The sequence below is a fragment of the Streptomyces sp. H39-C1 genome, assembly GCF_027158125.1.
Classification (GTDB): Bacteria; Actinomycetota; Actinomycetes; order Streptomycetales; family Streptomycetaceae; genus Actinacidiphila; species Actinacidiphila fildesensis.
The window spans coordinates 1-56,127 of record NZ_JAPVLS010000041.1 but is presented as its reverse complement, the minus strand read 5'-3'; the positions used below and the strand labels follow the sequence as shown (position 1 = coordinate 56,127).

The window sequence follows — 56,127 nt, the reverse complement described above, 5'->3', positions numbered from 1 at the left end:
GCTTAAGGGGCGGCTGCTTCATGGTCCCGACATGCGCCGTTCACCTGAGGGTCCGCGCAATGTCGGCCGCCGAGTCCGGTCGGCCCCTAACGTTCAGCAGGTGGTCAAGCTCTCCGTCATTGTGCCGTTTTACAACGTGCAGGCATTCGCACCCGACATGCTCCAAAGTCTTCGTGCGAACTCCCGCCCGGATTTCGAATTCATCCTGGTCGACGACCGTTCGACGGATGACACCCCGAAAATCCTGGAGCGGGCGACACGCACCCTTCCCGGCTCCGTTCTCGTGGCGCGCGAGACCAATGGCGGCCTGGCCACCGCCCGCAACACCGGAATCGACGCGGCGCGCGGCGAGTTCCTCACCTTCCTCGACGGCGACGACTGGCTGGCCCCCGGCTATCTGTCGCAGCTGCTCGCGGCCATCGAGGAGCTCGGTACCGACTTCGTCCGTACCGACCATGTGCAGTGCACCGACCGGGTCCGCGTCATCACTCATGTGCCGCACGGCCGGCGCGGGGTGGTGCTGAACCCGCGGGAGGCGATCCTGCCCACCGCGCGGCCGACCTCCGTCGACTATCCCTTCGCCTGGGCCGGGATCTACCACCGCCGGCTCGCCGACGCGGGGCTGCTGCACTTCCCCGACGGGCTGCGGACCGCCGAGGACCGGCCGTGGATCTGGCGGCTGCACCGGGAGGCGGCGTCCTTCGCGGTGGTGGGCCTGCTCGGGGTCTTCTACCGGCGCGGCATCGCCACCTCGCTCACGCAGATCGGCGACGTACGGCAGCTGGACTTCATCCGCTCCTTCGACCAGGTGCTCGCGGAGACCGCCGCCGACCGGGACGCGGACCGCTTCCTGCCGAAGGCGGTACGGACCTACTGCGCGATCATCGCCCACCACCTCAACTCCATCGAACGCTTCGAACCGCAGGTCGCACGCCAGTTGAAGACGATGAGCGCCGCCGCCCTGAAGCGGATGCCGCAGGACATCCTCATGGAGGCGCTGGACTCGATGGGTGTCGACCGCAGCGTCCCGCTCCGCCGCCTGCGAAGGCGGCTCGCCTCCTCGACCGGGACGGTGGCCGCCTGATGGCCCGCGCACGCACCCAGATCCATGTGGCGTCGACGCTGTACGGCGCCGCCACCATCGCGGCGGCCCTGGACGCCGGGCTGTTCGGCCCCGCGGACCGGCGGCTGCTGCTGATCAGCAACAACTCCGCCGTTCCGGAGACCACGCCCGCCGTCGACGAGGCCCCCGGCTTCGGGGCGCTGCGCGGCCGGTTCGACCGGGTGCTGTCGTGGAACGAGACCATCGCGCCGATGCACCCCAGCGACTGGGCGCCGCGTCCGGAGGACGTCCCCATGTGGGAGCGGTATCTGCGGATGCTGTGGGACCTCGGTGACGACGATGTGGAACTGATCGTCGAGTCGATCCAGGTCAAACCCGCCGCCGCGCTGGTCCGGCTCTTCCCGGCCGCGCCGATCGAGGTCTACGCGGACGGCCTCATGTCGTACGGCCCGACCCGCGACAAGCTCGAACCGCTGGTGACCACCCGCATCAACCAGCTGCTCCATCTCGACCTGGTGACCGGACTGCGGCCGCTGCTGCTGACCGAGCACGGCATCGAACCGCGGATCGTGCCCGCCGCGGAGTTCACCAAGGTGCTGGCGGAACTCGCCGACGCGAGCGACGGGCCGGACGAGGCCGAGCTGTCCGCGGTCCCCGAGGACGCGGCGCTGCTGCTCGGCCAGTACCTGTCCGCGCTGGGGATCCTCACGGCCGTCGAGGAGGAGGAGCTGCACCTGCGGATGCTGCGCGGCGCGGCGGCCCTCGGGCACCGGCGGATCGTCTTCAAGCCGCACCCCATCGCCCCCGCGCACTGGTCGGAGCCGCTGGAGCGGGAGGCGGCCGCGCTCGGTGTGGAGCTGACGGTGCTGGACTCCCCCGTGCTGGCCGAGGTGCTGTACCAGCGGGCCCGTCCGGCGCTGGTGGTCGGCTGCTACTCGACGGCGCTGCTCACCGCCTCGGCGTTCTACGGGATCCCGGTGGCGCGGACCGGTACGGAGATGCTGCTGGAGCGGCTGTCGCCGTACCAGAACAGCAATCGCGTCCCGGTCACCATCGTCGACTCCCTGCTGCCCGATCTCGACGACGCCGAAGCCGTCCGCACCTGGTCCCCGCCGGCCCCCGAACGGATCGCCGGGGACCTCACGCCGCTGCTGCGCGCCGTCGGGTTCTGCATGCGGGCCGAGCTGTACCCGGAGTTGCGCGAGGAGACCGTCTCCTATCTGTCGAAGGAGCTGAACGCCCGTACCTGGCGGTACTTCAAGCGCCGCCGGCTCGCTTCGCTGGCCCTGCCGGGCGTGGTCCCGGCGCAGCTGGCGTTCCTGCCCCGCAATCCCCTGCTCCGTCGCGTCGCCCGCCGCGCACGCGCCTTGAAGAAGGCTGCCATCGGATGAGTCTCCAGCTCCAGCAGGTCACCGCTCAGGACCCGGCACCGGATGCCGCACCGGACGCGGTGGTGGCCGCCGCACCGCGGCCCGGCCGGCTGCGGGCGCTCGACGGGCTGCGGCTCGTGGCCGCGCTCATGGTGTGCCTCTACCACTACGCGGGGCGCGGCGGCGATGCCTGGAAGGCCTGGGGGCAGACGCCCGCGCTGGTCTTCCCCGAGCTGTCGAAGGTGGCCGTCTACGGGCCGCTCGGCGTCCAGATCTTCTTCGTGATCAGCGGGTTCGTCATCTGCATGAGCGGCTGGGGGCGCACCCTCAAGGGCTTCGCGGTCTCCCGGGCGACCCGGCTGTACCCGGCCTACTGGGCGGCCGTCCTGCTGGTCACCGCCGTCTTCGCACTGCCCGGTGTGGTCTGGAAGACCGTCTCGCCGAGCGATCTGCTCACCAACATGACGATGCTGCAGATGCCGGTCGGGGCCGACCGGGTGCTCGGTGTGTGCTGGACCCTGTGGGCGGAGCTGCGGTTCTATCTGCTCTTCGCGCTGGCCGTCGTGTGGCCGGGCGCCACCCGCCGCCGGGTGCTGGCGTTCTGCGGGCTGTGGACGATGGGCGCGGTGCTCGCGGACGCGTCGGGCGAGGCGTTCCTCAAGACCGTGCTGATGCCGGAGTACGCGCCGTTCTTCATCGGCGGCATCGGGATCTATCTGGTCCACCGCTTCGGCAACGACCCGCTGTCCTGGGGTGTCGTCGGGGTCGGCTGGCTGTTCGGCCAGCACTACGCGGTCAAGGGGCTGATCCCGAACGCGCATGCCGCGCACGTCTTCCAGCACCGCTCCGAGTCGGTGATCATCCTCATCGTGACCCTCGGCTTCGCGGCGGTGGCGGCGGTCACCCTGCTGCCCCGGGTCGCGGGCGTCGACTGGCGCTGGCTGACGACGGCGGGAATCCTGACCTATCCCTTCTATCTGGTCCATGAACACCTGGGCTGGGTCGTCATCTTCCAGCTGCACCAGCGCCTGCACATGCCGTCGTACGCCGTGCTGCCGCTCACCGCCGGGTCGATGCTGGTGCTGGCGTGGCTGTTGCACCGGTTCGTGGAACGTCCGCTGGCGCCCCGGCTCAAGCGCTTTCTGACGATGGTCCCGAAAGCTCCCGTCCGCTGACCGAACCTTGACCGTTTTCTCAACTACCCATGAAGCAAAGGGTCTTGGCTTCTGGAACCCGTCGGTACGCTCTGTCCGCATGGCACCCAACAGCGCCCACGACGTGGGCGTACTCATCGCCGGAGCAGGCCCCACCGGTCTGGCGCTCGCGGTCGACCTGGCCCGCCGGGGGATATCCGCCCGCCTCGTCGAACAGTCGGACCGGCTCTTCCCGGGCTCGCGCGGCAAGGGCTTGCAGCCGCGCACCCTGGAGGTCCTCGACGACCTCGGCGTGATCGACGCCGTCCTCGCGTCCGGCGGCCCGTACCCGCTGATGATGGGCTGGCAGGACGACCGGCGGCTCGGTGAGTGGGACCTGCTGGAGCGCTTCGCGCCGACGCCGCAGGCCCCGTACGGCGAGGTATGGATGCTCACCCAGTGGCGCACCCAGGAGATCCTCCACGAGCGGCTGCGGGAACTCGGCGGCGGCGTCGAGTTCGGGACCGCGCTCACCGGCATCACCCAGGACGCCGACGGGGTCGACGCGGCACTGTCCCTTCCCGACGGCACGGCCGGCACCGTCCGGGCCCGCTTCCTGGTCGCCGCCGACGGCGGACGCGGCACCGGCCGCCGGGCGCTCGGCGTCGGGATGACCGGCGAGACCATCGACCCGCACCCGATCCTGATCGCCGATCTGCTCCTCGGCGGCATCGACCGCGACCACTGGCACGTCTGGCCCAAGGCGGAGGGCGGCACCGTCATGCTCTGCCCGCTGGCCGGCACCGACCACTTCCAGCTGCTCGCCCAGTACACGGACACCGGCAGCGAGCCGGACGGCACCGTCGAGGGGATCCGCGAGCTCATCGGGGCCCGGACGCCGATCGGCGCCGAGCAGGTCCACGAGGTGCTCTGGTCGTCCGCCTTCCACCCCAGCGCGGCCATGGCCGACCGCTTCCGCGTCGGCCGGGTGTTCCTCGCCGGCGACGCCGCGCACATCCACTCACCGGCCGGCGGGCAGGGCCTGAACACCGGCGTCCAGGACGCGTACAACCTGGGCTGGAAGCTCGGCCAGGTACTGCGGCACGGTGCGGGACCCGAGCTCCTCGACAGCTACGAGGAGGAGCGGCTGCCGATCGCCGCCGACGTCCTGGGCCTCAGCACCCGGCTGCACGGTGCGACCCGCGACGGCGACGACACCGCCGCCCGGCAGCGCGGCACCGACACCCACGGCCTGGAGCTGAACTACCGGGGTGGGCCGCTCACCCGGGAACTCCGGCCCGCAGCGCTACCCGGGGGAACGCTGCCTGACACGGCGCCGCGCGCGGGCGACCGGGCCCAGGACGCGCCGCTGGCCGGCGGCGGCCGGCTCTTCGACCTGTTCCGCGGCCCGCACTTCACCCTGCTCGCCCTGGGGACCGCCCAGCTGCCGCCGGACCCGGGGGCGTGGGCGGGCCCGGGGGCGTGGGCGGGCCCGGGGGCGGATCCGGGCCTGGTGCACGCGCACCGGATCGACGACGCCCCGGAGCACGGCGCGAACAGCGCGTACGCGGTCTACGGCGACGGGCTGTTCGTCGTCCGCCCCGACGGCTACCTCGGCCTGGCCACGGAGGATCCGGCCGATGTGGCCGGGTACCTTGCCCGCTTCACCGGCTGACCCTGCGGTGAAATGGGTCACGATCCGCCATAAAGGTGAGTTTGCCCCTGTACAGCGGGCGAAAGGCCCCCGCATCCTGGGCAGCTGCGGGGGGCTTCTCATCGGCGGACGACAGGACTGGCAATGGCGGAGATCGCAGCGGCGCGTACCGGTACCGGCGGGCCCCAGGAGGGCCGGAAGATCGTCGAGCACATCGTCGGCTGGACGCTCTGCATCGTCGTGGCGATGCTGATCACGCAGCTCCACCTGCTCTGACCGGCGGCCTCCGACCTCCAGGGCCCGCCTGCTCAGAACGCGTCGGTCGGGACGTACGTCCCCCACACCTCGCGCAGCGCGTTGCAGACCTCCCCGACCGTGGCCCGCGCGCGCAGCGCGTCCTTCATCGGGTACAGGACGTTGTCCGTGCCCTGGGCCGCCTTCTGCAGCGCCGCGAGCGCGGTGTCGACGGCGCCCTGGTCCCGGGTGGCGCGCAGCGTCGCCAGCCGCGCGGCCTGCTGGGCCTCGATGGCCGGGTCGACGCGCAGCGGGTCGTACGGGTCCTCCTCGTCGAGCTGGAAGCGGTTCATACCGACCACCACGCGTTCGCCCGCGTCCTGCTCCAGGGCGATGCGGTACGCGCTGCGCTCGATCTCGCCCTTCTGGAAGCCGTGCTCGATCGCGTTGACGGCGCCGCCCAGGTCCTCGACCTTCCGCATCAGGTCCAGCGCGAGGGCCTCGACCTCGTCGGTCATCGTCTCGACCACGTAGGAGCCCGCGAACGGGTCGACGGTCGCGGTCACATCGGTCTCGTAGGCGAGCACCTGCTGGGTGCGCAGCGCCAGCCGGGCCGACTTGTCGGTGGGCAGCGCGATGGCCTCGTCGAAGGAGTTGGTGTGCAGCGACTGCGTGCCGCCGAGCACCGCGGCGAGGCCCTGGATGGCGACGCGGACGAGGTTGACCTCGGGCTGCTGCGCGGTGAGCTGCACGCCTGCGGTCTGGGTGTGGAAGCGCAGCATCTGCGATTTGGGGTTCTTCGCGCCGAACTCGTCCCGCATCACCCGAGCCCAGATCCGGCGGGCGGCGCGGAACTTCGCGACCTCTTCGAGGATGGTCGTGCGCGAGACGAAGAAGAACGACAGGCGGGGCGCGAAGTCGTCCACGTCCATGCCCGCGGCGACGGCGGTGCGGACGTACTCGATGCCGTCGGCGAGCGTGAAGGCGATCTCCTGCGCGGGCGAGGCGCCGGCCTCGGCCATGTGGTAGCCGGAGATCGAGATCGTGTTCCACTTCGGGATCTCGGTGCGGCAGTACTTGAAGATGTCGGCGATCAGCCGCAGCGACGGCTTCGGCGGGAAGATGTACGTGCCGCGCGCGATGTACTCCTTGAGCACGTCGTTCTGGATGGTGCCGGTCAGCCGGTCGGCAGGGACGCCCTGCTCCTCGCCGACGAGCTGGTACATCAGCAGCAGAAGCGCGGCGGGTGCGTTGATCGTCATCGACGTGGACACCTTGTCCAGCGGGATGTTCCCGAAGAGCACCTTCATGTCGTCGACGGAGTCGATGGCGACGCCGACCTTGCCCACCTCGCCGCTGGAGATCTTGGCGTCGGAGTCGTGGCCCATCTGCGTCGGCAGGTCGAAGGCGACGGACAGGCCCATCGTGCCGTTGGCGATCAGCTGCTGGTAGCGGGCGTTGGATTCGACCGCCGTGCCGAACCCGGCGTACTGCCGCATGGTCCAGGGCCGGCCGGTGTACATCGACGGGTAGACGCCACGGGTGAACGGGTACTCCCCCGGCTCGCCGAGCTTCTCCGCGGGATCCCAGCCGTCGAGTGCCTCAGGCCCGTAGACCGGCTCGATGGGCAGTCCACTCTCGGTGGACCGGGCGGTGTCCGTCTCGCGCGCCATGGTTCACGCCTCCGCATCGCTGTCGCGTTACTGGTGGGTAATATCCTGTCTCCGGCACGGACTGTAGTTGCGGGCGTGCGAGCCGTGGAGGGGCCCGCGCTGGGAGCTTCCTCACAGTCTTGTCTCTCCGATGTCACGAAACAGTCTTGCTCCGGATCCGTGCAACTGCACGGGCGGGTTGAGTGTCTAGCCGGGTAACTGCAGATTCTGGGGGGCAAAGGGTGACTGTCTTGCGTACGAAGAGAACTCCGATAGCGATCGTGGTGGCCGCTCTGGCGGCAGCGGCTCTGGTGGGCTGTGGCCCGCAGGACAAGCCCACCTCGGGCGCCAAGCCGACGCCTGCCGCGTCGACCACCGCGAGTCCCACCGACTCCGCGAGCCCGAGTGACTCACCCTCACCCTCGGCGTCGAGCTCGACCACGGCCTCCGCCACCCCCAGCGCTTCCGCGACCACGTCCAAGCCCCCGGTCGTGCCCGCCGTCATGAAGCAGGGCTCCACCGGCGCGCAGGTCCGTGAGCTGCAGGCCCGGCTGGGCCAGCTCAACCTGTTCAGCCGTACGCCCACCGGCACCTACGGCTCGGTCACCGCGAACGCCGTGAACGACTTCCAGGAGCGTTACGGCCTGCCGATGACCGGCAGCGTCTCCGCGCAGACCTGGACCAAGCTGCGCGGCGTGACCAAGCAGCCGACGCACGCGGCGATGTACCCGCCCACCACCCAGCCGGCCAGCGCCAAGCTCGACCCGCGCTGCATGACCGGCCGTGTGCTCTGCATCAGCAAGACCAGCCGGTCACTGTCCTGGGTGATCAACGGCAAGGTGCAGACCACGATGGACGTGCGCTTCGGCTCCCAGTACACCCCGACCCGCGAGGGCCAGTTCAAGGTGGACTTCAAGAGCCGTGACCACGTCTCGACGATCTATCACACGTCCATGCCGTACGCGATGTTCTTCAGTGGCGGCCAGGCCGTGCACTACTCGTCCGACTTCGCGGCCCGCGGTTACGCCGGCGCCTCCCACGGCTGTGTGAACGTGCGCGACAAGGCCGCCATCGCCTCCCTCTTCGACCAGGTCAAGGCCGGCGACAAGGTCGTCGTCTACTGGTGACCCCGGGCCGGCCTGACGTGAGGTCCGAGAACAGGACCTAACGGCCGCTGTCCACGACGGGCCCTGTTCCGGATATCCGGGACAGGGCCCGTCGGCATGCCAGGAGCAGTTTCTCGTCGGCGCACACATCGAGGGTGCCGTAGTGGTCGCCCTCGTTGTTGTGCCGACGGACGGCCGCCAGTTCGTCGCGCAGCAGCGGGGCGGCGCCGGCCGCGGCGGGACCTATCCCGGCGAGGCAGCCGGCGATGACCGTGCGGGTGTGCACGTTCTCCGCCCAGGCGGACCGCAGGACGGGCAGCACAGGACCGGCGTCGCCGGAGACCCGCCACAGCGCGACCGCCGCGTCCACCCGCATCCACACCGCGGGGTCCGCGAGCAGCTCCCGCAGCCGCGGCGCCGCACCGGCCGCCGCGGGGCCCAGCTCGCCGAGCGCCTCGGCCGCCGAGCGCCGGGTGTGCGGGCTGTCGCTGTTCAGGTGCGCGAGCAGCACCGGCAGGACCGCGGTGTTCCGCTCGATCGCCCAGAGCGCGGACGCGGCCTCCAGGGCGATACAGGAGCCGGGATCGGCCACCAGCGCGCGCAGATCGGGCAGCGCGTCGCGGGCGGCGTCACCGAACCGGGCGAGCGCGCGGATCGCCGAACACAGCAGCCAGTCCCGGCGGGCCTTCGGCGCCCCGCGCAGAATCCGCAGCACCTCGGGGAACGCCTCGGCGGCCGCGATCGCGGCCACTCCCCTGAGCAGCGGCTCCGCCTGGTCGTACGCCTCCTCGTCGTTCAGCGTCACCTCGGCGAGCCTGCGGCGCAGCAGGGGTGCGAGCGGGACCGCCGCCGCGCCCAGGTGCTCGATGGCGAACCCCAGGTCCTGGGGTATGTCCGGCCGGTCCAGGGCCGAGGCCAGCGCGGGCAGCGCCCGTGGGTCGCCCAGCCGGGCGAGGGTCTTGACCATGCCGCCGAGGCTCGGCCGCCCCTGCGACCACTCCTGGACCCAGCTCCCGGGATCCGCCGCGACCGCCTCGGCGAGGGCGTCGGCTGCGGGTGCGGACAGTTCGTACAGGTTTTCCAGCACCGAGGCGGCGCCGTCGCGCAGCCGCTCCTCGGGGTCGGCGAGCTGCTGCCCGAGCAGGACGACCAGCTCCTCGTACGGTCCGCGCCAGCCGCGCACCAGGCCGCCGCTCATCCACACGGCGTCGATCCGCCGGCCCCAGTCCGGGCTGCGCAACTGGTCGATGACGAGCGCGATGCGGTCGGCGACCCGGTCGTCGAGCGCGGTGTGCAGCGTACGGAGCAGGTCGGCGGCCCAGGGCGCGGAGCGGCCGGCCTCGGCCCGCTCGCGCAGCTCCCGCAGATGGCCGACGAAGGTGGCGGGCACCTGGCGCTCGGCGGACACCTCCAGGGGAGACCGGCTGCCCGCCTCCTCGCCGCGCACCGCGCGGAGCAGGGCGACGGCGGTCGGCACGATGTCCGCCGGCAGCCGTTCGGGCGCGCAGCGGGCGAGTTGGGCGAGCGCGGCCAGCCGCAGGCCCGGGTCCGCGGAGAGCGACCGGCTGTCGGACGAGCGGTCGGCGGGGCCGTCGGCGCGGTTGCCGGCGAGCCGGGCCAGCCAGTCGGCGGCCTCGGCGGCCGGGCCGCCCGGGCGCAGCGCGAGGGTGCCGACGGCCTCGACGAGGGCCAGCCGGGTCTCCGTGTCCCGCTCCACCGGCAGCCGGTCGCGCAGGACGTCGAGTATCCGCGCGGTCTCCCCGTGCAGCGCGCCGAGCGCCACCGGGACCGCGCGCCGTACATCGGGATCGGGGTCCGCGACGAGCTCGGTGAAAACTTCCGCCTGGGCCCGTACGGCGGTGACGGCCATCGCGTAGTTGGCCCGCCAGGCGGCCGCCTCCGCGTCTTCGGAGGCCGCGGCCTCTTCGGCGTCCAGCAGTCCGAGGATGTCCTCGTCGTCCAGGGCGTCCGTCGCATCGCCGGACCCGCCGGAACCGGTGCCGGGAGCGTTTCCGGAACCGTCCCCCAGCGCGCTCCACGAACCTCCCGCGACCGGGCCCCCGGCCTCGATCACGATCTCGTCCAGGTACTCCTCCGCGACCTCGTCGCCGCCCCCGATGCTGGTCAGCAGGACGACGATCCGGCCCCGGTCCCGCACCGCCGGATCCGCCACCAGCTCGAAGAGAAAGGGGATGCAGGCGAGCGTCGAGTCGTACACATCGCCCTGGTGATGAACGGCCCCGTACATCGCGTCGAGGGCGGCCTCCCGCTCCCCCGCGTCCGCCGAGGCCAGCCCCCGCAGAAGTTCGGGGACCTCCTCCGCCGATCCGTAGGCATGCCCCATAGCCGCCCAGTCGATCTCGTACAGTCCTGCCAACATGGCGTACCTCCCCCGGTTTTGCTCTCCCAACCGAGTCTGCACCACGGCACCGACATTCGGCCGGGAGTTATCGGCCGACCGCCAGGACCCGCCACCGGCCGCCGCGGACCGCCACCAGCCACTTCCGGCCACCGCCATGGAACACCCGGCGGGCGCGGCCGGGTAGGGGGAATGCACCCGGCCGCGCCCTGGGCGCGGACCCACCCGGCACGGGGAGCACCGGGGTCCGCCGGGCCGATGACCAGTCGACCCATTACTTAAAGCGTCAACCAGCTGGAAAGTGTCACCGGACGCTTCCGGGCCCGCAGGTCAGACGGTCCGGAGAGCCGGGAATACGGTCGCCGGCGAACCGGCAGAACCTAGTCGTTCCGGCCGTCGCCCTTGGTGTGACCGCCGCTCGTGCCACCGGACTTGCCGCCGTCAGCGTTTCCGGCACCGCCGGATCCGGCCACGTAGGCGGCGGCCAGCACCCGCGCGCAGTATTTCGGTACGTCCCGTTTGCTGCCCGCCGCCGCCACGAGCCGGTCGGACGACGCGCCGTCCAGCCGGCCGCCCGCCTTGATGTAGGCGCGGCACAACTCCACGTTCTGCCGGTCGCGTTCCCCGTGCGTCCCCTGCGGTGCGAGCGAGTGGGCGGACGGCGGCGGCGTCGCGGACGGGTTCGCGGGCGAGGCCGGCCGGCCGGGGGGCGGCGTCGCCCCGTGCCCCGGTTCCGATGACGCGCCCTTTCCGTGCGGTGCGTCGGCCGTCCCGCCGGTGAGCGGCGAGGACCCGCCGTCCGGGCCCGCGGTGCCGGAGCCGTCCGGCGTGGCGGAGCTCGGGGCGCCGCTGCGCACCGGCGCGGAACCGACGTTGTCGGCGTCGAACGGCAGCGGCAGGATGCCGGGGCTCGCGGCGAGCACCGCGGCGCACAGGGCCATGGCGACCACCAGCGCGCCGACCGACGCCTTCAGCGACTTCGGCGCTCCGGCCACCCTCCCCCGACCTTCGGCCGGGGGTGCCCCCAGCCGCCCGGCCCTGGCGGTCAGTGCCGTGCCCGGTGCGGTGACCGGCCGGCCCAGCCGGACCACCGACAGGAAATCGGCATCCCCGGAACCCTGCTCGGGACCGGCGCCGGAACCGTCCCGGGGGCCGGCCTTCGGAGCCGCGTCGAAGCTCGTCAGGAAGGCGGCGACCGCCGCCTCCTCGCGCTCCGGATCGGCCGCCGCCGGCGCGGCGGCTGCCGCCAGCAGCCGGGCCAGCCGGGCCGCCCCGGCACCGCCGGACATGACGGACTCGCCGCGCAGGAGCCGCTCCGCGGCGTCCTCGTCGAGCCAGTCGTCGTCACGATGTCCGTCGCATCGCCGGTTTTCCGTCATCTCATATCCTCAAAGCGTCTTCGCCGCCGAAAACGTCACACCCGCGGTGCGGCTCTCGTCGTCCAGCAGTTCGGCGAGCCGGCGCAGCCCCCGGTGGGTGGCCATCCGCACGGACCCCGCGCGCTTGCCCAGCACCTGCGCCGCGCTGCTGGAGTCCAGCCCCATGACGACCCTCAGCAGGACCGCCTCGGCCTGTTCGCGCGGCAGCGTCGCGATGGCCGCGAGCGCGCGGTCGGTGGCCACCGCGTCCAGGGCCTCGCCCGCGGTGTCCGTGTGCGCCGGCATGTGCAGCAGGGCGTCGACGCCGGCCGCGGTGACCGGCCGCCGGCTGCGCGCCCGCAGGTGGTCCAGTGCCCGGTTGCGGGCGATCCGGGCCGCCCAGCCGCGCACCGCGTCGCCGTCACCGGTGAAGCCCGGCAGGTCGCGGGCGATCTGCAGCCACGCCTCCGACGCCACGTCCTCGGCCTCCGCCGGTCCGACCAGGGTCCTCACGTACTGCAGCAGTTGTGGCTGCACCGCCCGGTACAGCACCCGGAACGCGGCGTCGTCGCCCTCCTGCGCGGCACTGACCGCGGTCCCCAGATCCACCGCTCGCTCCACCCCCTCGAACACCGGCACCATCCTGCCCCATTGCCGCGGTGACACTTCCGGCGCCCGCGACGCTGTAATAGACGGCGGCCGGGGACGCTCCTGTGGGGGGAGGCGGCCCCCGGCCGTCCCAGCTCGTGCCCCCACACCGATGGAGCCCACCGATGCCCCTGGCCCGTCTCCCCGACGGCCTTCCGCCCGGCCGGTTCCTGCCCGGTGACTCCCCCGGGTTGTGGCTCTCCTACGAACCCGTCGTCGCTCCCGGCCGGCTCTGGGCCCGCTTCCAGGCGCAGCAGGACGAGACGGGCTGGTGCCCGGTCCTCATGGCCTGGCCGTGCGCGACGGGCCGCGGCCACCGCACCGAGGACATCGACGGCGTGGACGTCGAAGCAACGATGACTGATTCCTGGGGGTCGTACCAGGATTTGCGCTCATTGCGGCCGCCGCATCCCGCGATCGACGAGGTCTGGCCCGAGGACGTCGCCCTGCTCCTCGACGACCCGGGCCCGCCGTTCACCCGCTGGCCCGGCCTCGCCCGCACCTCCCCCGCGCACCAGGGGCCCCCGCCGGACGCGGTCGCCCGCCAGACGGTGGGTCAGATGCTGCACTACTTCACCACCCGCTTCATCGCGCACATCGCGCTGGTCCCGACCCGCCGCAGCGCCGATGTCCCGGCCCTCCTCGGGTGGGAGTCCGACGCGCCGGCCCTGGAGTTCTCCGCGCTGCTGCGCACCTGGGAGACCCGGTTCGGCGCCCGCGTCATCGGCTTCGAGGGCTCCTCCGTCTTCCTCTCCGTCGCGTCCCCGCCGCTGACGTCGGAGCACGCCGCCCATGTCGCCCTCGAACACGTCCTCACCGGCGCCTCCCACCTCAACGACGGCACCTTCCCGTTCCCCGACTACGCCGAGGCGCTGCGCGGGGAGCGGCTGTGGTCCTTCTGGTGGGACTGACCACAACACTGGGACCGACCGCACCACCTGTGGCCGGACCGTCCGTCAGCCCACCTTGTCGGCCAGAGCTGTGAAGGCCGGCCAGGAGAGGGGCGGCGTCCCGGGGTACCAGAGCTTCTGCGCCAGCGCGTTCAGCGGCAGCCGGATGCCCCGCGCCACCTCGTCCTGCGACTGCGCGTCCGCCTGGTCGCACCAGACGGCGAACCTGCCGCCGAGCACCCGGTCGGGCGTCGCCAGCGAGGCGGCCACCGGGCTGGCGCCGCGCAGGACGGCGGGGGTCCACTCCTTGTAGATGCGCTCGCCCGTCGGATAGGTGAAGTCGTTCGGCTCGCCGAGCACGTAGTACAGGTACTCGTCGTTGAGGTTGACGACCTTGCGGCCGGCTTTGAGGTATTCCTCCGGCTCGCGGGCGCCCAGTTCCTTCCCCGTCCAGTACTCGACCTCGCGGTCGCGGTCGGGCACGGCGCGCGGGGTGGAGAGGAATCCGTCGTTCCACGCCTTGGTCCGCTTGCCGAACTTCTTCGCCACCGCCTCGCGGTCGTTGAGCCAGCGGGTCGTCGCCTCGGCGACGGTCCCGCCGGGCGGGACGAGCTGCGGATACGAGCTCTCCGGGTCGCTGACGACCAGCGCCTGGTACTCGTCGCCGCCCAGGTGCCAGTAGGGGCCGGGGAAGAGTGGCGCGAACTCACGGGTCAGATCGTCGACCATGCGGGCCGAGGCGGCCTTCGAGATGTCGATCGCCCCGGGCAGCGCCCGGCCGGAGGCGTTGACCAGCTGAAGGTCCGGGTGGGCCCTGATGACGGCGCCGAGGTGCCCGGGGCTGTCGATCTCCGGGATGACGGTGACGTGGCGCTGCGCGGCGAGGTCGATGATCGCCCTGAGGTCCGCCTTGCTGAGATGGTCCCGCGACACGATCTCCGGGTGGCTGCTGCTCTCGATGCGGAAGCCCTGGTCATCGCTGAAGTGCAGATGCAGCTGGTTGAGCTTGAGGTCGCCGAGCTGCCGGATCCGGTCCTCGATCCAGTCGCGTGCGAAGGGCTTCCGCGCGATGTCGAGGAGCAGGCCGCGCTGCGGCCGGTCCGGGGCGTCCTTGATGACGCCTTCGGGCAACCCGGTGCCGGCGCGCAGCGTCTGCAGGAGGGTGCGGGTGCCGTAGAACGCCCCCGCGTCGGTGGGCGCGTCGATGGTGACCTGCCCGTTCCGTGCGGTGAGGACGTACGACTCGTTCACGTTCGCGGCGTTCTTCGTGGTGCCGGCGCCGGGACCGTCGATCCGCAGCGTGATGTCTCCCGTTCCGGCCGGCCCGTCCCCGTCGCTCCTGTCGTCGTCGAACCCGAAGGGGACCTGCAGCTGTCCGGCGAGCAGCCGCGCCTCGTCCTCGACGGCGCTGCCGCGCCCGGCGCGCACCCGGGTCCCCGGACCGAGGTGGAAGACGCCGGATCCGGCCGGCCGGAAATCCCGTACGGAGGGGATGACCGGCAGTGTCCGGGTGGCCGGTGCCTCGTTGGGTGTGCCGACGGCCGGTGTGAGTACGGCGAGCGACAACGCCAGCCCTGTCCAGATTTTCCCCATACCGGACGTTATGGCAGACCATCCCCGTTCCGTCGTCCACTTCGTGACATATTTCGATCCCGTACGGGTGAAATCCACTCATCCGTCGGACGGAGTCGAACATGCCCCACTAACGTGTACCGCTTCCCCGCTTTTCCGACAGGAGTTCAGCGCTGTTCCCCGACACTCCGGCCCAGGGGCCCGTCCCCGCCGCCGGGCTCTCCCGGCTCAACGAGGCCCCCTTCGGCGCGGCGGAAGCCGCCCTGCGCGACTGCTGCGGAAGCCACCGCTGGGCCCGGCGGATGGCCCTGCACCGCCCGTACCCGGATCTTGACGCCCTACTCGCGGCGGCCGACGAGGCGGCGTACGACCTCACCCCCGGCGACCTCTCCGAGGCGCTGGCCTGCGAGGCCGCCACTCCGCTGCCGCACCGCGGCGGCCTGGCCGCGCACACCGCGCTGAGCGCCGCGCAGGCCGCGTACGAGAACAAGTTCGGCAATGTCTTCGTCATCGCCCTCAAGGGCGACGACCCGGCCAGCCTCCTCAACCAGGTCCTGACCGGAATCCGCGCCCGGCTCGCGAACGACGAGGACGAGGAACGGGTCGTCACCGCCGACGAGCTGCGCCGCATCACCCGGGCGCGGCTCGCCCGGCTGGTCTCGGAACGATCGAACGCACAGACCACGGCGGAACTGCACCGCTAGCTCCGGGGAACAACACCTCCGCAGGCGTCTCCGCCCGTACGCCCACCGGCCTTTGGCCCGCACATCCGGTCGCCCGTTCATTCGTAGGTTCCCCCAGACGTTCACCCAGTCGTGCGGGATCAATCACACCTGGCCTACCCGGGCATACGGAGCCGACAACGCGTCGCTACGATGGCCAGGGCCGGTGGACCGTACCCGGCCGGGCCCGTCCGACACCGAAGCCGGCTGGCCCCAAACCGCTCCCGGAGGGTTTTCCGTGCCGGCAGGAACGCTGTACCGCGGCCGGGAAGGCATGTGGTCATGGGTGGCTCATCGAGTCACCGGTGTCCTCATTTTCTTCTTCCTGTTCGTCCATGTCCTCGACACCGCACTCGTGCGGGTCTCCCCCGAGGACTACGACAAGGTCGTCGCGACCTATAAGACCTGGCCTGTCAGCCTGCTGGAGTACGGCCTCGTCGCGGCCATCCTCTTCCACGCTCTCAACGGGCTCCGCATCATCGCCGTCGACTTCTGGTCCAAGGGCCCGAAGTACCAGAAGCAGATGCTGTGGTCCGTCCTCGGCGTCTGGATCGTGCTGATGATCGGGGCCATCTACCCGGTTCTCGGGCACGCCGCACGCATTCTGTTCGGGAGCTGAGAATGTCTACTGACTCCGTGGAGCTCAGCTCCTCCAGTGCCTCGTTCAGCCCGGAGAACCCGGCGCCGTTCATCGAGGCCCCGCGCGCCCGTACCAAGCGCACTCCGCGTGCCACCCGCACCAACTTCGAGCTGTACGGCTGGCTGTTCATGCGCCTGTCCGGTGTCGTGCTCGTCGTCCTGGTGCTGGGCCACCTGCTGATCCAGCTGGTCCTCGACGGCGGCGTGACCAAGGTCGGCTTCGCCTTCGTGGCCGGCCGCTGGGCCTCGCCGTTCTGGCAGGGCTGGGACCTGGTCATGCTGTGGCTGGCCATGCTGCACGGCGGCAACGGTCTGCGCACCGTCATCAACGACTACGCCGAGCAGGCGAACACCCGGTTCTGGCTGAAGACGCTGCTGTTCACCGCAACGGCGTTCACGATCGTGCTCGGCACGCTGGTGATCTTCACCTTCGACCCGAACATCCGCTAGGCCAGGGACGGACAGGGAAACAACCCCATGCAGATCCACAAGTACGACACCGTCATCGTCGGCGCCGGCGGCGCCGGAATGCGCGCGGCCATCGAGTCGACGAAGCGCAGCCGCACCGCCGTGCTGACGAAGCTCTACCCGACCCGCTCCCACACCGGCGCCGCCCAGGGCGGCATGGCCGCCGCCCTCGCGAACGTCGAGGAGGACAACTGGGAGTGGCACACCTTCGACACGGTCAAGGGTGGCGACTACCTGGTCGACCAGGACGCCGCCGAGATCCTGGCGAAGGAGGCCATCGACGCGGTCCTCGACCTCGAGAGGATGGGCCTGCCCTTCAACCGGACGCCCGAGGGCAAGATCGACCAGCGCCGGTTCGGCGGGCACACCCGCAGCCACGGCGAGGCCGCCGTGCGCCGCGCCTGCTACGCGTCGGACCGCACCGGCCACATGATCCTCCAGACGCTGTACCAGAACTGCGTCAAGGAGGGTGTGGAGTTCTTCAACGAGTTCTACGTCCTGGACCTGCTCCTCGCCGAGGTCGACGGGGTCCAGCGGACCGCCGGCGTCGTCGCGTACGAGCTGGCCACCGGCGAGATCCACATCTTCCAGGCGAAGGCCGTCATCTTCGCCTCCGGCGGCACCGGCAAGTTCTTCAAGGTGACCTCCAACGCGCACACCCTGACCGGTGACGGCCAGGCCGTCGCGTACCGGCGCGGGCTGCCGCTGGAGGACATGGAGTTCTTCCAGTTCCACCCGACGGGCATCTGGCGGATGGGCATCCTCCTCACCGAGGGCGCCCGCGGCGAGGGCGGCATCCTCCGCAACAAGGACGGTGAGCGCTTCATGGAGAAGTACGCGCCCGTCATGAAGGACCTCGCCTCCCGCGACGTCGTCTCGCGCTCCATCTACACCGAGATCCGTGAGGGCCGCGGCTGCGGTCCCGAGGGCGACCACGTCTACCTCGACCTCACGCACCTCCCGCCGGAGCAGCTGGACGCCAAGCTGCCCGACATCACCGAGTTCGCGCGGACGTACCTCGGCATCGAGCCCTACACGGACCCGATCCCGATCCAGCCGACCGCGCACTACGCCATGGGCGGCATCCCCACCAACGTCCAGGGCGAGGTGCTGAGCGACAACACCACCGTCGTCCCGGGCCTGTACGCCGCCGGCGAGGTCGCCTGCGTCTCGGTGCACGGCGCCAACCGCCTCGGCACCAACTCGCTGCTCGACATCAATGTCTTCGGGCGCAGGTCCGGCATCGCGGCCGCCGAGTACGCGGCGACCACGGACCACATCGAGCTGCCGGAGGACCCGGCCTCCCGGGTCGTCGCCCAGGTCGAGGGCCTGCGCAACAACACCGGCACCGAGCGGGTCGCGGACATCCGCAAGGAACTGCAGGAGTGCATGGACACCAACGTGATGGTGTTCCGTACGGAGCAGACGATCAAGACGGCCGTCGAGACGATCGGCGCCCTGCGCGAGCGCTACAAGAACGTGTCCGTCCAGGACAAGGGCAAGCGCTTCAACACCGACCTGCTGGAAGCCATCGAGCTGGGCAACCTGCTCGACCTGGCCGAGGTCATGGCCGTGTCCGCGCTGGCGCGCAAGGAGTCCCGCGGCGGTCACTACCGCGAGGACTACCCCAACCGCGACGACGTCAACTTCCAGCGGCACACCATGGCGTACCGCGAGACGGACTCCGCCGGCAACGAGTCGATCCGTCTCGACTACAAGCCGGTCGTGGTGACCCGCTACCAGCCGATGGAGCGTAAGTACTGATGAGCACCCCGACGCTCGACAAGTCCTCCGGACACTCGGAGGCCCTGGACGCCGCCGAGGCCGCCGCAGGTCACCTGATCACGGTCACGATGCGGATCCGCCGGTTCAACCCGGAGGTCTCCGACGCGGTCGAATGGGTCGACTACCAGTTCCCGATCGATCCCAAGGAGCGCGTCCTGGACGCCCTCCACAAGATCAAGTGGGAGCTGGACGGCACGCTGACGTTCCGGCGCTCCTGCGCCCACGGCATCTGCGGTTCCGACGCCATGCGCATCAACGGCCGCAACCGGCTGGCGTGCAAGACGCTGATCAAGGACCTCAACCCGGAGAAGCCGATCACGGTCGAGCCCATCAAGGGCCTGACGGTCCTGAAGGACCTGATCGTCGACATGGACCCGTTCTTCCAGGCCTACCGCGACGTCATGCCCTTCCTGATCACCAAGGGCAACGAGCCGACGCGCGAGCGCCTGCAGTCCGCCGAGGACCGCGAGCGCTTCGACGACACCACCAAGTGCATCCTGTGCGCCGCGTGCACGTCGTCCTGCCCGGTGTTCTGGAACGACGGCCAGTACTTCGGCCCGGCCGCGATCGTCAACGCGCACCGCTTCATCTTCGACTCGCGCGACGAGGGCGGTGAGCAGCGGTTGGAGATCCTGAACGACAAGGACGGCGTCTGGCGCTGCCGCACGACGTTCAACTGCACCGACGCATGCCCCCGCGGCATCGAGGTCACCAAGGCCATCCAGGAAGTGAAGCGCGCGCTCATCACGCGCCGCTTCTAGGACGTCCCGCAACTGAGGGCCCTCTCCGCCACGGCGGACGGGGCCCTCAGCCGTTCCCGCCGGCGGTTACTCCCACTCCCAGCGCAGCGCCTGGAAACCGGGCTGCGGGTCCTCGACGGAGAACAGCGCCCGGCCCGACGCGCTGATCCAGACCGGTTCGACCGCGGGCAGCGGCCCGCCCGCCGTGGTGCCGACGCAGCGGTGGCTGCGGAACGGCACGGCGTCCGGATGGAACTGCACTTCGAGCGTGTAGAGCCGGATGGGCACCGGAAAGCCGCGCCCGCACTCGGTGGTGCGGGCGCCCACCGTCGGCATGCGGTACGTGTACTCGACGACCTCGGTCTCGCCCTTGGCGAGCACCCGGTCCAGCAGCAGTTCGGCGACGACCAGCGGTACCGAGCTGTCGATGCGGACCCGGCCGGGGCGGGCGTTGCGCACCCCGGTGAGGACGGGTAGCTCCCGTTCCGGGTCGTCGCCACGGGTGATGATCATGCAACGGTCCACCCGTTCCTGCTCGGCCCGCAGGACCAGGGTCGTCGTCCAGGTCGCCTCACAGCCGTTCGCGTCGATCTCGTAGCGGTCGTGCACCGCCAGCCGGGCGAGCCCGTCGTCGGCGGAGCCCATCTCGCCGAGCAGTCCCGGCAGGCTCTCGTACTCCTGCCAGAGCCGGGCGGCGTCGAGGTTGGCGGGCGGGCGGTTGACCCAGCGGCCGCGCGGGCGTTGCGGGCCGAGCAGGGAGACCAGGGAGTCGGAAGGGAGGGCGAGCAGCTCTTCCAGCAGGCGAACGGCCTGCCGGGACTGGGGGCGTTCGGGCCGGCTGCGGCCGCGGCGCCAGTAACTGAGAGTGGTGACGCTCACCTGGACGCCCCGGGTGTCGAGCCGGTGCCGGATACGTTCCATGCTGAGTCCGCTGGCCCGGACGGCGGCGTCGAGGGCGGCTTCGAAGGGGCCGGTGCGGAGCGCATCGGCGATTTCTGGAGGCAGCGGTCTATAGGTCACAGGGGGTGGTCATCCGTCCTGCGTGCCGGGTGTGGGGGAGGCACATGTTAGCGACCGGCCGGGAAACGGCCGGTGACGCGCATCACGCTGTGAACAGTCTTACCCAAAGATTTAGCGTTCACAGAGGTTGCACAGCTTGTGGGCCAGGCTTTAACGAGTTGTTGTAACTCCCGCAATTAAACAGAGTTGGGAGTTCGTTGCCCCGGGTCACCAGGCGCCGCCATGCTCCCTGGCCATGAAACGATCTGTACTCGCCAGCACCCTCACCCTCGCGGTCAGCGGGCTCCTGATAGCCGGGGCGGGCACCCCCGCCAGCGCCGCGAAGAACCCCCGGCCCATCCCGCCGAAGGTGAGCGAAGCTCAGGCACTGCGCGACGCGAACTCCGCCGTCGCGGCCCACCCGCAGTTGGTCAAGGCCGGCGCTCACGACGTGTTCACGTCACGCGACGTGACCGTCGACGCCGACGGCTCGCGCCACGTACATCTCGACCGCACCTACCAGGGCCTGCCGGTCCTGGGCGGCGACGTCGTCGTCCACTCGGCTCCGGACGGAACCGCGCGCGACGCCTCGCTGACCCTGGCGGCGCCGCTGAACCTGTCGGTCACGCCGAAGATCACCGCCAAGCAGGCCATCGCCACGGCGGCCAAGAAGTTCAAGGGCGTCAAGCACGGCAGCACGGCCAAGCTGGTCGTCGACGCCACCACCGCCACCCCGACGCTGGTCTGGCAGGTCGTCACCAACGGCACCGCCCCCGACCAGTCGCCGAGCCACCTGCACGTCCTGGTGAACGCGCAGACCGGCGCCGCCGGCCAGTCGTGGAACAGCTTCATCAGCACGGCCGTCGCGGGCCAGAACCAGGCGACCGCCCCCGCCACGACCGTCGCGGGCGCCGCCGCCTCCGGCACCGGTCACGGCTACCAGGTCGGCGACGTCACGCTGGGCACCAGCAGCGTCAGCGGCGGCTACCAGCTGCTGGACCCGACCCGCGGTAACGGGGAGACGCGGGACGCCCAGAACAAGACGACGACCAACGACTCGCCGCCGGCCGGCTGGGGCGCCGCGTTCACCGACACCGACAACGTCTGGGGCGACGGCACCCTCACCAACCGCGCCACCGTCGCCGTCGACGCCCACTACGGCATCCAGGCCACGTGGGACTACTACAAGAACGTGCACGGCCGCAACGGCATCAAGAACGACGGCGTCGGCGCCCGCTCCTTCGTCCACTACGGCGTCAACTACGGCAACGCCGGCTGGGACGACGACAGCTTCTCGATGATCTACGGCGACGGCGCGGTGGGCGACAAGCCGTTCACCGAGCTGGACGTGGCCGGCCACGAGATGAGCCACGGCGTCACCGCCGCGACCGCCGGCCTGAACTACTTCGGCGACGCGGGCGGCCTCAACGAGTCCACCAGCGACATCTTCGGCACCCTGGTCGAGTTCAACGCCAACAGCCCGGCGGACAAGCCCGACTACCTCATCGGCGAGAAGATCAGCTCCACGCCGCTGCGGTACATGGACGACCCGAAGAAGGACGGCGTCTCGCAGTCCTGCTGGACCACCGGCACCAAGAACCTCGACCCGCACTACTCGTCGGGCGTCGGCAACCACTTCTTCTACCTGCTGGCCGTCGGCTCCGGCTCCTCCACGTACGGCAACAGCCCGACCTGCGGCGGCGCTCCGGCCGTCACCGGCATCGGCAACGCCGACACGGGCAAGATCTGGTACCGCGCGCTCTCCACGTACATGACGGCCGCCACCGACTACCCGGGCGCCCGCACCGCGAGCATCAAGGCCGCCAAGGACCTCTTCGGCGGCAGCAGCGCCCAGTGCGCCGCGGTCGAGAAGGCCTGGACGGCAGCCGCCGTCGCCGCGACCTCCACCACCTGCGGCGGCACCGGCACCACCCCGCCGCCGGACGGCACCAACCTGCTGGCCAACCCGGGCTTCGAGTCCGGTGCGACCACCTGGGCCCAGACCAGCGGCGTCATCACCAATGAGACCGGCGCCACCCCGCACGCCGGTTCGTACTACGCCTGGCTCAACGGCTACGGCACCACCCACACCGACACCCTGTCCCAGTCGGTGACCATCCCGGCCACCGCCGCCGCCCCGAAGCTCAGCTTCTGGCTCGGCATCACCACCAAGGAGACCGGCTCCACGGTCTACGACACCCTCAAGGCCCAGGTCGTCTCCGGCACCACGACGACCACCCTGGCGACGTACTCCAACGTCACCCCGAGCGGCTACGTCCAGCGCACCCTCGACCTGTCCGCCTTCAAGGGCAAGACGGTCACCATCAAGTTCCTGGGCGCCGAGGACTCCTCCGCGGCCACCAGCTTCCTGATCGACGACACCGCCGTCACCAACGGCTGACCCACCTGCCCCCCACGGGGTGGCGGCCCGGACGGAACGGCATAGGCCTTCCGCCCGGGCCGCCGCCGTTTCCGCTTCCGGCAGCCGGACGGGCACCTGACGAACGGCGCGTTCAGTGCTCCGGGTTGTTCTCCGCTCGGTCGGCGAAGACCTCGCGGGCGGCGGCGATGCCGTTGAGGGCGGCGGGGAAGCCCGCGTAGCCGGCCATCTGGGTGATGATCTCGACGGTTTCGTCCTCGGTGCCGCCGACGTTGAGGAAGCCGTGGAGGTGGACGCGGAGTTGCGGGGCGGCGTTGCCCAGGGCGGTGCACATGGCGACGCTGGCGAGCTCGCGGGACTTGAGGTCGAGGCCAGTGCGGGAGTAGATGTCGCCGAAGCTGTACTCGATCAGGTATCGGGCCAGGTCGGGGGCGATGTCCTGGAGCGAGGCGACGACGGCTTCGCCGGCGTGGCCGTCGATGCGGGCCAGCGCTTCCAGGCCGCGCTCGTAGCGGGTGGTGCCCGGCTCGCTGGGGGTGGCCGGTGCGACGGGGCCGGCGGCCGGGTCGTCCGACTCCTTGCGCGCGGCGAACGCCTCGCGGGCGACCGTGAGGGCGTTGAGGGCGGCCGGGAAGCCCGCGTAGACGCTGGCGTGGATGAAGGTCTCCACGATCTCCCGCCGGCTGATGCCGACGTTGAGCGCGCCGTCGATGTGGAAGCGCAGCTGCGGAGCCCCGTTGCCCATCGCGGCAAGGGCCGAGATGGTGGCCAACTGGCGCTGCGGGAGCGTCAGGCCGGGGCGGGAGATGATGTCGCCGTAGCCGAACTCGACGGTGAACCGGGCCAGGTCGGGGGCGATGTCGGCGAGACTGTCGAGCACGGCGGGCCGCTCGGTGCCGGCGATCTGCTGCAGTACGGCGAGGCCGCGCGCGTAGCGCTCGGAGGGGGCGTCGGCGGCGGCGGTGTTCTTGTCTGTGGTGGCCATGGCATCGAACGTACGGGTTGGAGTGGGCTCTAACGCAAGCTCTGCACGTCCTCCGCCGCCAACAGGATCCGGCGCAGCAGGTCGGACAGCGTGCGGCGTTCGCCGGCGTCGAGCGCGCCGAGCAGCCGGTACTCCTCGTGGCCGAGCACGTCCATCGAACCGAGCCAGGTCGCCCGGCCCTCCTCGGTCAGTTCGATGTCGACCCGGCGGCGGTCCGTGGCGGAGGGGGTGCGGCGGACGAAGCCGCGGTGGGCGAGCGTGTCGAGCCGTCCGGTGACGGAGGCGGGCGCCATGTCCAGGTCGTTGGCGAGCTCGGAGGGGCTGGCCTTGCCGCCGCGGCCCGCGAGCGCGTGCAGGGTCTCGAACTCGTGCCGCTGGAGGTCGTAGTCGGCGAGCGACTGGTCCCGGAAACGGCGCAGATGGTGGGCGATCATCTTCATCCGGGTGACCGCGCCCTCGATGTCGGGGTCGAGGTCGGGGAGGACGGGCAGCCAGCGCTCGACGTGCTCGTCGGTCCGGTCCCGGTCTCCACTGCGACCGCTGCCGCCGCCGGCGTCACTAGGGCTCATGTCGTCACTCTACGCCCGTTCCGTCGGCATCGAATTATTCGTTGACGAAAGGTTCGGTACCGAAATACATTCTCCGCGTGACCCAACCACCCACGCACCCCCTCCGCCTGCACGCCTTCCGGCTGCTCTTCATCGGCCGCACCCTGTCCGCCCTCGGCGACGCCGTCGTCCCCGCCGCGCTGGCCATCGCCATCACCCGGGCGACCGACGGATCGGCCACCGCGCTCGCCGTCGTCCTCGGCTGCTCGATGGTCCCGAAGCTGCTCCTGCTCCCCCTCGGCGGCGTGTTCGGCGACCGCTTCGACGTCCGCAAGGTCGCGCTGACCACCGACCTCGTCCGGTGCGCCGCCCAGCTCTTCGTCGGCGCCGAACTCATCGGCAGCGACCCGCAGCTGCTGCACATAGCCGCCGCCGAAGTGGTCGGCGGCATCGCCTCCGCGTTCGCCATGCCGACCGCGTCGCCGCTGATCACCGGCACCACCGAAGGACCGGAACGGCAGAAGGCCAACTCCCTGATGGCCGCCGCGCGCAACGCCGCCTTCTTCGGCGGGCCCGGCGTCGCCGGGCTGCTGGTGTTCACCGCGGGGCCCGGCTGGGCCTTCGTCCTGGACGCGGCGACCTTCGCGGCCAGTGCGGCGCTGCTGGCCGCGATCCGGGTCCGGCGCACGCCCATCCCCCGCCGCTCGATGCGCGCCGACCTGGTCGAGGGCTGGTCCGAGGTGCGGTCCCGTGACTGGTACTGGACGAGCCTGATCGCGCACGCCACCTGGAACGGCGCCGCCGCCGTCCTCGCCACCCTCGGACCGATCGTCGCCCGCGAGCGGCTCGGCGGGGACGACGTCTGGATCTATCTGCTCCAGGCGGGTACCGCGGGCCTGGTCGTCGGCTCCCTGCTGGCCGGCCGCGCCAAGCTCTCCCGCCCCGTCCTGGTGGCCAACCTCGGCCTCGCGACCTACGCGCTGCCGCTGATCCTGCTCGCCCTGGCCGCGCCCGCCCCGCTGCTCATCGCCTCCTACGGCCTCGCCCTCTGCGCGCTCGGCTTCCTCAATCCGGTCTGGGAGACCACCGTCCAGCAGGCCGTGCCGGCCGGGGTGCTGGCCCGCGTCACGTCCTACGACTGGCTGCTCTCACTGGCCGCGATGCCGGTCGGCTACGCCGCCGCGCCGCTCGCCGCCAACGCGTGGGGGACGGCGACCCCGCTGGCGGTCGCGGCCGGCCTGGTGGCGGCGGCCTGCCTGGGGACGGCGCTGGTGCCGGGGGTGCGGCGGGTCGGCCGGGCCCCGGCGACGGCCGTGCAGCCGGTCCCTTCGACGGCCGGGTGAGCCGGAGCGGGCCTTCGGCGACAGGACCTAGCGTCCCGGCGCCGCCTCGCTCTCCACCACGAGTTCGGCCGGCCGGGCCGACGGGAGGGTGACGTGGACCGTGAGGCCGGTGCCCGGGGCGGTGTCGAGGCGGACGGAACCGTGGTGGGCGTCGACGGCGGCCTGGACGATCGACATGCCGAGGCCGGCGCCGCCGGTGTCCCGGGCCCGGTCGGGGTCGGCGCGGAAGAAGCGGTCGAAGGCCCGGGCGGCGTCCTGCGGGGACAGACCGGGGCCGGAGTCGGTGATCCGCAGCAGGACGTCCTCGTCCCGGCGGATGACCTCCACGGTCACCGGGGAGTCCGCGGGGGTGTGCACGCGGACGTTGCTGAGCAGGTTGCCGAGGATCTGCCGCAACTGCGCCTCGTCCCCCAGCACTTCCACACAGCCCGGCAGGATGAGTGCGATGGGCCGCTGCGGCTGCTGCATGGCGAGGTCGGCGACACCGTCCCTGACCAGCTGCGTGAGGTCGACAGGGCGCGGCACGAGCGCCGGCCGGTCCTCCAGCCGGGCGAGGGCGAGGAGCTCGTCGACGAGACGGCTCATCCGCAACGCCTCGGCGGAGACCCGGGTCAGGGCACGGTCCTTCTCGTCGGGGTCGAGCATGCCCTTCTCGTAGAGCTGGAGATAGCCGCGGACGGAGGCGAGCGGTGTGCGCAGCTCATGGGAGGCGTCGGCGAGGAACTGCCGGAGCTGGGCGGTGGCGCGCTCGCTGGTGGTGAGCGCCGTCTCGATCTGCTGGAGCATCGCGTTGAGGGCGGCGCTGAGCTGCTCGACCTCGGTGCTGCCGTGCGAGGCGGTGGCGATCCGCCGGGAGAGGTCGCCCTCGGAAATGGCGGACGCCGTCTCGACCATGTCCTCCAGCGGCTGCAGCCGCCGGCGGGCGGCGGTCAGCGAGCCCATGGCGAGCAGGCCCAGCAGCACGACGCTGTCGATGACCTCGACGATGAGGAGATGGCCGACCGCGCGCCGCACCCCGTTGAGCCGCATCCCCTTGACGACCATGGTGCCGTCGCCGAGCCGGGAGACCATCACCCGGTAGTAGCTGCCGTCGCTGTGCACGGTCGCGGCGTCGCCGGACGCCGCGAGGGCCTTCGGGTCCGGCATGGCCACCGCGAGACTGCGGCGCTCCTCGCCGAGGTTCGCCACGTTGCCCTCGCACACCGTGGAGATCCGGCCCTGGGGGTCGAGCACCAGGAAGAGGTCCTGGTCGAAGGCCTGGGCGACGACCTTGTTCCCGTCGTTGGTCTGCAGCATGCCGGCCATCGTGCAGAGCTGCTGCAGACCGCCGCTGGTGAACGGCGTGGAGGACAGCGCCTTCCGGGAGGTCTTCAGCGAGTCGTCTATCTCGCCGATCAGCATGGTGTACATGCCGATGAGGCTGGCGGCGCCCGCCATCACCAGGCCGATGGCCAGGAACGTGACGTTGGCCATCGTGAACCGCCCGCGCAGCGAGCGGGGGCGCGGCCAGAAGCAGCGCTTGCCGTCCAGGCGCGGCTTTCCACCGTCGTGACCACCACCTCCACCGTCGCGTCCACCGCCGTGACCACCACCTCCACCGTCGCGTCCACCGTCACGCCCACGGCCGCCTCCACCGTCGTACGTGCCGTATCCGCGCCGCGTTCCGGCTTCGCCCGCGCCGAACCCGAACGTCCCGAACCCGAGTCTCATGCCAGCGCCCGCAGCCCGTAGCCGATGCCGCGCCGGGTCTCGATCAGCGGCGGCCCGAGCCGGTCGAGCTTGCGCCGCAGGTAGCTGATGTACGTCTCGACGACGGTCGATTCGACGACCGTGTCGTACTGCCAGACGTGCTGCAGCAATTGCTCCTTGGTGACGATCCGCCCGGCGTTGCGCAGCAGGTGCCGCAGCAGGTTGTACTCGGTGGGGGTCAGGTCGACCGGCTCGCCCGCACGGCGGACGCTGTACGTCGCCTCGTCCATCTCCAGGTCGCCGTGGCGCAGCACCGGGTCGACGGCCTCCGGTTCGCGCCGGGTCCTGCGGAGCACCGCGTGCACCCGGGCGACGACCTCGTCCACGCCGAACGGCTTGGTGATGTAGTCGTCGCCGCCGAGGGCGAGCCCGCCGACGACGTCGCGCGGTGCGTCCCGGGCGGTCACGAAGATCACCGCGAGGTCGTCGCGTTCGGCGCGCAGCGTGCGGCAGACCTCCCAGCCGTTGCCGTCCGGCAGCATCACATCGAGCAGCACCAGATCGGGCCGGTGCTCGCGGGCGGCGATGACGGCCTGTCGGCCGGTGGCCGCGGTGTGCACCGTAAAGCCATGGTATTTCAGGGTAATTCGGAGAATGTCCGCGATGCCCGGCTCGTCTTCGACGATCAGTACGGTGGCCGGGCTCTCGGGGTTCTCCATGACTCGATTATCAGCAGTGCCGGCCCACAGACCCACTGGAGACAACTTGGGAGTTCCCTGAGAGATCCCGATTCACCTTGTAACGGCCCGGTCCCGGCACGGAGGCTGAACAGACTGCGGGAGATCCAACTCCGGCGGTGGACGTCGGCAGCGAGTGAAGGAGCTGGGACCGTGGCCTCATTGGCACGATGGTGCTTTAGGCGCAAGTGGCTGGTGATCGGGTTGTGGGTGCTCGTCATGGCCGGCTTCGGCGGCGCGGGCGGCGCCGCCGGGAGCGCCTACGCCAACGTCTTCGAGCTGCCGGGTACCGAGTCCGCGCAGGTTCTGAAGCTGATGGACAAGGCCTTCCCCGCTCAGGCGGGCGAGACCGACAACATCGTCTGGCACGTGGACCAGGGCTCCGTGCGGGACGCCGCGGTCCAGCAGAAGATGACCGCCGCTCTCCAGAGGATCAAGAGCGACGTGGCCGACGTCGGCACGATCGCGAGTCCGTACGCGCCGGAGGGCGCCGCGAAGATCAGCAAGGACGGCAGGACCGCCTACGCGGCCGTCACCTTCACCAAGCTCGGCAACGAGCTGGACAAGGAGGAGGTGAAGCAGCTCGTCGACATCGTGCACGACGCGGGGGGCAGCGGCCTGGAGGTCGAGGCCGGCGGCCAGGCGATCCAGATGGCCGAACAGCCTCCGCAGGGGCTGAGCGAGCTGGTCGGTGTCGCGGCCGCGGCCGTCGTCCTCTTCCTCGCGCTCGGTTCGGTCCTCGGCATGCTGATGCCGATCATCACCGCGCTGTTCGCCATCTTCACCGCCTCGTCCGCGATCCTCCTGCTCAGCCACGGCATGGCCGTCGCCGACTTCGCACCGGTCCTGGCCATGCTCGTGGGCCTGGGCGTGGGCATCGACTACGCGCTGTTCATCGTCACCCGGCACCGCAAGGGCATCCTGCGCGGGCTGACCCCGGAGGAGGCCGCCGTGACGGCGGTCAACACCTCGGGGCGCGCCGTGCTGTTCGCGGGCGGCACGGTCTGCATCGCGCTGCTCGGCATGTTCGCGATGGGTCTGAGTTTCCTCAACGGCGTCGCCATCGCCGCCTCGCTGACCGTCGTCCTGAGCGTCGCCGCGGCCATCACCCTGCTGCCCGCGATGCTCGGCGTCCTCGGCAACCGGGTGCTCTCCCGCCGCCAGCGGCGCAAGCTGGCCGCCAACGGCCCGGAGGCGAAGCTGGCCACCGGCGCCGCCGCCCGCTGGTCGTCATTCGTGGAGCGGCACCCGCGGGTGCTCTCCGTGATCGCGATCGCGATGATGGTCGCCCTGGCCGTGCCGGTGCTCTCCCTGCGCCTCGGCTCCTCCGACCAGGGCAACAACAAGGACACGACGACGACCCGCAAGGCGTACGACCTCCTCGCCGGCGGGTTCGGCGCGGGCTTCAACGGTCCGCTGACGATCCTCGCCGAAGTGAAGTCGGACACCGACAAGGCCGCCGTACAGACCCTGGTCGGCAAGCTCAACGCGACCAAGGGCATCACCTTCGCCGCGGCGCTGCCGATGCAGCCGGGCGCCGACATCGCCGTCATCCAGGCGGTGCCCGACACGTCACCGCAGGACAAGGCGACCTCGGACCTGATCGACCATCTGCGCGACGACGTCGTACCGGCTGCTGAGAAGGGCAGCACGATGCAGGCGTACGTCGGCGGCCAGACGGCGATGTACAAGGACTTCGCCTCGGTGCTGATGGGCAAGCTGCCGGTCTTCGTCGCGGTGATCATCGCGCTGGGCTTCGTCCTGCTGCTGATCGCCTTCCGCAGCCTCGTCGTTCCCCTGACGGCCGCGGTGATGAACCTGGCCGCGGCCGCCGCGTCCTTCGGTGTCCTGGTCGCGGCCTACCAGTGGGGCTGGGGCGGTGATCTGCTGCTCGCCAGCCGCGAGGGGCCGATCGAGGCGTTCCTCCCGGTCATCATGCTGTCGCTGCTCTTCGGTCTCTCCATGGACTACCAGGTCTTCCTGGTCAGCCGGATGCACGAGGAGTGGGTGCACACCAAGGACAACGCGCGCGCGGTACGCATCGGCCTGGCGGAGACCAGCCGGGTGATCAACTCGGCGGCCGTCATCATGATCTGCGTCTTCACCGCCTTCGTCCTCAACGGGGAACGCGTCATCGCGATGTTCGGCGTCGGCCTGGCGGGAGCGGTCGCGCTCGACGCGTTCATCCTGCGGACCGTGCTCGTCCCCTCCCTGATGCACCTGTTCGGCAACGCCAACTGGTGGCTGCCGGAGTGGCTCGACAAGCGGCTGCCGCACCTGGCGGTCGAAGGTGCGCCGGACGAAGCCCCCGACGCTCCGGGAGCGGGTGTCGTCGTCCCGCTGCAGAAGGCCGGCGGCCCGTCCGTGCGCGGCACCGTCCGCGGGTCCTCAGGACTGCCGATCCCGCGCTCGGAGCTCACCCTGATCGCCGCCGACGGCCGCCAGGTCGGCCGGATCACGGCGGAGGAGGACGGTACGTACAGCCTGTCGACGCCCGGCAGCGGTTCGTACGTCCTGGTCGCCAACGCCGAGGGGCACCACCCGCAGACAGCGAGCGTCATGACGTCCGACCGTCCGGTCGAGTGCGATCTGCGGCTCAGCGGCACCGGGACCCTCACCGGCACGGTGCGCACCGCGAACGGCGAACCCGTCGACGACGCGCGGGTCGTGCTCCAGGACGCGGACGGCAAGGAGGTCGGCGTCGTGCACACGGGCAAGGACGGCGGCTACGCCTTCGCCGACCTCTACCCGGGCCGCTACACCCTGCTGACGATGGGCTACCCGCCCTTCCCGGCCACGGTCACGGTGGGCAGTGGTGCGGACGGCGACGGCGACGACAACCTCGACCTGGAGCTGAGCCACTCGCGCGACTGACCGGCTCCTCTCCTCTCTCGTAGAACCTTTCCGCAGAACCTCTCCGCCGAACGCCGGGCGGGCCTGATTCCTCAGGCCCGCCCGGCGTTCTTCGTTGCGCCGGAAATCGCGGTTGAACACGTTCAAAAATAGGTCTACAGTCATGCCTGTCAGAAGTTTTGAACACGTTCAAGTCTCTCGCAAAGGGATGGACCATGGACCTCACGGTCGTCGCGTACGTCGTCTACCTGCTCATCAGCATCGGGCTGACCATCTGGGTCGCGCGCACCCTCAGCACCAACGGGCGGATCTTCCTCGCCGACGTGCTGCACGGCAACGAGAAGCTCGCCGACGCCGTCAACCACCTCCTGGTGGTCGGCTTCTACCTCGTCAACTTCGGGTTCGTCGCCCTCTACCTCAAGGGCGCCGACGCGGTCGAGGACGCCCGCGGGCTCTTCGAGGCACTGTCGGTCAAGCTCGGGGTCGTCCTGCTCGTCCTCGGCGTCCTGCACCTCGGCAACGTCTTCATCCTCAACAAGATGCGCCGCCGGGGCATCATGGAGAAGGAGCAGATCCCGCCGGTGCCGCCGCAGGGCTGGGCCACCCCCGCCACCCCGGCGCTCTGACCACCATGACCGCCGACGCCACCCACGGCGCCCGCACCACCCACGCCGCGGAAGCCGCCCCGCAAGGGGCGGCGGCCCCCGCACCGGTCCGCCGGGACGCCCGTGTCCCGGTCCGCCGGCTGACCGTCCTGTACGACGCCGACTGCAGGCTCTGCACCTTCGTACGGGGCTGGCTCGTACGGCAGCGGCAGCTCGTCCCGCTGGACCTCGTCCCGGCCTGCTCCCCCGAGGCGCGCGGCCGGTACCCGGACCTCGACCACGCCTCGACCCTGAGCCGGATCACCGTCATCGGTGACCAGGGGCAGCTCTACACCGGCGACGCCGCCTGGATCGTCATCCTGTGGGCGCTCTCCGAGTACCGGCCGATGGCGCACCGCTTCAGCACCCCGGTCGGGGCGCCGCTCGCCCGGGCCGCGGTCCTGGCGGCCGCCAAGTACCGGGCGGCGACCAGCCCGTACGCCGGTTGGGGACCTGCCCAGAACGGCCCGGGCCCTGCCCAGAACGGCTGGGGACCGGCCAGGACCGCCTGGGCACCGCCCAGGACGGACTGGGGGCGGGCCCGGAACCCCAGCACCGGAAGGCCGGTCATGCCGGCCCACGAGGACTGCGGCGATGCGTGCCGGCACGGCGGTTAGGCTCACCCTCGTGGAAGAAACTGACCGCCGCCCGTCCGACGACGCCGCCCCGGCCGCCGAACTGCCAGGCGGCCGGGCGCGACCGAAGACCGACAAGAGCGAGCTGACCCGGGCGCTCATCCTGGACACCGCGATGCGGATGTTCCAGGAGCGGGGCTACAACAAGACGACGATGCGGGCGATCGCGACCGAGGCCGGGGTGTCGGTCGGCAACGCCTACTACTACTTCGCGTCGAAGGAATACCTGATCCAGGGCTTCTACGACCGGATGACGCACGAGCACGCGGCCGACGCCCACGCCAAGATGGCCGGCGTCACCGACTTCTCCAAGCGCCTGGAGATCGCCCTCACCTCGTGGGTGGACTGCGCGGCGCCGTACCACGAGTTCGCGTCGCAGTTCTTCCGCACGGCGGCCGACCCGGACAGCCCGCTCAGCCCGTTCTCGAACGAGTCGCACCCGGCCCGCGCCACCGCCGTCGCCATCTTCGACGAGGTGCTGAACGGTTCGGACCTGGCCCCCAAGCTCGACGCCGAACTGGCCGAACTCCTCCCGGACCTGCTGTGGCTGCACCTCATGATCGTGGTGCTGTACTGGGTCTTCGACCGCACCGACGACACCGAACGCACCCGGAACTTCGTCAAGCGGTGCACCCCGCTGGTGGCGAAGGTCGTCAGCCTCTCGCGCTACCGGGTGTTCCGGCCGCTGGTCAGGGACGCCAAGGGGCTCATCCACGACTTCATCCTGCCGACGTTCATCTCGGCCCAGAAGTCGTCGGGAGGCGGCGGGGACGCGAAGACCTCCGGTACGGCCGGCACCGAAGCTCCCGCGGCCGGCACCGGACCCGCAGCCGCCGAACCCGTCGCGAAGGCACCCGTCAAGCGGGCGGCGAAGCGCGCCGCGAAGCGGGCGTCACGCGCGCAGTGACACCAGCTTCACGATGGTGATGTCCGACGGCGCCCCGACCCGTACCGGCGGGCCCCAGGCGCCCGCGCCGCGGGTCACGTACAACTGGGTGTCGCCGTACCGGTCGAGCCCCGCCACCGTGGGGTTCGCCAGCTCCGCGATGTAGTTGCCGGGCCAGAGCTGGCCGCCGTGCGTGTGTCCCGAGAGCTGCAGGTCCACGCCGTGCTTCACCGCTTCGTGGATCATCACCGGCTGGTGCGCCAGCAGGACGGCGGCCCGGGTGCGGTCCCGGTCACCGAGCGCCTTGCCGTAGTCCGGCGCGGCGTGGTGGTCCGCGCCGGAGATGTCGTTGACGCCCGCGAGGTCGAAGCCGGGCAGCTCCACCCGGGCGTTCTCCAGCGGGTGGACGCCCAGTTCCCGGACGAAGTCGACCCACGGTGCCGCGCCCGAGAAGTACTCGTGGTTGCCGGTGACGAAGAACGAGCCGTGCCGGGCCCGCAGCTGGGCGAGCGGCTCGGCGGCCGGCCCCAGGTCGGCCACGGTCCCGTCGACCAGGTCGCCGACGATCGCCACCAGGTCGGGGCGCGCGCCGTTGATCGTGTCGACGATCCGCTGGGTGTGCGCCCGCCCCAGGATCGGGCCGAGGTGGATGTCGCTGACCACCGCGATCCGGTAACCGTCCGCCCGTGCGGGCAGCTTCGCGAGCGGTACGGTCACGTTCTTCAGCCGGGGACCGCGCAGGACGCCGTACGTGCCGTAGCCGACGGTCCCGGCGGCCGCGGCACCGGCCGCGACGGCGACGGTGCGGGCGACGAACTGCCGCCGGGTGGCGGCGGCGGGCTCGTCGGTTGCTGCCGGGACCGCCGGTGGAGCTGTGGCCGTCGCTTCCGGTGCTGGTGCCGTTGCCGTTGCCGGTACCGCCACCAGAACCGCTTCCTCCGGTGCTGTCCGGGCCGCCCGGTGGTCGAGTGCGCGCCGCAGCAGGGGCCGTACCGCCTCGCCCACCAGCAGCGCGAACGTCAGATAGATCAGCACCGCGAGCCACAGATAGCCCGGCCAGGCCAGCCACCGCTCGCCCGCCAGCGGCAGGGCGCGGCCGCCGATCAGCGCGCCCAGGCTGGTCAGCGGGAGGACGAAGGCGAGCACCGTCCCGATCCGCCGGTACCGGCCGCGGGGTGCCGACACATCGCGGACCAGGCGCCGCCACAGGTAACGGTGCAGGGCGGCGAAGAGCGCCAGGACGGCCAGCCCGCCCAGGACGAAGACGACGATCACTAAACGGCGGCCGTGTCGGAGGGGTGCCGCCCGGCATCGGACCCGGCGGCCGTACCGGCATCGGACCCGGCCGTGGTCCCGGCGGCTTCGCGCTTCAGGATCCGCAGCGACCGCAGCCCGAGCGCGCCGATCGCCGTTCCCAGCAGGAACGAGGTGATCGCGAGCGTCAGATGCACCCAGAAGTACGCGGTCGGGGAGCCGTTGTCGAAGGCGAGCCCGCTGACGTCCTTCCACAGGTTCTTGACGAAGGTGGTCCAGACGATCCAGGACCACACGCCGAAGGCGACCAGGAACCAGGAGACGGGGCGGTTGAGCTTCATACACCCAGTATGGAGACTCCCGCACGGCAACGGCCGACGGGGTCCGGATGGTTCCACGTCAGGGGCGTGCGAATCCTCACCCGTCCGCAGGACAACCGAAGGGCGCGCGTTCCGCCACCAGGACTGTACGTTCGCCTGGTGTCCAAGCCTGCACCCGCCTTCCGCCGTTCCCTGCTGGTCCTGTGCGCCGCCGCGCTGGTGTCCGGCCCGCTCCTCGCGTCCCCTGCCCACGCGGACGGCAGAACGAAGGAGCCGGTGCCTCCTGCCACTATGTCGAAGGTCGGCGGCGACCGGCTCGGGGTGCCCGGCACCCAGGTGGAACCGGACGCCGGCAGCCCGCCGCTGCCGAAGCTCACCGCCCGTTCGTGGATCGTCGCGGACGCGAAGACCGGTGAGGTGCTCGCCGCGCACAACGCGCACTGGCAACTGGCTCCCGCCAGCACCCTGAAGATGCTGTTCGCCGACACCGTGCTGCCCAAATTCGAGAAGACCCAGGTGCACACGGTCGCCGACTCCGACCTGAGCGGCATGGGCGAGGGCAGCAGCCTCGTCGGCATCAAGGAGAAGCTCAGCTACACGGTCCACGACCTGTGGCTCGGGGTCTTCCTGCACTCGGGCAACGACGCCGTGCACGTCCTCGCCACCATGAACGGCGGCGTCGACAAGACCGTGCAGGAGATGAACGCCCAGGCCAAGGAGTTGCAGGCCGACGACACGCATGTCGTGTCGCCCGACGGCTACGACATGCCGGGGCAGGTCAGCAGCGCCTACGACCTCACGCTCTTCGCCCGGTCGGGGCTGAAGAACCCGGACTTCCGCGAGTACTGCGCGACGGCCGTCGCCAAGTTCCCCGGCGAGTACAAGGACCTCAAGACGGGCAAGCCGTCGAAGACGCGCTCGACCTTCGACATACAGAACACCGACCGCCTGCTGACCGGCCTGGGCGTCCGCCGCTACCCGGGCCTGCTCGGGGTGAAGAACGGATTCACCACCAACGCGGGCAACACCTTCACCGGCGCCGCCGAACGCGACGGGCGCACCCTGCTGGTCACCGTGATGCACCCGGCCGCGGGCAGCAACGAGGTCTACAAGGAGACGGCCGCCCTGCTGGACTGGGGCTTCAAGGCCGCCCCCACCGTGAAGCCGGTCGGCACCCTGGTCCCGACGCGGAGCGCCGCCAAGGCCAACGCCCCCGCCCCGGACCCGGACACGAAGGGCCCCGCGCAGGCCACGGTCGCCGGCACGTCCAGCTCGCACGGCATGTGGACCTTCGCCGGCATCGCCGCCGGCGCGCTGGCCCTGATCGCCGCCGCCGTCCTCCTGGTACGCCGCCGCCGCGCCACCCCGGCCCTGACCCTCCCGGACGACTCCCGCCCCTCCCGCCGCAAGTCGCGCGACGGAACCACCGACTGACCGAACCCGGACCACCGTCCGGGTTCAGGCGGGGTGGACGGCTCCGGGGTGGTCTTCCGTGGGCTTCGGCTCGGTGGCGGGCTCCGGCGCCGTCGCGGGGTCGTCCTTGGGCGGGACGGCTGTCCAGGAGGCGCAGAAGAGGAGCAGTTTGGCCATGAAGTTGAACCAGAGGAGCAGCGCGACGGGGACGCCGAAGGCGCCGTACATGCTCTTGGCGGCGACGTTCTGCAGATAGCCGCTGAGGACCAGCTTGAGGATCTCGAAGCCGAAGGCGCCGATGAGACCCGCGACGACGACCCGGCGGCGCGGGGGTTCGACGCCGGGCAGCAGGGTGAGCAGGACGACGATGAGCACGAAGTCCGCGACGACGGCGATGCAGAAGCCCGCGGCGGTGAGGAGGAACCGGCCGGGGCTGCTGTGTTCGAGACCGAGCGCGTCGGCGGCCCACCCGACGGCGGCGGTCGCGAAGGCGGAGGAGGCCAGCGACACGATGGCGGCGGCGCCGAGGCCGAGCAGGATCCCGCCGTCCTTGAGCCGGCCGATGACCGGGTTCTCGTCCTCGTCGTCCTTCTCCCAGACCGCGCGCAGGCAGTCGCGGAGCGACGCGACCCAGCCGAGGCCGGTGAAGAGCAGCAGCGCGCCCGCGATGAGGCCGACGGTGGCGGCGTTCTCGACCAGGCCGTTGATGTTCAGCTGGTCGGAGATGCCCGGGACCTGCTCGGAGACCTGCTTCTGGAGGTCCTGGAGCTGCTGGTCGGAGAGCAGGGCCGCGCCGATCGCCGCGGCGACGGTGATCAGCGGGAAGAGGGAGAGGAAGCTGGTGAACGTGACGGCCGCGGCCAGCCGGCTCCAGTGCACCTCCTGGAGGTGCTCGAAGGAACGCCAGGCGTGGGTGCGCATCAGCCGGGCGATCCACGGGCCGATCCACCGCAGTTTCGTCAGCCACTCCATGTGATCCACTCCATGTCTGCGCGCCTACCCTCCGTCAGCGCGCGCATTCCCGGGACGGGGCCGGGGCCGCGGACGGTCCCGGCCGTCCGAAGACGAAGGTCCGCGTCCCCCAGAAACGCAGCGCGGTGGCCAGTGCCATGCCGATGCCGGCGCCCGAGATCACGTCCGCGCGCGGGGTGGTGAGCCCGAGGACGTAGTGCGACAGGGCCAGGCACAGGAGCTGTACCACCGCGCCCGCCACGTTGAACGCGAAGAAGATGCCGTACTGCCGGGCGCGGCTCACGGACGGCGGGCGGCCGCGGTAGGTGCCCAGCGCGTTGCCGGCGTAGGCGACCGTGCAACCGGCGAGGAAGGACAGCGCCTTGGCGGTGAGCGGGCCGAAGCCGCCGGGGCCGCGCAGCCAGATGAACAGCCCGAGGTCGACGGCGTAGGCGGCGGCGCCGGCCAGCGCGAATCCGAGGATCTCGGAGCGCAGGACGGAACCGGTGCCGCGCTCGGTGCCGTGCTCCGCTCCGCGCCGCGGCCCGTCCGTCACAGCTCGGCCACCGCGAGGGCGTAGAGCGCCGCCCAGCCCAGGGCGATGACGAGCATCGGGCGGTCGTGCAGCACCACGTCCTCCGGCGCGCCGGCCGCACCCGCGTCCGCGAAGACGGCGTAGCGGAGCACGGAGAGGATGAAGGGGATCATGGACAGTTGCCGCCAGGGCAGCGAGCCGGTGGCGGCGGCGCCGGTCTCCATCGCCCACATGCCGTACGCGAGGACCGCGACGCCGGCCGCCAGTTGCCAGACGAACCGCAGATAGCCGGTGGTGTACGCGGTGAGCAGGGACCGTGAGGCGCCGGCCTCGCCCTCGGTGCCGGACATCAGGATCAGTTCGGAGTAGCGCTTGGCGGCGACCATGAAGAGCGCGCCGAACCCCGAGGTGATCAGGAACCAGCGGGACAGGTCGATGTCGAGGGCGAAACCGCCGGCCATGGCGCGCATGAGGAAGCCGGTGGTGACGACGACGAGGTCCACGACGAGGACGTGCTTGAGCCGCAGGCAGTACGCGAACTGCATGACGAGGTACGCGGCGAGCAGCCCGGCGGTCGCCGCGTTGCACAGCACGTACGCGGCGACCGGCGCGAGGACGCCGAGCAGCGCGCCCGCCGCGTAGGCGACCGGCACCGGGAGCCGGCCGCTGGCGACGGGGCGGTGGCACTTGACGGGGTGCGCCCGGTCGGCGTCGGCGTCGCGTGCGTCGTTGACGAGGTAGACGGCGGACGCGCAGGCGGTGAAGAGCACGAAGACGATGCCGAGCTGGACCAGCCCGTGATGGGAGAGCAGCCGCCCGGCGGCGACGGGGGCGGCGAGCACCAGGGCGTTCTTGACCCACTGCCTCGGCCGGGCCGTTCGGACCAGACCGCCCGGCAGGCCCGCGACGGTACGGAGCATCCCGGCGGCGGGGACGGCGCGCGGTGGCCTGGGTACGTCGTCGAGTACCGCCGAGGTGGGCTCAGCCATCGAGTCCTCCGCCCCGCAGCGACCAGGCCCGGCCCATCCGGGCGGTGGCGGCGCCCAGCATCGCGCCGGCGGCGACATCGCTCGGGTAGTGCACGCCCACGACCAGCCGTGCCGCGCACATCCCGGCGGCCAGCGGCGGGAACGGGCCGAACAGCCGGAACGGTCCCGGCAGCAGCGCCCCGAAGGCGACGGCCGCGGCGGCCGACGACGCCGCGTGGGAGCTGGGGAAGCTGTGCCGGCCCGCGGTGTTCACCAGGGGCCGCGCGCCGGGCAGTCGGGGACGGGGCCGGCGGACGACCCGCTTGACGCCCATGCTCGCGACGTGCGCGGCGCCGACCAGGGCGGTGGCGCGCAGCCAGGCGCGGCGGCGCCGCCGGTCCACGGACGCGCCCGCGACCCCGGCGGCGAGCCACAGCGCGGCGTGCTCACCGCTCCAGGACAGGGCCCGCGCGGTGCGGGCGACGTGCGGTCCGTCGCCGCACCGGCGCAGCGCGGTGAGCAGCCGGCGGTCCACTTCTGACACACGTGACGCGGCGGAGTCCGGAGTTCGCACCGGCGGGTTCTCCTTCGTTCGTGGTTCGCCCTTCCAGAACAAAAGGGGCAATGAGTTAATATGCCCACTATTGACTTTTGACTCACCATCAGTCACCCGTTTCAGTGAGAGAACCGGCATATACGGGCAATCAACACCTCTCGGGCGATAACGTCACCCGTATGCCTGCTCCCTCCGCCCTGACCACCCCCGTCTCCGGCTGGGGCCGCACCGCGCCCACCACCGCGCATGTGCTCCGCCCGCGCACCTACGAGGAGGCCGCCGAGGCGGTCCGGGACTGCGGGGGCCGCGGCGCCATCGCCCGCGGGCTCGGCCGGGCGTACGGCGACGCCGCGCAGAACGCCGGCGGCGCCGTACTCGACATGACGGGCCTGGACCGGATCCACGAGATCGACGCCATCAACGGCCTGGTGGTCTGCGACGCCGGGGTGAGCCTGCACCGGCTGATGCAGGTCCTGCTGCCGCTCGGCTGGTTCGTCCCCGTCAGCCCCGGGACCCGTTACGTCACGGTCGGCGGGGCCATCGGCACGGACATCCACGGCAAGAACCACCACCTCTCCGGGTCGTTCACCCGCCACGTACGCGCCATCGAGCTGCTGACGGCCGACGGCGGCACCCGCCTCGTCACCCCCGAGGACGAGCCCGAGCTGTTCTGGGCGACGGCCGGCGGCATGGGACTGACCGGCGTCGTGCTCGCCGCGACGATCCAGCTGCTGCCCGTGGAGACCTCGCTGATGAGCATCGACACCGAACGGGCCACCGACCTCGACGACCTGATGGCCCGGCTGACCGCCGACGACCACCGCTACCGCTACTCGGTCGCCTGGATCGACCTGCTCGCGCGCGGCGCGAGGACCGGCCGCGCCGTCCTGACCCGCGGCGACCACGCCCCGCTCGACGCCCTGCCGCCGCGCGCCCGCCGCGACCCGCTCGACTTCCGGCCCGGCCGGCTGCCGGGCGCCCCGAACTTCGTACCGGAAGGGCTGCTCGGCCGCGGCAGCGTCGGGCTGTTCAACGCCCTCTGGTACCACAAGGCGCCCCGCGAACGGCACGGCGAGCTGCAGAAGATCTCGACGTTCTTCCACCCGCTCGACGGGGTGCCGGACTGGAACCGGATCTACGGGCGCAGCGGTTTCGTCCAGTACCAGTTCGTCATCGGCAACGGGCAGGAGAGCGCGCTGCGCCGCATCGTGGAGCGGATCAGCCGCCGCGGCATCCCGTCGTTCCTCGCCGTGCTCAAGCGGTTCGGCGAGGCCGACCCGGGCTGGCTGTCCTTCCCGATGGCCGGCTGGACCCTCGCCCTCGACATCCCCGCGACCATGCCGGGGCTGGCCACCTTCCTCGACGTCCTGGACGACGAGGTCGCCGCCGCCGACGGCCGCGTCTACCTCGCCAAGGACTCGCGGCTGCGCCCCGAACTGCTGCCCGGCATGTACCCGCGGCTCGACGCCTTCCGGCGGCTGCGCGCCGAGCTCGACCCCCGCGGGGTCTTCACCTCGGACCTCGCCCGCCGCCTCGCCCTCTAGGACGGTCCCGGGCGGGCCCCCGCAGCGGGGCCCGTCAGACCGCCCCAGGCCCCCTAGGCCCACCAGGAGCTCCGCAGTGAAAGACGCCTTCGGCACCCCCCAGTCCCTGCTGATCCTCGGCGGCACCTCCGAGATCGCGCTCGCCACCGCCCGCCGCCTCATCGGCCGCCGCACCAGGACCGTCCATCTGGCGGGCCGCCCCTCCCCCGCCCTCGACGCCGCCGCCGAGCACCTGCGGTCGCTGGGCGCGGACGCGCATGCGGTGCCCTTCGACGCGCTGGACACCGCGTCCCACGAGGAGGTGCTCGGCAAGCTCTTCGCGGAGGGCGACCTCGACATGGTGCTGCTCGCCTTCGGCGTACTGGGCGACCAGACGCGCGACGAGCAGGAGCCGCTGTCGGCCGTCCATGTCGCGCAGGTCAACTACACCGGGGCGGTGTCCGCGTCGCTGGTGTGCGCGAGCGCGCTGCAACGGCAGGGGCACGGCTCGCTGGTCGTACTCTCCTCGGTGGCCGGCGAGCGGGCCCGGCGGAGTAACTTCATCTACGGGTCGAGCAAGGCGGGCCTGGACGCCTTCACCCAGGGCCTCGGCGACGCGCTGCACGGCTCGGGCGTGCACGTGATGGTCGTCCGGCCCGGCTTCGTCCGCACGAAGATGACGGCGGGGCTGCCGGAGGCGCCGCTGGCCACCACTCCCGAAGCGGTCGCGGAGGCCATCGAGACGGGCCTGCGGCGGCACGCGGAGACGGTGTGGGTGCCGGGCGCGCTGCGCTTCGTCATGTCGGCACTGCGGCACGTGCCGCGCGCGCTCTTCAGGAAGCTGCCGGTCTGAGGGCCGGCGGCCGCTTCATCCGAGGGCCGGCGACCTCTTCAGGACACCAGGGAATCAGCGGGTCAGGGGATCAGCGGGGCGTCATGGGTGGCGCGGGCGCCCTGCTGGTGCGGAACGGCACCACAGGTGTCGACGCCGAAAGGGTACTCACGCATCTTCCGCCAGACCCCGTCCCCGCCCTGCTCGTACAGGGCGAACCCGGTGGCCGTCCAGGTCGCCTTGAAGTCCGCGAGCGCCGCGTAGGCCCGGTCCATCGCCTCCTCGGCGATGCCGTGGGCGACGGTCACATGCGGGTGGTACGGGAACTGCAGCTCACGCACGACCGGTCCCGAGCGCACTTCGCCCTGCAGCTCGGTGCACTCACGGGTGCCGTCCGCCAGGTGCACGTAGACCACCGGGGACAGCGGGCGGAAGGTGTCCGTGCCGTCCAGCCGCATCGGGAACGGCCGGCCGGCCGCCGCGACCTTCGCGAGGTGGCGGCGCAGCGCGGGGAGGTCACCGGAGTCGATCTCGGTCGGCGGCAGCAGCGTGACGTGCGTGGGGATGGCGTACGCGGCCGGGTCACCGAAGCCGGCGCGCGCCTCCTGGAGCAGGCGGCCGTAGGGCTCCGGGACCGCGATCGAGACTCCGATCGTGCTGGTCCCCACTGCGTTCACCCCTCTTCCCCGGATCACGGGCGCCTCGCGGGCGCTGTTCGGTCTGCTCTCAGTGTGACGCGTGCGCGGGTCGCGCCGCGAGCGTCGTCGGACACACTCTGCCGGGACCTCTGACTCTGGTACCGCCCCGGCCGGGCCCTCCCGGTGCGGCGCTGCGCCGGTGCTCCGGTGCGTTTCAGTGCTTCGCGGGCAGGAAGCCGATCCGGTCATACGCGCTGGCCAGGGTCTCGGCGGCCACGGCGCGCGCCTTCTCCGCACCCTTGGCCAGGACAGCGTCCAACGTCTCCGGGTCGCCCAGGTATTCCTGCGTGCGCTCCCGGAACGGTGTGACCCACTCCACAAACTGCTCCGCGAGGTCCGTCTTCAGCGCACCGTAGCCCTTGCCCGCGTACCGCTGCTCCAGTTCCGGGATTCCGGTACCGGTGAGAGTGGAGTAGATGGTGAGGAGATTGCTGATGCCCGGCTTGTCCTTCTCGTCGAAGCGCACCACGGTGTCCGTGTCGGTGACCGCGCTCCTGATCTTCTTCGCCGAGACCTTCGGCTCGTCGAGAAGGTTGATCAGGCCCTTCGGGGACGACGCCGACTTGCTCATCTTCGCCGTCGGGTCCTGGAGGTCGTAGATCTTCCCGGTCTCCTTGACGATATGCGGCGCCGGGATGGTGAACGTGTCGCCGTAGCGGCTGTTGAACCGCCCCGCCAGATCGCGGGTCAGCTCGACGTGCTGGCGCTGGTCCTCACCGACCGGCACGGCGTTCGCCTGGTACAGCAGGATGTCCGCGACCTGCAGGATCGGGTACGTGAACAGGCCGACGGTCGCCCGGTCCGCCCCCTGCTTCGCCGACTTGTCCTTGAACTGCGTCATCCGGCCGGCCTCGCCGAACCCGGTCAGGCAGTTCATCACCCAGCCGAGCTGCGCGTGCTCCGGCACGTGGCTCTGGATGAAGAGCGTACAGCGGTCCGGGTCCAGGCCCGCGGCCAGCAGCTGCGCCGCCGCGAGGCGGGTGTTGGAGCGCAGCTCGGCGGGGTCCTGCGGCACCGTGATGGCGTGCAGGTCCACAACCATGTAGAACGCGTCGTGGGTCTCCTGGAGCGCCACGTACTGGCGGATCGCACCCAGGTAGTTCCCCAGGTGGAAGGAGCCTGCGGTGGGCTGGATACCGGAGAGGGCGCGCGGTGTAAGGGGCGGGGCGAAGTCCCTCGGTTGAGGGTGGTGGTGGGTGACGGGCGGGCGGTCGTTGGCCATGCCGTCATTCTCTCAGGTCCCCCGGCCCCGATCACCCCCTCCCCGGCACCGCTGCGGGGGTGCGCCCCGAACAGCGGATGCCGCAAGGTTTCATCGCATTGCGGCCGACCGACGATAGAAAGGGGCGTCACCCCGCCCCGAGGCAACAACTCCCGACGCACCACGAACGGAGCACGTACGTGACGACAACGGACACCAGCATCGCCGCCGCAGAGGCCCACAGCGCGCACAACTACCATCCGCTGCCGGTCGTCGTCGCCACCGCGGAAGGCGCGTGGATGACGGACGTCGAAGGCCGCCGGTACCTGGACATGCTGGCCGGCTACTCGGCCCTCAACTTCGGCCACGGCAACCGGCGGCTGCTCGACGCCGCCAGGGCCCAGCTCGACCGTGTGACGCTGACCTCCCGCGCCTTCCACCACGACCGGTTCGCCGACTTCTGTACGCAGCTCGCCGAGCTGTGCGGCATGGAGATGGTGCTGCCGATGAACACCGGCGCCGAGGCGGTCGAGACGGCGGTCAAGACCGCCCGGAAGTGGGGCTACAAGGTCAAGGGCGTCCCGGACGGGCGCGCGAAGATCGTCGTCGCGGACGGCAACTTCCACGGGCGCACCACCACGATCATCAGCTTCTCCACGGACCAGGAGGCACGGGCCGACTTCGGGCCGTACACGCCCGGGTTCGAGATCGTTCCGTACGGCGACCTCGCCGCGATCGAGGCGGCCGTCGACGAGCACACGGTCGCCGTCCTGCTGGAGCCGATCCAGGGGGAGGCGGGGGTGCTGGTGCCGCCGCCGGGCTATCTGGCGGGAGTGCGGGCGCTCACCCGGGACCGGAACGTGCTGTTCATCGCCGACGAGATCCAGTCGGGGCTCGGGCGGACCGGCCGCACCTTCGCGTGCGAGCACGAGGGTGTCGTGCCGGACATGTACGTCCTCGGGAAGGCGCTGGGGGGCGGTGTGGTGCCGGTGTCGGCGGTCGTGTCGTCCGCGGCGGTGCTGGGCGTCTACCGGCCCGGCGAACACGGGTCCACCTTCGGTGGGAACCCGCTGGCCTGCGCGGTGGCGCTGGAGGTCATCGCGATGCTGCGCACCGGCGAGTACCAGCAGCGCGCCACCGAACTCGGCGACCACCTGCACCACGAGCTCGGCCTCCTCACGGGCTCCGGGCCGGTCGCGGCGGTGCGGGGGCGCGGGCTGTGGGCGGGGATCGACATCGCGCCGGGGCACGGGACGGGGCGCGAGGTGTCGGAGCGGCTGATGGACCGGCGGGTGCTGGTGAAGGACACGCACGGGTCGACGATCCGGCTGGCGCCGCCGCTGGTGATCTCGAAGGAGGATCTGGACTGGGGGCTGGAGCAGTTGCGAGCGGTGCTCGCGGGCTGACCGCCAGGGCGTGGGGGTCGGGGGCCGGGCCCTCCGGGGCGGGGCTTCGAAATCGACTATTTACGGGCGTGGCCGCCCACAAATAGCTCGGCAGCATTTCGAAACCCCACCCCTGCGGACCCGTCCCCCTCACGTCCGGACGGCATGGGCGGGTGTCGTTCAGCCCGCCGGCGTTTGAGGCGATCTTTCAGCCCGGCCGGCGATTGAGGCCGGTCCGGGCGGGGCCGGGTCCTCCCGTCGTATCCCGTCCGGCGGACCTAAGGTCGGCGCATGGTCGTGGGAATGCTCTGCGCGCTCGGCGCAGCCGTGTGTTTCGGGGTTGCTTCGGTGTTCCAGGCGGTCGCGGCGCGGGCCGCTACGCCGGGGAGCGGGTCCGGGGTGGATGCCCGGCTGTTCGTGCGGGCGCTGCGGCAGTGGCGGTACGTGGCCGGGCTCGGGCTCGACACCGCCGGGTTCGCGCTCGAGCTCGTGGCGCTGCGGGTGCTGCCGATCTACGCCGTCGGCGCCGCGCTGGCGGCCAGCCTGGCCGTCACCGCGGTCGCCGCCGCGCGGACGCTGAAGGTGCGGCTGAAGGGCGTCGAGTGGGGCGCGGTGGCCGCCGTGTGCGGCGGGCTGGGGATGCTGGGGCTCGCGTCCGGGCCGGAGGGCGACGGAGTCGGGAGCACCGCGCTGCGGTGGGGCGTGCTGGCCACCTCGTTCGCGGTGCTGGGGCTCGGCGTGCTCGCCGGGCGGCTGCCGGACCGGGCGCGGGCCGCCGCGCTGGGGTTCGGCGCGGGGATCGGGTTCGGGGTCGTCGAGGTCGCCGTGCGGCTGGTCGACGATCTGTCGCCCGGCGCCGTGCTCGCCAATCCGGCGGCCTACGCGCTGCTCATCGGCGGCGGCGCCGCCTTCCTGCTGCTGACCTCGGCCCTGCAGCGCGGCTCGGTCACCGCCGCCACCGCCGGGATGGTGATCGGCGAGACCGTCGGGCCCGCCCTGGTCGGGGTGATCGCGCTCGGCGACCGCACCCGGCCGGGGCTGGAGCCCCTGGCGTTCGCGGGCTTCGCCCTGGCGGTGCTCGGCGCGCTGGTGCTGGCCCGGTTCGGGGAGGGCGGCGCGCCGCCGGAGAGCGCTTAGCGGGCGGCGGGCGAGAGCCGGGTGGTGACGCCGACCCGGTTCCAGGCGTTGATGGTGATGCACATGGCGATCAGACGTGCCAGCTCGGCCTCGTCGAAGTGCCGGGCGGCCTCGTCGAAGACGTCGTCGGGGACGCCGTGCTCGCCGAGGCGGGTGACGGCCTCGGAGAGGGCGAGGGCGGCGCGCTCACGGGCGGTGAAGAAGGGCGTCTCGCGCCAGGCCCCGATGCCGTGGAGCTTCTGCTCGGACAGACCGAGCTTGCTCGCGTCGTGGGTGTGCATGTCCAGGCAGAAGGCACAGCCGTTGAGCTGGGACGCGCGGATCTTGACCAGCTCGGCGACGACCGGGTCGAGGCCGTGGGCGGCGGCCTTGTTGAGCGCCAGGATCGCCTCGTAGACGTCAGGGGCGGCCTTCATCAGGTTGATGCGCTGGGCGGGAGCGGGGACAAGGGTCTGGTCGTTCGAAGTCATGGCTCCACGCTAAGCGGACAGTGGCCCCGTCGCATGGTCCACTTGAGAGATGAACGACTGGGCCATTTCCGGGGTCGACCTCCATCTCGACCTGACCGCCGGCACCGGTGCGAGGGCCGGTCTGGAGCGGGCGCTGCGCGAGGCGGTACGGGACGGCCGGCTCACCGCGGGGACCCGGCTGCCGTCGTCGCGGGCGCTGGCCAAGGACCTCGGCCTGGCCCGCAACACGGTCGCCGACGCGTACGGCCAGCTGGTCGCGGAGGGCTGGCTGGCCGCCCGGCAGGGCTCCGGCACGCAGGTGGCGGGCAGTGCGCCGCCGCCCCGCCGCCGGGCCGTGCCCGAGCAGACCGGGCTGCTGCTGGGGAATCCGGCCGCCGACGGCTACCCCTACGATCTGCGGCCCGGCTCCTCCGACCTGTCGGCGTTCCCGCGCGGCGCCTGGCTCGCGGCGGCCCGCCGCGCCATGGCCGCCGCGCCCAACGAGGCCTTCGGCTACTCGGACCCGCGCGGGCGCCCCGAGCTGCGGGAGGCGCTCGCGGAGTACCTGGCGCGGGTGCGCGGGGTGCGGGCCGACCCCGAGCTGATCCTGGTCTGCTCGGGGTTCGTCCAGGGGACCGGGCTGCTGGCCCGCGCGCTGCGCGACCGCGGCGCCCGCCGGATCGGCGTCGAGGCGCTCGGCTTCCCCGACACCCGCCGGATCCTGCGCTCGGCGGGCCTCAGCACCGTCGAACTGCCCGTGGACTGCAGCGGCGCCCGGCTCGAAGAGCTCGGCCCGCACCACCGCCCCGCGGCGGACGCGGTGCTGCTGACGCCGGCGCACCAGTTCCCGGCCGGGGCGTCGCTCTCGCCCGAGCGGCGCACCGCGGTGGTGGAGTGGGCGCGGGCCACCGGCAGGACCGTGATCGAGGACGACTACGACGGCGAGTTCCGCTACGACCGGCAGCCCGTCGGCGCGCTCCAGGGGCTCGCCCCCGGCCAGGTCGTCTACGCCGGTACCGCCAGCAAGAGCCTGGCGCCCGGCATACGGCTCGCCTGGCTCGTCCTCCCGCCGGCCCTCCTCGACGCGGTGGTCGCCGAGAAGCGGTCCGCCGACCGCCACTCCCCCGTCATGGACCAGCTCACGCTCGCCGAACTGATCCGCTCGGGCACCTACGACCGCCATGTGCGGCGGATGCGGCTGCACTACCGCAGGCGCCGCGACCGGCTGGTCGCGGCGCTCGCCGCCCACGCCCCCCAGGTGCGGGTGTCGGGCATCGCGGCCGGGCTGCACGCCGTCCTCGAACTGCCGCCCGGCTCAGCCCCGATGAGCGACCTCGTCGCCCGCGCGGGCCGGGCGGGCCTCGCCCTCGCGGGTCTCGACGCCTACAACGGCCCGGCGGACGGTCCCGGCGCCCTGGTCGTCGGCTTCGGCACGCCGCCGGAACACGCCTTCAACGGCGCGCTCGACGCACTGTGCGCGCTGCTCGCCGAGGCAACCGGCAACGGCCGCTGATCAGCCGCTGTCGGACGGGCAGTGGCCGGTCGTGCAGAACGACGAGAGCAGGTTCCTGAAGACCTCCTGGTGCGCGGTCCAGTCACCGTCCGGGCCCGCCACCAGCAGCGCGTACTGGACGGTGCTGGGATCGGTGAAGGCCTGGACGACGACGTGCCGGACGGTGCCGTCGGTGCGGACGTAGGTGTACTCGAGTCCGGCGGCGTCACCCGCGCCGGAACCGAGCTGCACCAACCGGATCCGGTGGTACCCGGGGTTCTTCGACACCGTCTGCTCGGTCGCCACCAGGGACTCGTACGGCGTCGTCTCGGGACCCCGCAGCGCGAACACCTGGATCAGGCTGTTGCCGTCCGCCGTCCTGTAGAAGACGCTGTCGCCCTCCGTGCTGCGCTGCCAGCCCTCGGGAACGTCCAGGGAGAAACCGGCCGGGTCGGACGTCCGGACGTAGCCGGACGGCGCCGGGCTCGGTCCTTCGGTGCTCGGGCTGTACGAGGGCGAGTCGGCGGTCGACTCCGACGGGGCCCCCGTATCGGTCGTACCGTCGGTCGTGCTGTCGGTCGACGGCTGGTCGAAGGGCGGCGAACTCGACCCGGGCCGGGCGTCCTTGTTCCCATCGTGGTGGCGCAGCAGCGCCCAGCCGCCGAATCCGAGCCCGGCCACGAGCACCACCGACGCGACGACGGCCGTCAGCACGGTCGCGCGCGACCAGCGCTGCGGCGGTCCCGGGGGCGGGCCCGGGGGCGGGCCGGGCGGCGGGCCGAACGCGGGCCCCAGGACCGGTTCGTACCGTGTCGCGTCGTGCGTCATGCCGTGCATCGTCGGCCGGTAGGCCGGCGGTGGCGGGTACACCGGAGGCTCGTACGGCTCCTCCGGCGGGTACACCGGAGGCTCGTACGGCTCCTCCGGCGGGTACACCGGGGGCTCGTACGGCTCCTCCGGTGCCTGTCCGGTCTGTGGGCCCCGCACCCACTGCTGCCGGTCCGCGTCCCAATGGCTCATGTCGGCCCCCTCCTCATCCGAGCGGCTGGGCGATGGCCTGGACGACGGCGAAGGCCGACGCCAGTCCGCCGGCCGCGGTGCTGCCGCTGATCAGCAGCGACCGCAGCCGCTCCAGCCGGCCGCGCTCGGCCCGCCCGGTCCGGTCGATCTCGCCCGCGACGTCCGCGAGCTCCCCCTCGACCTCGTCGAGACCATCGTCCTCCGACCGTGCCGGCAGCGGCAGTTGCGCGCGCAGGAGTCTGACGGCCGTCATCAGTTCGGGGGACGCGAAGACCAGCTGCTCGATGACCTGGCCGCGGAAGTCGATGTCGGGGTACACACCCGCGCACAGCAGGCGGGTGGCCTCCGTGCGGGAGCCACGGCGCACGGGACCGGACATTCGCCCCCCGATCGTCGAACTCACGTCCGATCAACGCGAGTTGAACGTAATCCGGAGTTCTCAGGATAAAGGACACGCCCGCTGCCCGGATGGTTCCGGCGTCATATTCCTGTACACGGCAACGGCCCGCCGCCGGCCCCTCTCGGGGACCGGCGGCGGGCCGTCGTGCGCTGTGCGCGGGGCTCAGATGAGGCCGAGGGCGCGGACCGCGTCGCGCTCCTCCTCGAGCTCCTTCACCGAAGCGTCGATGCGGGCGCGGGAGAACTCGTTGATGTCCAGGCCCTGGACGATCTCGAAGGCGCCGTCCTTGGTGGTGACCGGGAAGGACGAGATCAGACCGGCCGGAACGCCGTAGGAACCGTCGGAGACGATGCCCATCGAGGTCCAGTCGCCGGCCGCGGTGCCGTTGACCCAGGTGTGCACGTGGTCGATCGCGGCGTTCGCGGCCGAGGCGGCCGAGGAGGCGCCACGGGCCTCGATGATCGCGGCGCCGCGCTTGGCGACGGTCGGGATGAAGGTGTCGGCCAGCCACTGCTCGTCGTTGACGACCTCGGCGGCGTTCTTGCCGACGACCTCGGCGTGGAAGATGTCCGGGTACTGGGTCGCCGAGTGGTTGCCCCAGATCGTCAGGCGCTTGATGTCGGAGACCGTGGTGCCGGTCTTCTTCGCCAGCTGCGAGAGCGCCCGGTTGTGGTCCAGGCGGGTCATCGCGGTGAAGCGCTCGGCCGGTACGTCCGGGGCCGCGGCCTGCGCGATGAGCGCGTTGGTGTTCGCCGGGTTGCCGACGACGAGGACCTTGATGTCGTCCGCGGCGTTGTCGTTGATCGCCTTGCCCTGCGGCTTGAAGATGCCGCCGTTGGCGGAGAGCAGGTCACCGCGCTCCATGCCGGCGGTCCGCGGGCGGGCGCCGACGAGCAGGGCGACGTTCGCACCGGCGAAGGCGACGTTCGGGTCGTCGGTGATCTCGATGCCGCGCAGCAGCGGGAACGCGCAGTCGTCGAGCTCCATGGCGGTGCCCTCAGCGGCCTTGAGACCCTGCGGGATCTCCAGGAGGCGGAGGTTCACCGGCACGTCCGAGCCGAGCAGATGGCCCGACGCGATGCGGAAGAGCAGCGCGTAGCCGATCTGGCCCGCCGCTCCGGTGACGGTGACGTTGACGGGGGTGCGAGTCATTGCCTTCTCCTGGCCTTTTCCTGCGGGAAATCTGGCCGCCCCGGCAGCGTCCCTAGCCCCGGAACGTGGGTCTCTCGGCATCAAGAGACCCGCCGTCAGGCTATCGCGCCACGGCGGAACAGTTGACCCGCCCCGGTGTGGCCCCGGTCACCGCTTCGCGATTTCCGGGCCGGCGGCGGGATCAGCGCACCGAGAAGCGGATGATGTCCTCGAGGAACGGCACGTCCAGGATCGGATCCGGCTGCACCATCAGCGCCAGCAGCACGATGGCGGTACCGAGCACCAGGTACGTGATGACGTCGGTGAACCGGCTGCGCACGGCCAGCATGCCGACCGACGGCAGCGTGAACCGCATCGCACCGCCCACCAGCAGCGCCGCCCCGACGATCACCGTTCCCGCCCGGAAGTGGTCGGCCGCGGTCAGCACCAGGCCGAGCGCGACCCCGCCGAGCACCACCAGGATGGGCCACTGCCGGGCCGGCGCGGAGGCGTCCCGGCCGGCCGCCCGGCCGCCGCCCTCGGGGCGGGCGGTGGTCCGCGTCCACAGCGCGTACCGGTGCGGCCGGGGAGCGGCCGCCTCGCCCGCCGCCACCTCTCCGGGCTCCGGCTCAGCCGCCATGGCCCGCAGCCGCGCGCTCGGCAGCCTCGACGACATTGGCCAGCAGCAGCGCGCGGGTCATCGGGCCGACGCCGCCGGGGTTCGGGGAGATCCAGGCGGCGACCTCGGCCACCCCCGGGTCCACATCGCCGACGATCTTGCCTTCGCCGTCGCGGCTGACACCGACGTCCAGCACGGCCGCGCCGGGCTTGACGTCCTCCGGCTTGACCAGGTGCCCGACCCCCGCCGCCGCCACGATGATGTCCGCCTGGCGCAGCAGCCCGCTCAGGTCACGGGTGCCGGTGTGGCACAGCGTCACGGTGGCGTTCTCGCTGCGGCGGGTCAGCAGCAGCCCGATCGAGCGGCCCACGGTGATACCGCGGCCGACGACGACCACATGCGCGCCGTTGATCTCCACCTTGTGGTGGCGCAGCAGCTGGACGATGCCGTTCGGGGTGCACGGCAGCGGACCGGTCTCGTTGAGCACGAGGCGGCCGAGGCTCATCGGGTGCAGGCCGTCGGCGTCCTTCTCCGGGTCCATCAGCTCCAGGACCCGGTTGGTGTCGATGCCCTTGGGCAGCGGGAGCTGGACGATGTAGCCGGTGCACTCCGGGTTCGCGTTCAGCTCCCGGACGACCGCCTCGATCTCCTCCTGGGTGGCGGTGTCGGGCAGTTCGCGCTGGATCGAGCCGATGCCGACCTGCGCGCAGTCGCGGTGCTTGCCCGCGACATACCATTTGCTGCCCGGGTCCTCACCGACCAGCAGGGTGCCAAGACCGGGCACGATGCCCCGGGCCTTGAGCGACGCCACGCGGGACGTGAGATCGGACTTGATCGCGGCTGCGGTGGCCTTGCCATCGAGAATCTGGGCGGTCATGACCCCATCTTTCCGGATGGGGGGTCCCGCCGACGAATCCGGGCCTCGGATCGTTACCCGATGCCCGCACTCGGCCGCGCCCTGACGCGCCCTTGACTCCGTGGCCGATCCGCCGCCACCGCGCGCCTTGCGCTGCCACCACCGTGGCCACGACGATGTGCCCCTGCGTCCCCACGCTCCACGTCCCCGCTCGGAGGAAACCGCACGTGAGCTATCCGCCCGGCCCCAACAACCCTTACGACCAGCCGCAGCAGCCGCCCCAGTCCCCGCAGGGGTACGGCTACCCGCAGCAGCAGCCGCAGTTCCCGCAGCAGAACCAGGGCCCGTACGGGTACCCGCAGGGCGGCCTGCCGCCGGGGATGCCCCCGCTGGCGAGCTGGGGCGCGCGCGCCGGCGCCACGCTGCTGGACTTCCTGATCGTCAGCCTGGTGCCGTTCATCCTGATCATCGTCGGCTACGTCCAGCTCGCCAAGGTGCTCTTCGACGCGGCCGACCGGTGCAACACCAGCGGCACCAGCACCTGCCCCACCCCCTCGATGCCGGGCGGCGCCCTCGCGATGATCGCCATCGGCGGCATGCTGAGCCTCGCCGGCACCCTGTGGCTCTGCTACCGGGAAGGCTCCACCGGCCAGACCCCGGGCAAGAAGATCGCCGGGATCCACCTGCTGCGCGAGGCCGACGGCCAGGTGCTGGGCTTCGGGATGGCGTTCGTCCGCCGGCTGTGCCACGCCCTCGACGGGATGGCCTGCTACATCGGCTACCTGTGGCCGCTGTGGGACGAGAAGAACCAGACCTTCGCCGACAAGATCATGCACACCGTCGTGGTGAAGCGCCCGTAGACCGGCGACGGCCCGCACCCCCTCGGGGGTGCGGGCCGCGTTCGGCTCTGCGTCTGCGTCAGTGGAAGAAGTGCCGGGTCCCGGTGAGGTACATCGTCACGCCGGCCTTCTCCGCCGCCTCGACGACCAGCTCGTCACGGACCGAACCGCCCGGCTGGACCACGGCCTTGACGCCCGCCGCCAGCAGGATCTCCAGCCCGTCGGGGAACGGGAAGAAGGCGTCGGAGGCCGCGTAGGAACCCCGCGCCCGCTCCTCGCCCGCCCGCTCCACCGCGAGCTTCGCCGAGTCCACCCGGTTGACCTGCCCCATGCCGACGCCGACGCTGGCGCCGCCCTTGGCGAGCAGGATCGCGTTGGACTTCACGGCGCGGCAGGCGCGCCAGGCGAAGGCCAGGTCCGCCAGCTCGGCGGCGTCCAGCGCCTCACCGGTCGCCAGCGTCCAGTTCGCCGGGTCGTCGCCCTCGGCCTGCAGCAGGTCCTTGACCTGGACCAGCGCCCCGCCCTCGATCGGCCGGTACTCGCCCGAGCCGATCGGCGCGTCCGCGCAGCGCAGCACCCGGATGTTCTTCTTGCGGGCCAGCACCTCGACGGCGCCGTCCTCGTACGCCGGCGCGACGATGACCTCGGTGAAGATCTCCGCGACCTGCTCGGCGAGCTCCACGCTCACCGGGCGGTTGACCGCGATGACCCCGCCGAACGCCGACAGCGGGTCGCAGGCGTGCGCCTTGCGGTGCGCCTCCGCGACATCCGCGCCGACCGCGATCCCGCACGGGTTGGCGTGCTTGATGATCGCGACGCACGGCTCCGTGTGGTCGTACGCGGCCCGGCGCGCGGCCTCGGTGTCCGTGTAGTTGTTGTACGACATCTCCTTGCCGTGCAACTGCTCGGCGCCCGCGAGGCCCTTGCCGCTGCCGTCGCTGTAGAGCGCGGCGGGCTGGTGCGGGTTCTCGCCGTAGCGCAGCACGTGCTGCCGGGTGAGGGCGACGCCGGTGAAGTCCGGGAACGGGCTCTCGTCGGCCGCGTACCCCTCGGCGAACCAGATCGCCACCGCCAGGTCGTACGAGGCGGTGTGCTGGAACGCCTCGGCGGCGAGCCGCTTGCGCTGCGTCAGGTCGAACCCGCCGTCCTTGACGGCCGCGATGACGTCGGCGTAGTGCCCGGGGCTGGTGACGACCGCGACCGAGGGGTGGTTCTTGGCGGCGGCGCGCACCATCGAAGGACCGCCGATGTCGATCTGCTCGACACACTCGTCGGGCGACGCGCCTGAGGCGACCGTCTCCTTGAACGGGTACAGATTCACGACCACCAGCTCGAACGGCTCGATGCCGAGCTCGGCCAGCTGCCGCTGGTGGTCCTCAAGACGCAGGTCCGCGAGGATCCCGGCGTGCAGCTTGGGGTGCAGGGTCTTGACCCGGCCGTCCAGGCACTCCGGGAAGCCGGTGACGTCCTGGACCGGCGTGACGGGCACCCCGGCGGCGGCGATGCGCGCGGCGGTCGACCCGGTCGACACCAGTTCGACGCCCGCCTCGTGCAGTCCGCGCGCCAGCTCCTCCAGCCCGGTCTTGTCGTACACACTCACCAGCGCGCGGCGGATCGGCCGCTTCGTACCTTCGGCGCTCATGCCGGAATCAATACCTTTCGTCCCTCAATGCGATACCCGTCGCGAGCCAGCCGCCCCACGACGTCGACGAGCAGCCCTCGCTCGACTTCCTTGATGCGCTCATGGAGCGCTTCCTCCGTGTCATCCGGCTCGATGGCCACCACCCCCTGGGCGATGATCGGGCCGGTATCGACGCCGTCGTCGACGAAGTGCACGGTGCAGCCCGTCACCTTCGCGCCGTACGCGAGCGCGTCCCTGACGCCGTGGGCGCCCGGGAAGCTCGGCAGCAGCGCGGGATGCGTATTGACGAACCGTCCCCCGAACCGCGCGAGGAACTCCTTCCCCACGATCTTCATGAAGCCGGCCGAGACCACCAGGTCCGGCCGGTGTTCCGCCGTCGCCTCCGCGAGCGCGAGGTCCCATCCCGCCCGGTCGGCGTAGTCCTTCACCTTCACCACGAAAACCGGCAGCCCGGCCCGCTCCGCCCGCTCCAGACCGGCGATGCCGTCCCGGTCGGCACCGACCGCCACGATCCGCGCGCCGTACGCGGGATCGCTCTCGATGACATCGAGCAGCGCCTGCAGATTCGTCCCCGAACCGGAGACGAGGACGACTAGACGAGCCGGGGTTTGCGCAGCCACTGGCGGGGCTCTCTCTCGAGACCGTGCGGATTTGGAGGATCGTATGAGCCGACGGATCCCACGATTCGGGGAACCCTACGAGGCCGTCGACCGTCAGCAACGATACCGGCACGCGAAGGTCCCCCCACGGGACGGGGGAGCGCGCGGACGGTAGCGTCTTCCGGAGGAACAGCAATCGCGCGCCCTGCGCGTGACGCATACGACATGAGGAGTCGACGGCAAGGGGATGGCGCTACCAATCATGAGCAGCCGACAGATCACTATCGCGCTGCGTGCGCCCGAGGGCGATCAGCAGGACAACCCGTTCGCCCCGCCGCCCGAAGGCGCCCCCGAACAGCCCTGGCAGCCCCGGCGCCCCGAAGGCACGCCCGAGGACGGCGACAGCACCCCGCCGCCTCCGCCGCCGCCCGGCTGGGGCGGCCAGTGGAGCAACCAGCAGCCCGGCCGCCAGGACGGCTTCGGCCATCGCCCCAGCGGCCCCGAAACCCCGCCGCAGCCCAACGGCTCACGCTTCGACCCCACCGACCCCGCCCAGCGCCGCTCCCGCTACGCGCTGGTCTGCGGCGGCTGGGCGCTGATCTTCGCGATCCTCCACTGGACCGAGCTCGGCCTCCTGCTCGGCGCCCTCGCCCTCTACTGGGGCATCAGCGCCCTGCGCATGAAGCCCGAGACCCGCGCCGCCGCCCGCGCCGAAGCGGCCGCGGCCCTCGCCGCATCCGGCGCCGACACCCCCCGCCCCAACCCCTCCGCGAACCCCGCCTCCCAGCGGTCCTTCGCGGCGGCGGCCTGGAGCGGCATCATCACGAGCGCGGTCGCCCTGGCGATCGTCGCCGCGAGCTTCACCCTCCAGTTCGTCTACAACGACTACTACACCTGCAAACGCGACGCCCTCACCACCCCGTCGAGCGAATCCTGCAAGGACCTCCTCCCGAAGCCGGTCCGCTCCTTCCTGGGCAACGACGGGTAGTCCTCCGGACGGGCGGAATGCCTGCCGGCGGGGGCGCGGGCCCGTGAACCCCCCCGCCCCGTCACGCCTGCGGCGGGCTTTTCGCCTACCGGCGGGGGTGCGGGCCGCGGACCCCCACAGCACCGTTGCGCCTGCGGCGGGCTCTTCCCCACCCACCCGCCCTTTCGCCTACCGGCGGGGGTGCGGGCCCTGCGCCCCGAGAAACGCGTGCCGGCGGGGATTGGGGC

General features: G+C 71.7%; 53 protein-coding genes. 27 read left to right on the top strand and 26 right to left on the bottom strand.

From position 1 onward, the window contains the following. Nucleotides 1-100: 100 nt before the first annotated feature. The 5 genes from O3W51_RS25700 to O3W51_RS25680 all read left to right on the top strand — a co-directional run bounded on the left by O3W51_RS25700 (nt 101) and on the right by O3W51_RS25680 (nt 5,496). Entirely contained in the window at nt 101-1,084 is a 984-nt protein-coding gene (locus O3W51_RS25700; protein ID WP_138352229.1) for a glycosyltransferase family 2 protein, read from the top strand. Next, complete coding sequence (locus O3W51_RS25695) at nt 1,084-2,454, top strand: polysialyltransferase family glycosyltransferase (protein WP_138352230.1); 1,371 nt, start codon at nt 1,084-1,086, stop codon at nt 2,452-2,454. The genes O3W51_RS25700 and O3W51_RS25695 overlap by 1 nt, the downstream gene beginning before the upstream one ends. Further along, nucleotides 2,451-3,608, top strand: a complete 1,158-nt coding sequence (locus O3W51_RS25690) for an acyltransferase family protein (protein WP_138352231.1) — start codon at nt 2,451-2,453, stop codon at nt 3,606-3,608. Before O3W51_RS25695 ends, O3W51_RS25690 begins: the two co-directional genes overlap by 4 nt. Before the next feature lie 79 nt (nt 3,609-3,687). Then, entirely contained in the window at nt 3,688-5,241 is a 1,554-nt protein-coding gene (locus O3W51_RS25685; protein WP_269287418.1) for an FAD-dependent monooxygenase, read from the top strand. Between the two features lie 123 nt (nt 5,242-5,364). Continuing rightward, a complete protein-coding gene (locus tag O3W51_RS25680; RefSeq protein WP_138352233.1) occupies nt 5,365-5,496 on the top strand; it encodes an SCO1431 family membrane protein in 132 nt (43 codons plus the stop codon). 32 nt (nt 5,497-5,528) lie between these two features. Here the strand turns inward: O3W51_RS25680 and O3W51_RS25675 are convergent, their stop codons facing one another. Continuing rightward, complete coding sequence (locus O3W51_RS25675) at nt 5,529-7,127, bottom strand: acyl-CoA mutase large subunit family protein (RefSeq protein ID WP_138352234.1); 1,599 nt, start codon at nt 7,125-7,127, stop codon at nt 5,529-5,531. Between the two features lie 221 nt (nt 7,128-7,348). On the opposite strand from O3W51_RS25675, the gene O3W51_RS25670 reads away from it, so the two are divergent. After that, nucleotides 7,349-8,233, top strand: a complete 885-nt coding sequence (locus O3W51_RS25670; RefSeq protein WP_138352235.1) for a L,D-transpeptidase family protein — start codon at nt 7,349-7,351, stop codon at nt 8,231-8,233. A 37-nt stretch (nt 8,234-8,270) separates the two neighbouring features. Here O3W51_RS25670 and O3W51_RS25665 read toward each other — a convergent pair whose 3' ends face one another. The 3 genes from O3W51_RS25665 to O3W51_RS25655 form a co-directional block, all read right to left on the bottom strand. Next, on the bottom strand, nt 8,271-10,592 hold the full coding sequence (locus tag O3W51_RS25665; RefSeq protein WP_138352236.1) for a HEAT repeat domain-containing protein: 2,322 nt from the start codon (nt 10,590-10,592) through the stop codon (nt 8,271-8,273). A 359-nt stretch (nt 10,593-10,951) separates the two neighbouring features. Continuing rightward, nucleotides 10,952-11,950 carry a hypothetical protein gene (locus O3W51_RS25660; protein WP_269287417.1) on the bottom strand — a complete coding sequence of 333 codons (999 nt, stop codon included), beginning with the start codon at nt 11,948-11,950 and terminating at the stop codon, nt 10,952-10,954. 9 nt (nt 11,951-11,959) lie between these two features. Beyond that, nucleotides 11,960-12,538 (bottom strand): RNA polymerase sigma factor, encoded by a 579-nt coding sequence (locus tag O3W51_RS25655; RefSeq protein WP_307811166.1) that lies wholly within the window; start codon nt 12,536-12,538, stop codon nt 11,960-11,962. 164 nt (nt 12,539-12,702) lie between these two features. On the opposite strand from O3W51_RS25655, the gene O3W51_RS25650 reads away from it, so the two are divergent. Then, nucleotides 12,703-13,488 carry a DUF4253 domain-containing protein gene (locus O3W51_RS25650; RefSeq protein WP_138352239.1) on the top strand — a complete coding sequence of 262 codons (786 nt, stop codon included), beginning with the start codon at nt 12,703-12,705 and terminating at the stop codon, nt 13,486-13,488. Nucleotides 13,489-13,533: 45 nt separating this feature from the next. Here O3W51_RS25650 and O3W51_RS25645 read toward each other — a convergent pair whose 3' ends face one another. Continuing rightward, a complete protein-coding gene (locus O3W51_RS25645; protein WP_138352240.1) occupies nt 13,534-15,060 on the bottom strand; it encodes a beta-N-acetylhexosaminidase in 1,527 nt (508 codons plus the stop codon). A 152-nt stretch (nt 15,061-15,212) separates the two neighbouring features. On the opposite strand from O3W51_RS25645, the gene O3W51_RS25640 reads away from it, so the two are divergent. The 5 genes from O3W51_RS25640 to O3W51_RS25620 all read left to right on the top strand — a co-directional run bounded on the left by O3W51_RS25640 (nt 15,213) and on the right by O3W51_RS25620 (nt 19,414). Beyond that, complete coding sequence (locus O3W51_RS25640) at nt 15,213-15,743, top strand: 2-oxo-4-hydroxy-4-carboxy-5-ureidoimidazoline decarboxylase (RefSeq protein WP_138352241.1); 531 nt, start codon at nt 15,213-15,215, stop codon at nt 15,741-15,743. Nucleotides 15,744-15,999: 256 nt separating this feature from the next. Beyond that, the gene (sdhC, locus tag O3W51_RS25635; RefSeq protein WP_138352242.1) at nt 16,000-16,380 is read left to right on the top strand and encodes a succinate dehydrogenase, cytochrome b556 subunit; all 381 of its coding nucleotides are present in this window, start codon (nt 16,000-16,002) and stop codon (nt 16,378-16,380) included. A 2-nt stretch (nt 16,381-16,382) separates the two neighbouring features. Continuing rightward, nucleotides 16,383-16,850 (top strand): succinate dehydrogenase hydrophobic membrane anchor subunit, encoded by a 468-nt coding sequence (locus tag O3W51_RS25630; RefSeq protein WP_138352243.1) that lies wholly within the window; start codon nt 16,383-16,385, stop codon nt 16,848-16,850. 27 nt (nt 16,851-16,877) lie between these two features. After that, entirely contained in the window at nt 16,878-18,632 is a 1,755-nt protein-coding gene (gene sdhA, locus O3W51_RS25625) for a succinate dehydrogenase flavoprotein subunit (RefSeq protein ID WP_164294952.1), read from the top strand. After that, nucleotides 18,632-19,414, top strand: a complete 783-nt coding sequence (locus tag O3W51_RS25620; protein WP_138352245.1) for a succinate dehydrogenase iron-sulfur subunit — start codon at nt 18,632-18,634, stop codon at nt 19,412-19,414. Before sdhA ends, O3W51_RS25620 begins: the two co-directional genes overlap by 1 nt. 66 nt (nt 19,415-19,480) lie before the next feature. Here the strand turns inward: O3W51_RS25620 and O3W51_RS25615 are convergent, their stop codons facing one another. Beyond that, nucleotides 19,481-20,413: a hypothetical protein gene (locus O3W51_RS25615; protein WP_138352246.1), complete on the bottom strand. Its 933-nt coding sequence runs from the start codon at nt 20,411-20,413 to the stop codon at nt 19,481-19,483. A gap of 235 nt (nt 20,414-20,648) precedes the next feature. Between O3W51_RS25615 and O3W51_RS25610 the strand changes: the two genes are divergently transcribed. Beyond that, the gene (locus tag O3W51_RS25610; RefSeq protein WP_269287415.1) at nt 20,649-22,793 is read left to right on the top strand and encodes a M4 family metallopeptidase; all 2,145 of its coding nucleotides are present in this window, start codon (nt 20,649-20,651) and stop codon (nt 22,791-22,793) included. 112 nt (nt 22,794-22,905) lie between these two features. Here O3W51_RS25610 and O3W51_RS25605 read toward each other — a convergent pair whose 3' ends face one another. Together O3W51_RS25605 and O3W51_RS25600 are read right to left on the bottom strand one after the other, a co-directional pair. Beyond that, nucleotides 22,906-23,757 carry a carboxymuconolactone decarboxylase family protein gene (locus tag O3W51_RS25605; RefSeq protein ID WP_138352248.1) on the bottom strand — a complete coding sequence of 284 codons (852 nt, stop codon included), beginning with the start codon at nt 23,755-23,757 and terminating at the stop codon, nt 22,906-22,908. Between the two features lie 29 nt (nt 23,758-23,786). Next, complete coding sequence (locus tag O3W51_RS25600) at nt 23,787-24,326, bottom strand: MarR family winged helix-turn-helix transcriptional regulator (RefSeq protein ID WP_138352249.1); 540 nt, start codon at nt 24,324-24,326, stop codon at nt 23,787-23,789. A gap of 68 nt (nt 24,327-24,394) precedes the next feature. Between O3W51_RS25600 and O3W51_RS25595 the strand changes: the two genes are divergently transcribed. Beyond that, nucleotides 24,395-25,648, top strand: a complete 1,254-nt coding sequence (locus O3W51_RS25595) for an MFS transporter (RefSeq protein WP_187145317.1) — start codon at nt 24,395-24,397, stop codon at nt 25,646-25,648. Between the two features lie 27 nt (nt 25,649-25,675). Here the strand turns inward: O3W51_RS25595 and O3W51_RS25590 are convergent, their stop codons facing one another. Then, nucleotides 25,676-27,121 carry a sensor histidine kinase gene (locus O3W51_RS25590; protein ID WP_138352251.1) on the bottom strand — a complete coding sequence of 482 codons (1,446 nt, stop codon included), beginning with the start codon at nt 27,119-27,121 and terminating at the stop codon, nt 25,676-25,678. A gap of 75 nt (nt 27,122-27,196) precedes the next feature. On the opposite strand from O3W51_RS25590, the gene O3W51_RS25585 reads away from it, so the two are divergent. Next, on the top strand, nt 27,197-27,379 hold the full coding sequence (locus O3W51_RS25585; protein WP_187144988.1) for a hypothetical protein: 183 nt from the start codon (nt 27,197-27,199) through the stop codon (nt 27,377-27,379). Here O3W51_RS25585 and O3W51_RS25580 read toward each other — a convergent pair. Further along, a complete protein-coding gene (locus tag O3W51_RS25580) occupies nt 27,355-28,056 on the bottom strand; it encodes a response regulator transcription factor (RefSeq protein WP_138352252.1) in 702 nt (233 codons plus the stop codon). The genes O3W51_RS25585 and O3W51_RS25580 overlap by 25 nt on opposite strands. Before the next feature lie 171 nt (nt 28,057-28,227). Here O3W51_RS25580 and O3W51_RS25575 point away from each other — a divergent pair, with 171 nt between their 5' ends. From O3W51_RS25575 to O3W51_RS25560, 4 genes are all read left to right on the top strand, one after another. Beyond that, on the top strand, nt 28,228-30,948 hold the full coding sequence (locus O3W51_RS25575) for an MMPL family transporter (RefSeq protein ID WP_187144987.1): 2,721 nt from the start codon (nt 28,228-28,230) through the stop codon (nt 30,946-30,948). 194 nt (nt 30,949-31,142) lie between these two features. Beyond that, nucleotides 31,143-31,553, top strand: coding sequence for a hypothetical protein (locus O3W51_RS25570; protein WP_269287414.1), 411 nt, complete (start codon nt 31,143-31,145; stop codon nt 31,551-31,553). A 5-nt stretch (nt 31,554-31,558) separates the two neighbouring features. After that, entirely contained in the window at nt 31,559-32,188 is a 630-nt protein-coding gene (locus O3W51_RS25565; RefSeq protein ID WP_138352254.1) for a thiol-disulfide oxidoreductase DCC family protein, read from the top strand. A gap of 10 nt (nt 32,189-32,198) precedes the next feature. After that, on the top strand, nt 32,199-33,113 hold the full coding sequence (locus tag O3W51_RS25560) for a TetR/AcrR family transcriptional regulator (RefSeq protein WP_244809360.1): 915 nt from the start codon (nt 32,199-32,201) through the stop codon (nt 33,111-33,113). On the opposite strand, the gene O3W51_RS25555 is transcribed toward O3W51_RS25560, so the two are convergent. Continuing rightward, nucleotides 33,099-34,367 (bottom strand): metallophosphoesterase, encoded by a 1,269-nt coding sequence (locus tag O3W51_RS25555; RefSeq protein WP_138352256.1) that lies wholly within the window; start codon nt 34,365-34,367, stop codon nt 33,099-33,101. The genes O3W51_RS25560 and O3W51_RS25555 overlap by 15 nt on opposite strands. Next, a complete protein-coding gene (locus tag O3W51_RS25550) occupies nt 34,367-34,687 on the bottom strand; it encodes an SCO4848 family membrane protein (RefSeq protein ID WP_269287412.1) in 321 nt (106 codons plus the stop codon). The genes O3W51_RS25555 and O3W51_RS25550 overlap by 1 nt, the downstream gene beginning before the upstream one ends. 138 nt (nt 34,688-34,825) lie before the next feature. Between O3W51_RS25550 and O3W51_RS25545 the strand changes: the two genes are divergently transcribed. Then, nucleotides 34,826-36,100, top strand: coding sequence for a D-alanyl-D-alanine carboxypeptidase family protein (locus O3W51_RS25545; RefSeq protein WP_244809358.1), 1,275 nt, complete (start codon nt 34,826-34,828; stop codon nt 36,098-36,100). A 24-nt stretch (nt 36,101-36,124) separates the two neighbouring features. Here the strand turns inward: O3W51_RS25545 and O3W51_RS25540 are convergent, their stop codons facing one another. From O3W51_RS25540 to O3W51_RS25525, 4 genes are read right to left on the bottom strand one after another with little or no spacing between them, the layout of a single operon-like run. Continuing rightward, nucleotides 36,125-37,051, bottom strand: a complete 927-nt coding sequence (locus O3W51_RS25540) for a YihY/virulence factor BrkB family protein (RefSeq protein WP_138352258.1) — start codon at nt 37,049-37,051, stop codon at nt 36,125-36,127. 34 nt (nt 37,052-37,085) lie between these two features. Further along, the gene (locus tag O3W51_RS25535; protein WP_232484747.1) at nt 37,086-37,526 is read right to left on the bottom strand and encodes a GtrA family protein; all 441 of its coding nucleotides are present in this window, start codon (nt 37,524-37,526) and stop codon (nt 37,086-37,088) included. Nucleotides 37,527-37,582: 56 nt separating this feature from the next. Beyond that, entirely contained in the window at nt 37,583-38,554 is a 972-nt protein-coding gene (locus O3W51_RS25530; protein WP_443048335.1) for a decaprenyl-phosphate phosphoribosyltransferase, read from the bottom strand. Continuing rightward, nucleotides 38,547-39,107, bottom strand: coding sequence for a phosphatase PAP2 family protein (locus tag O3W51_RS25525; protein WP_244809356.1), 561 nt, complete (start codon nt 39,105-39,107; stop codon nt 38,547-38,549). The genes O3W51_RS25530 and O3W51_RS25525 overlap by 8 nt, the downstream gene beginning before the upstream one ends. A 161-nt stretch (nt 39,108-39,268) precedes the next feature. Between O3W51_RS25525 and O3W51_RS25520 the strand changes: the two genes are divergently transcribed. Then, nucleotides 39,269-40,633 carry an FAD-binding oxidoreductase gene (locus O3W51_RS25520; RefSeq protein WP_198357065.1) on the top strand — a complete coding sequence of 455 codons (1,365 nt, stop codon included), beginning with the start codon at nt 39,269-39,271 and terminating at the stop codon, nt 40,631-40,633. A 76-nt stretch (nt 40,634-40,709) separates the two neighbouring features. Then, nucleotides 40,710-41,465 (top strand): decaprenylphospho-beta-D-erythro-pentofuranosid-2-ulose 2-reductase, encoded by a 756-nt coding sequence (locus O3W51_RS25515; RefSeq protein WP_138352262.1) that lies wholly within the window; start codon nt 40,710-40,712, stop codon nt 41,463-41,465. A 62-nt stretch (nt 41,466-41,527) separates the two neighbouring features. On the opposite strand, the gene O3W51_RS25510 is transcribed toward O3W51_RS25515, so the two are convergent. Both O3W51_RS25510 and trpS read right to left on the bottom strand, forming a co-directional pair. Further along, a complete protein-coding gene (locus O3W51_RS25510; protein WP_138352263.1) occupies nt 41,528-42,112 on the bottom strand; it encodes a 2'-5' RNA ligase family protein in 585 nt (194 codons plus the stop codon). A 184-nt stretch (nt 42,113-42,296) separates the two neighbouring features. Then, nucleotides 42,297-43,364 (bottom strand): tryptophan--tRNA ligase, encoded by a 1,068-nt coding sequence (gene trpS / locus O3W51_RS25505; RefSeq protein WP_138352264.1) that lies wholly within the window; start codon nt 43,362-43,364, stop codon nt 42,297-42,299. A 179-nt stretch (nt 43,365-43,543) separates the two neighbouring features. Here trpS and rocD point away from each other — a divergent pair, with 179 nt between their 5' ends. Together rocD and O3W51_RS25495 are read left to right on the top strand one after the other, a co-directional pair. Further along, nucleotides 43,544-44,749, top strand: a complete 1,206-nt coding sequence (gene rocD / locus O3W51_RS25500) for an ornithine--oxo-acid transaminase (protein WP_138352265.1) — start codon at nt 43,544-43,546, stop codon at nt 44,747-44,749. Nucleotides 44,750-45,019: 270 nt separating this feature from the next. Continuing rightward, nucleotides 45,020-45,865 (top strand): hypothetical protein, encoded by an 846-nt coding sequence (locus O3W51_RS25495; RefSeq protein WP_187144986.1) that lies wholly within the window; start codon nt 45,020-45,022, stop codon nt 45,863-45,865. On the opposite strand, the gene O3W51_RS25490 is transcribed toward O3W51_RS25495, so the two are convergent. Continuing rightward, on the bottom strand, nt 45,862-46,335 hold the full coding sequence (locus O3W51_RS25490; RefSeq protein ID WP_138352266.1) for a carboxymuconolactone decarboxylase family protein: 474 nt from the start codon (nt 46,333-46,335) through the stop codon (nt 45,862-45,864). The genes O3W51_RS25495 and O3W51_RS25490 overlap by 4 nt on opposite strands. Nucleotides 46,336-46,384: 49 nt before the next feature. On the opposite strand from O3W51_RS25490, the gene pdxR reads away from it, so the two are divergent. Next, nucleotides 46,385-47,827 (top strand): MocR-like pyridoxine biosynthesis transcription factor PdxR, encoded by a 1,443-nt coding sequence (gene pdxR, locus O3W51_RS25485; protein ID WP_269287408.1) that lies wholly within the window; start codon nt 46,385-46,387, stop codon nt 47,825-47,827. Here pdxR and O3W51_RS25480 read toward each other — a convergent pair whose 3' ends face one another. The 5 genes from O3W51_RS25480 to O3W51_RS25460 all read right to left on the bottom strand — a co-directional run bounded on the left by O3W51_RS25480 (nt 47,828) and on the right by O3W51_RS25460 (nt 51,853). Beyond that, entirely contained in the window at nt 47,828-48,826 is a 999-nt protein-coding gene (locus O3W51_RS25480) for a hypothetical protein (RefSeq protein ID WP_269287407.1), read from the bottom strand. Between the two features lie 13 nt (nt 48,827-48,839). Beyond that, nucleotides 48,840-49,205: a hypothetical protein gene (locus O3W51_RS25475; RefSeq protein ID WP_138359415.1), complete on the bottom strand. Its 366-nt coding sequence runs from the start codon at nt 49,203-49,205 to the stop codon at nt 48,840-48,842. 183 nt (nt 49,206-49,388) lie between these two features. Next, the gene (locus O3W51_RS25470) at nt 49,389-50,378 is read right to left on the bottom strand and encodes a malate dehydrogenase (RefSeq protein WP_138359413.1); all 990 of its coding nucleotides are present in this window, start codon (nt 50,376-50,378) and stop codon (nt 49,389-49,391) included. A gap of 181 nt (nt 50,379-50,559) precedes the next feature. Continuing rightward, nucleotides 50,560-50,997 carry a DUF3017 domain-containing protein gene (locus tag O3W51_RS25465; protein ID WP_138359411.1) on the bottom strand — a complete coding sequence of 146 codons (438 nt, stop codon included), beginning with the start codon at nt 50,995-50,997 and terminating at the stop codon, nt 50,560-50,562. After that, a complete protein-coding gene (locus tag O3W51_RS25460; RefSeq protein ID WP_138359409.1) occupies nt 50,987-51,853 on the bottom strand; it encodes a bifunctional methylenetetrahydrofolate dehydrogenase/methenyltetrahydrofolate cyclohydrolase in 867 nt (288 codons plus the stop codon). Before O3W51_RS25460 ends, O3W51_RS25465 begins: the two co-directional genes overlap by 11 nt. Nucleotides 51,854-52,059: 206 nt before the next feature. Here O3W51_RS25460 and O3W51_RS25455 point away from each other — a divergent pair, with 206 nt between their 5' ends. After that, nucleotides 52,060-52,692, top strand: a complete 633-nt coding sequence (locus O3W51_RS25455) for an RDD family protein (protein ID WP_138359407.1) — start codon at nt 52,060-52,062, stop codon at nt 52,690-52,692. A gap of 58 nt (nt 52,693-52,750) precedes the next feature. Here the strand turns inward: O3W51_RS25455 and purH are convergent, their stop codons facing one another. Further along, nucleotides 52,751-54,313 carry a bifunctional phosphoribosylaminoimidazolecarboxamide formyltransferase/IMP cyclohydrolase gene (gene purH / locus O3W51_RS25450; protein WP_138359405.1) on the bottom strand — a complete coding sequence of 521 codons (1,563 nt, stop codon included), beginning with the start codon at nt 54,311-54,313 and terminating at the stop codon, nt 52,751-52,753. Beyond that, nucleotides 54,310-54,933, bottom strand: coding sequence for a phosphoribosylglycinamide formyltransferase (purN, locus tag O3W51_RS25445; RefSeq protein ID WP_138359403.1), 624 nt, complete (start codon nt 54,931-54,933; stop codon nt 54,310-54,312). The genes purH and purN overlap by 4 nt, the downstream gene beginning before the upstream one ends. A 241-nt stretch (nt 54,934-55,174) precedes the next feature. Between purN and O3W51_RS25440 the strand changes: the two genes are divergently transcribed. Further along, nucleotides 55,175-55,900: a hypothetical protein gene (locus O3W51_RS25440; RefSeq protein WP_232484672.1), complete on the top strand. Its 726-nt coding sequence runs from the start codon at nt 55,175-55,177 to the stop codon at nt 55,898-55,900. Nucleotides 55,901-56,127 lie beyond the last annotated feature (227 nt).

What these genes read in the sequence shown, in the direction of transcription:
- O3W51_RS25695 (WP_138352230.1), top strand. Translation starts at nt 1,084, where the DNA reads ATGGCCCGCGCACGCACCCAGATCCATGTGGCGTCGACGCTGTACGGC.
- O3W51_RS25690 (WP_138352231.1), top strand. Translation starts at nt 2,451, where the DNA reads ATGAGTCTCCAGCTCCAGCAGGTCACCGCTCAGGACCCGGCACCGGAT.
- O3W51_RS25685 (WP_269287418.1), top strand. Translation starts at nt 3,688, where the DNA reads ATGGCACCCAACAGCGCCCACGACGTGGGCGTACTCATCGCCGGAGCA.
- O3W51_RS25680 (WP_138352233.1), top strand. Translation starts at nt 5,365, where the DNA reads ATGGCGGAGATCGCAGCGGCGCGTACCGGTACCGGCGGGCCCCAGGAG.
- O3W51_RS25675 (WP_138352234.1), bottom strand. Translation starts at nt 7,127, where the DNA reads ATGGCGCGCGAGACGGACACCGCCCGGTCCACCGAGAGTGGACTGCCC.
- O3W51_RS25665 (WP_138352236.1), bottom strand. Translation starts at nt 10,592, where the DNA reads ATGTTGGCAGGACTGTACGAGATCGACTGGGCGGCTATGGGGCATGCC.
- O3W51_RS25660 (WP_269287417.1), bottom strand. Translation starts at nt 11,950, where the DNA reads ATGACGGAAAACCGGCGATGCGACGGACATCGTGACGACGACTGGCTC.
- O3W51_RS25650 (WP_138352239.1), top strand. Translation starts at nt 12,703, where the DNA reads ATGCCCCTGGCCCGTCTCCCCGACGGCCTTCCGCCCGGCCGGTTCCTG.
- O3W51_RS25645 (WP_138352240.1), bottom strand. Translation starts at nt 15,060, where the DNA reads ATGGGGAAAATCTGGACAGGGCTGGCGTTGTCGCTCGCCGTACTCACA.
- O3W51_RS25630 (WP_138352243.1), top strand. Translation starts at nt 16,383, where the DNA reads ATGTCTACTGACTCCGTGGAGCTCAGCTCCTCCAGTGCCTCGTTCAGC.
- sdhA (WP_164294952.1), top strand. Translation starts at nt 16,878, where the DNA reads ATGCAGATCCACAAGTACGACACCGTCATCGTCGGCGCCGGCGGCGCC.
- O3W51_RS25620 (WP_138352245.1), top strand. Translation starts at nt 18,632, where the DNA reads ATGAGCACCCCGACGCTCGACAAGTCCTCCGGACACTCGGAGGCCCTG.
- O3W51_RS25610 (WP_269287415.1), top strand. Translation starts at nt 20,649, where the DNA reads ATGAAACGATCTGTACTCGCCAGCACCCTCACCCTCGCGGTCAGCGGG.
- O3W51_RS25605 (WP_138352248.1), bottom strand. Translation starts at nt 23,757, where the DNA reads ATGGCCACCACAGACAAGAACACCGCCGCCGCCGACGCCCCCTCCGAG.
- O3W51_RS25600 (WP_138352249.1), bottom strand. Translation starts at nt 24,326, where the DNA reads ATGAGCCCTAGTGACGCCGGCGGCGGCAGCGGTCGCAGTGGAGACCGG.
- O3W51_RS25590 (WP_138352251.1), bottom strand. Translation starts at nt 27,121, where the DNA reads ATGGCCAACGTCACGTTCCTGGCCATCGGCCTGGTGATGGCGGGCGCC.
- O3W51_RS25580 (WP_138352252.1), bottom strand. Translation starts at nt 28,056, where the DNA reads ATGGAGAACCCCGAGAGCCCGGCCACCGTACTGATCGTCGAAGACGAG.
- O3W51_RS25570 (WP_269287414.1), top strand. Translation starts at nt 31,143, where the DNA reads ATGGACCTCACGGTCGTCGCGTACGTCGTCTACCTGCTCATCAGCATC.
- O3W51_RS25565 (WP_138352254.1), top strand. Translation starts at nt 31,559, where the DNA reads ATGACCGCCGACGCCACCCACGGCGCCCGCACCACCCACGCCGCGGAA.
- O3W51_RS25550 (WP_269287412.1), bottom strand. Translation starts at nt 34,687, where the DNA reads ATGAAGCTCAACCGCCCCGTCTCCTGGTTCCTGGTCGCCTTCGGCGTG.
- O3W51_RS25540 (WP_138352258.1), bottom strand. Translation starts at nt 37,051, where the DNA reads ATGGAGTGGCTGACGAAACTGCGGTGGATCGGCCCGTGGATCGCCCGG.
- O3W51_RS25530 (WP_443048335.1), bottom strand. Translation starts at nt 38,554, where the DNA reads ATGGCTGAGCCCACCTCGGCGGTACTCGACGACGTACCCAGGCCACCG.
- O3W51_RS25520 (WP_198357065.1), top strand. Translation starts at nt 39,269, where the DNA reads ATGCCTGCTCCCTCCGCCCTGACCACCCCCGTCTCCGGCTGGGGCCGC.
- trpS (WP_138352264.1), bottom strand. Translation starts at nt 43,364, where the DNA reads ATGGCCAACGACCGCCCGCCCGTCACCCACCACCACCCTCAACCGAGG.
- O3W51_RS25495 (WP_187144986.1), top strand. Translation starts at nt 45,020, where the DNA reads ATGGTCGTGGGAATGCTCTGCGCGCTCGGCGCAGCCGTGTGTTTCGGG.
- O3W51_RS25490 (WP_138352266.1), bottom strand. Translation starts at nt 46,335, where the DNA reads ATGACTTCGAACGACCAGACCCTTGTCCCCGCTCCCGCCCAGCGCATC.
- pdxR (WP_269287408.1), top strand. Translation starts at nt 46,385, where the DNA reads ATGAACGACTGGGCCATTTCCGGGGTCGACCTCCATCTCGACCTGACC.
- O3W51_RS25480 (WP_269287407.1), bottom strand. Translation starts at nt 48,826, where the DNA reads ATGAGCCATTGGGACGCGGACCGGCAGCAGTGGGTGCGGGGCCCACAG.
- O3W51_RS25475 (WP_138359415.1), bottom strand. Translation starts at nt 49,205, where the DNA reads ATGTCCGGTCCCGTGCGCCGTGGCTCCCGCACGGAGGCCACCCGCCTG.
- O3W51_RS25470 (WP_138359413.1), bottom strand. Translation starts at nt 50,378, where the DNA reads ATGACTCGCACCCCCGTCAACGTCACCGTCACCGGAGCGGCGGGCCAG.
- O3W51_RS25465 (WP_138359411.1), bottom strand. Translation starts at nt 50,997, where the DNA reads ATGGCGGCTGAGCCGGAGCCCGGAGAGGTGGCGGCGGGCGAGGCGGCC.
- O3W51_RS25460 (WP_138359409.1), bottom strand. Translation starts at nt 51,853, where the DNA reads ATGACCGCCCAGATTCTCGATGGCAAGGCCACCGCAGCCGCGATCAAG.
- purH (WP_138359405.1), bottom strand. Translation starts at nt 54,313, where the DNA reads ATGAGCGCCGAAGGTACGAAGCGGCCGATCCGCCGCGCGCTGGTGAGT.
- O3W51_RS25440 (WP_232484672.1), top strand. Translation starts at nt 55,175, where the DNA reads ATGAGCAGCCGACAGATCACTATCGCGCTGCGTGCGCCCGAGGGCGAT.